The sequence below is a fragment of the Kitasatospora sp. Root107 genome (genome assembly GCF_001424875.1).
Taxonomy (GTDB): domain Bacteria; phylum Actinomycetota; class Actinomycetes; order Streptomycetales; family Streptomycetaceae; genus Kitasatospora.
In genome coordinates this window covers 175547-232870 of sequence record NZ_LMCT01000034.1, presented here as the reverse complement: position 1 = coordinate 232870, position 57324 = coordinate 175547, and the positions used below count along the sequence as shown (strand labels likewise).

Here is a 57324-nt window from a genome sequence, read left to right as displayed (position 1 = left end):
GGCGTAGGTCAGCGCCGCCAGACCCGCCGACGCGCTCCGGGCGAACACCAGCAGCGCCAGCGCCACCCTGGCCAGCTGGTTGCCGCCGACCGCGGTGAGCTGCGCCAGCCACAGCATCCGGAACTCGCCGATGGCGAAGACCTCGCCGAAGCGCGGCGCCGCGGGCGGCACGCTCACGGACGGGCCAGGGACTGTGCGCGTCCCTTCACCCGGAAGACCGCCGCGGCGGGCTCGGCGACCGGCTCCCAGGTCAGCTCGTACTCCTCCAGCACCTGCCTGATCGCGCGTTCGATCTCGGCCCCGCTGGACGCCCGGAACCGGTAGCGCCCGCCGGTCTCCTTGGCCCCGCCGGGGGGGCGTCGACAGCACCCGGCACGGCCTGACCGGCGGCTCCGGCATCAGCAGGTAGCCACCGGCCGGGCCGGTGGGATCGAGCTCGGGCAGCACCGGGGACTCCCCCAGCGACAGCCGGGTGGCGACCTCGAGCAGGTCGAGCCCGTACACCTCGCGCCAGAGGTGCGGCAGTTCCGCCCCGCCCGCCCGCGCGGCCACCTCGAGGAACACCAGCCCCTCATACTCGCCGGGACCGGCCGGGTCGACCGCGAACACCTCCAGGTGGAACACGCTGCTGCGCACCCCGAGGGCGGCCAGCACCCGCTCCGCGTAGCCGACCAGCCGCTGCTCCAGCACCGGGTCGTCCCCGGCCACCGAGCCGAACGGGTCGCCCAGGGCGTAGTCCAGACAGGTGTTCAGCAGGCGGAAGGCCCGCAGCACCCGCACGGTGCCGTCCTGCACGACGCCGTCGACCTGGTACATCGTCCCGCTGACGAACTCCTCGCAGACGTAGTTCTCCAGCGGCGAAGCGAGCGTCACCTCCAGCGAGGCAAGAGAGTTGACCAGGTAGATGCCCTGACTGCCCGAGCCGTCCCGGGGTTTGAGCACCACCGGGAACCCGGATTCCCCGGTGAACCGGCGGACCTCCTCGGGTGCGTCGGCGACGACGAACCGTGGCACCCGCAGGCCCGCGGCGGCGACGAGCTGTTTCATCGTCACCTTGTCGCGGACCCGCTCGACCTCGGCCGGCCCCGGGCCCGCCACCCCCAACAGCTCGCGCAGGGCGGCCGCGACCTCCAGGTCACGCTCGAACAGCGCGACGACGTGGTCCAGCGGGCCGTACTGCCGGACGATGCCGAGGGCCAGCTCCGACACCGCCGCCCAGTCCGCCAGGTCGTCCACCACGGCCACGGTCTCGGCCAGTTCGGCGTCGACGCCGCTGCGCCCGACCGCCGAGGTGAGGTAGGCGACCCGGTCGGCGGTGTGGTCGACGTAGTCGGTGTAGTGGCAGCCCACCTCCGCGTTGAAGCGGTTGAGTACGAGGATGTGCCTGCCCTGAGTGGTCCGGTCGGTCATGCGCCCGGCCGCTCACGGGTGAGGTGCATCAGCGCGGTGTACGGCGGCAGGTCGAAGTCGACGACGTCCGCCCGCTGCCAGCCCGCCTCCGCCAGCACCCCGTTCCACTCGTCCAGCGAGGGGATCATCTGGCCCATCACGGCGTGGGCGGTCTCGAAGCCCAGGGTGAAGACCGGGTGTTGCTCGGTGGTCGGCAGATCGGAGCGGTAGGTGTCGCAGATGATCAGGTCGGTCGCCGCCGGGAACGCCTCACCGATCAGCTTCAGGCTGGCCAGGCACTCCTCGCGCGGCCAGAGGTCGTGTCCCATCATGAAGCAGCACACGAAGTCGACCTCGCCGAACTCCGGCTGGTACGCCATCCTGGTCGCGTCACCGCGCACCACCGAAATGCGCTGCTCGAGGCCGGCCTTCGCGACCGAATCGGTGGCCAGCGCCACCGCGCCCGGCGCGAAGTCCACCCCGATCCCACGGAACTCCGGGTCGCGCCCGGCGAGTTTGATCAGTCGCTCGCCACTGCCGCAGCCGAGGTCGGCGCCGTACCTGAGACCGCGGTCGGAGATGATCTTGTAGAAGGTCGGGTCCACGTAGGAGAAGCCCGCGTCCCGCGCGGCCAGACCGATCGCCTTGTAGTCGCGCACCACGAAGTCCCCGGTCCGGCTGGGGTTCCTGACCAGCTCCGGCATGCTCCGGAACAGCTCGCCGCAGCCCCTGGTCAGCCAGTAGAAGAAGCCCTTCTTCGCCCAGGTGTCGGCGAACAGCGGTCCCGGCGTGGCGAATCGGTGCTCGGAGCTGAGCACCACGATCCCGGCGATCGCCAGCCCACGGGCGATCGCCTCCACCGAGGGTGCGTGCAGGTCCTGCTCCCGGGCGAAGCCGGCCAGGTCCACCGGCTGCTCCGAGCTGTCCAGCCGCTCCAGCAGGCCGAGCTCCCAGGCGGCCGATATCGCGTACGCCGTCAGCGTGTTGTTGTAGACGTCGTCGATCACAAGGCTGGTCATTGTTCCCCCAGGTTTCGCGTCCGGCCGACGGCCAGGACGTCGTCAACTGCCGTGATGAGAGCGGCGATATCGGTCTCGGAGCCCACGGTCACCCGCAGGCCGGTACCGGCCGGTTGGACCCGGACACCGCGGTCGAGCAGATCGGTGGCCCAGCAGGACCGGTCGTGCGGCGGCCGGACGAACAGGAAGTTGGCCTGACTCGGTGTCACCTCGAAGCCCCGCCGGGCCAGCGCGCCCGCCAGAGCCGCCCGGTTCAGCCGGTTGCGCTCGCGCCGCTCCCCCGGCACCGCCGGGTCGGCCAGCGCGGCCAGTGCGGCGGCCGCGGCGGCGGCGCTCACGCTGAACGGCATCTGCAGCGACCGGAGCGCACCGATCAGCCGGGCACTGCCGATGCCGTAGCCGATCCGCAGGCCGGCCAGCCCGTGGATCTTCGAGAACGTCCTGGTGGTCAGCACGTTGGGCAGTTCGGACAGCGCGGAGAGCGAGAGCTCGTCCTCGGCCGGCTCGGCATAGTCGTGGTACGCCTCGTCATTGAGCACCACGGTGGTCTCCGGCAGGCTGCCCGCCAGGTCCGCGACGGTCTGCCGGGGCCGGTAGGCACCCGTCGGATTGTGCGGGTTGGACAGCGCCACCAGACCGACGGACGCCTCCGCCAACTGCTCTGCCAACTGCCCTGTCACGTCGCCGTCCGGCGGCCACGGCCGGCTGAGCGTCGGCGTGCCGCACTGGGTGCCGAGCAGCGGATAGAGCTCGAACTCGGGCTCGTGGAAGAACGCGGCCCGGGTAGGCGAGGTGAAGGCCCGCCAGGCCAGGCCGATGATCTCGGCACTGCCCGCGCCGACCAGCACCCGGTTCAGCGGGACGTCGTACAGCTCCGCGATCGCGGTCTCCACCGCGCTCGACGGCACCGGATACCGGTGCAGCTCGGGCACCAGCGCGTGCAGGGCCTCGGCGACGGCCGCCGAGGGGCCCTGCGGGTGTTCGTTGGCATGCAGCCGCAGCGTCACGAGGCGCCCACCAGCCGCATCCGGTCTCTCGGCTCCGGACATGCGTCAACGCCGCCCATATAACGTTCCCCCTTCGATTGGACCTTCGATAACCTACGAACAGTCACTGGACGGCGACTGGACGGAACATCAGCAGCCGTCCAGTCGGGCGAAATTCGGCGCGAAACGGCAAAGGAGCCACGCGTGCAGATCCAGCTGCTCGGCCCGGTGCGGGTGTTACGGGACGGGGCCCCGATCGACATCCCGACCGCGGGCAGGCGGGCCGTGCTCGGTCTGCTCGCGCTGGCCTCGGGCCGGCCGGTGTCCAGAGCGGAGCTGATCGACGCGCTCTGGCAGCACGACCCGCCGCACAGCGCCGTCAACGTCATCCAGACCCACGTCAAGCACCTGCGGAAGCTGCTCGAACCCGAACGGCCGCCCCGTACCCCGAGCCAGCTGCTGCCCTCGGCCGGCGACGGCTACCGCCTCCGCGCCCAGGGCTGCGACATCGACGTCCGCTCGTTCCGCACGAGGGTCGACCAGGCCGCGGCGGCACGGCAGTCGGGCGACCACGCAACGGCGCTCGCCCTGTTCGACGCCGCGCTGGCCCTGTGGCGGGCGGCCGCGCCGCTGTCCGACGTCCCGGCGCTGGCGGCCCATCCGGCGGCCCTCGCACTGATCGAGGAGCGGTACGCGGCGCTGGCCGCCAAGGGGGAGACCCTGTTGGCCGCCGGAGCGGCCGACGAGGCGGTCGTGCTCTTCGAACAGGCGGCGCACGCACGCCCGTTGGACGAGGCGGCGCTGGCCCGGCTGCTCCGGGGCTACCGGGCCGCAGGCCGACGGGCGGCGGCCGTCAGCACCTACCACGAGGTCCGGCGACGGCTCAGCGACGAACTGGGCATCAGCCCGGGCCCGGAGCTGGTCTCCGTCTACCACTCACTGCTGGCCGAGGACACCCGCCGCCACGCCCCGGGCGCACCGCGCCGGCTGGTGCCCGCGGCCCTGCCCGGCGATGTGACCGACTTCGTCGGCCGGCAGCGCGAACTCGCCGACCTGGACCAGGTGTTGGTCGAGGCGGGCGGCAACGCGGTGCCGATCGCGGTGGTGTCGGGGACGGCCGGGGTCGGCAAGACGGCGCTCGCACTGCACTGGTCGCACCTGGCCCGGGCCCGGTTCCCGGACGGGCAGCTCTATGTCGACCTACGGGGCTACGACCCGCAGCAGCCGCTCTCCGGCGAGGACGCACTGTCCAGGCTGCTGTCGGCACTCGGCCTGCCCGCCCAGGAGATCCCGGTCGAGCCCGCCGACCGGGTGACCCGGTACCGGACCGAGGTCAGCGGGCGCCGGATCCTCATCCTGCTCGACAACGCATCATCGGTGGACCAGGTCAGGCCGTTACTGCCCGGCACCGCGTCCTGCGCGGTCGTGGTGACCAGCCGCGACAGTCTGGGCGAGCTGGTCGCCCGGCACGGTGCCCGACGGCTCGGCCTGGACCTGCTCCCGATGAGCGACTCGCTGGACCTGCTGCGCAGGCTGATCGGCGAGCGCGTCGACTGCGAACCGGCGGTCAGCGAATCGCTGGCCGCCCAGTGCGTCGGCTTACCCCTGGCACTCCGGGTGGCCGCCGAACTCGCCGCCACCCTGCGCACCACCCCGCTGCCGTACCTGGTGTCCGAACTGGCCGACCGGCGAAGGCGGTTGAGCATGCTGGACTCGGTCGGCCATCCGATCAGCGCGGTCTTCTCCTGGTCGTACCAGCACCTGCCCGCGACGGCGGCGCGGGTCTTTCGCTTACTGGGCCTTCAGCTCGGTCCGCACATCTCGCTGAGCGCCTCCGCCGCCCTCGCCGGGCGCAGCCCGGCGGACACCCGCGCGGCCCTGACCATGCTCACCCGCGCCCACCTGGTGCACCCGATCGGCCCCGACCGGTACGGCATGCACGACCTGCTCCGGGCGTACGCCACCGAGCTCGCCCACGACGACGTCCCGCCCGTGGAGCAGGTCCACGCCCGGCAGCGGCTGGTCGACTACTACCTGCACACCGCGCACGCCGCCGGCGCGATGCTGGACCATCGCGACCCGATCGAGCTCCCCGCGCCCACCTCCCTGGTGCCACCCGCGGGCTTCGCCGACCGCGAGGGCGCGCTGGCGTGGTTCGCCTCCGAGCACCAGACCCTGCTGACCGCGGTCGACGCGGCCGACGACGCCTACGTGGGGCTGCTGGCCCGGAGCATGTCGACCTACCTCGAACAGCGCGGCCACTGGCAGGACTGGGCGACCACCCAGCGCGCCGCGCTGGACGCGGCGGGCCGGCTGGGCGACCGGTCCGGCCGCGCGGCGGCGCACCGTGAACTGGGCCGGGCCAACGCCAGGATGGGCCGCTACGCGGAGGCCGAACGTCAGCTGCACCGGGCGGTCGTGCTGCTCGAGGAGCTCGGCGACCCGCTCGGTCAGGCCCACTGCCACAACACCCTGACCCTGGTGTTCGAACGGCGGCAGGACTTCCACCGGGCACTGGAGCAGGCGACCCTGGCGCTGACGAAGTACCAGGCCGCGGACAACCGGGTCGGCGAGGCCAGGGCGCTCAACAACATGGGCTGGTGCCACACCCAGCTCGGCGGGTACGAGGCGGCGGTCGGCTGCTGCGAGCGCGCCCTCGCCCGGCAGCGGGAGATCGGCGACCGCAGCGGCGAGAGCGCCACCCTGGACACCCTGGGTTTCGTGCACCACAACGTCGGCCGGCACCCGGAGGCCATCCGCTGCTACGAACAGGCCCGCGACATCTACCGCGAGTTCGGCGACCGGTTCAACGAGGCCTCGCTGCTCACCCACCTCGGCGACACCGCACACGCCGCGGGCGACCCCGCCGCCGCCGGGGAGGCCTGGCGGGAGGCCCGCGACATCTTCGCCGAGCTCGGCGACACCACCGCCGCGGACCAGCTCGCCCTCAAGCTCGGCGGCCTCGGCTGAGCCCCGACGGCTGGCCGGGTCTTAGGCGAGCAGCCGGGCCTTGGCGATGGCGAACTCCTCCGCTGTGAGCAGCCCCTGCTGGACCATCTGCCCCAACTCGGTGAGTTTGGAGGCCAGATCGGGCAGCGCGGGCAGCTGGTACGCGGGCGGCGGAGCGGCCTGCTGGGCCTGCAGGTCGGCGATGGCGGCGTTCTGGTCCTGCTCGTTGCGGGACGAGCGGGCGACGCTCCTGCCCGCCGCGTACGCGGCACCGCCGACCACCAGTCCCCGGATCAGCGGGGCTCCCGTCGGGCGCACGGCGCGGATCGGCCTGATCGGGCGCATGGGTCGGAACACGACGTCCTCCTCTACTTTCCGGCCGCGACGCGGGCCTCGGCGGCTCGCACGGCCTCTTCGATGTGCTCCGGCGGGATCCGCACGCCGGTGGCGATCCGGCCGCCGACCGCGCGCAGGGCTTCGGCGGTGGCCTCGGCCCAGAGGTGCTCGATCAGCACCAGCAGTGCCACGTTGCCGGGCTCCAGGAGTTCGGCGGCCTCCTGGGCGTCCTCGGGGCCGATCAGCGCCAGCTCGTCGAGGCCGTCCGGCACCACGCCCTGGAGGTGCTCGAAGTCGGCGAGTTCGCCGTAGGTGGCCTCGCCGTCGGCGTGCCGGGTGACGACCAGTGAGTCGATCACCCGGACGTGGCCCTCGATCCGCAGCCGGGCCAGGGCCTTGACCGCCTCGACGGTGATGGTCTCGTGCGGGAACGTCAGGACGAGCAGTTCGGCCGGCCCCATCCAGGGCTCCCTTCGGTGAGCGAATCCCCCATATCCGGATCAAAGCACACCAACCGATAGCCATGCCGCAGGTGACGGCACGCCACGGACGGCCCAAGGTCATCGGGACCGCCCCGGGCGGAGTGTTCGCTGGATCCGACAGCTGAGTTCAGCAGCCGCCCCTCCCCAGGAGAAGAACCGATGACCATCCCGCTCGACAAGCTCTCCGACCCGGCCGTGCGCACCCTGCTGGCCGCCCTCAACGCCAATGATCAGGCCGCCTTCCAGGCCGCGCTCACCCCGGACGCCACCATGTCCGACGACGGCACGGACCGGGACCTCGCCGAGTGGACCGACCGGGAGATCTTCTCCTCGCACGGTCGCATCGAGGTGCAGACCGAGAAGGACAACGGCCGCAAGGTGATCGCCGACTACCGCAACGACACCTGGGGCGTGATGCGCACCGCCTGGCGGTTCGACGTCAAGGACGGCCGGGTCAGCCGCTTCGAGACCGGCCAGGCCTGACGGATCGACAGGATTGGTGAAGCGCTTCGACAGTAGGTCTGGACACGCGCCAAGTGCCTCTCTAAGCTCTCCCGGCAGGACAGCATCGAGACGGACAGTCGACACTGTCGAAGCGCTTCACCATTCGGCGCCCGACAGCGTCGCGAGATGGAGCACCGCATGGTCACGCTCGCCCAGGTCGCCCAGCACGCCGGGGTGTCGCCGAGCACGGTCAGTTACGTGATCAGCGGCAAGCGCTCGATCTCCCAGGACACCCGGCTGCGGGTGGAGCGCAGCATCGCCGAGCTCGGCTACCACCCGCACGCCGGGGCCCGGGCGCTGGCCAGCAACCGTTCGCACGTGATCGCCCTGGTGGTCCCGCTGCGCACCGACATGTTCGTCCCCGTGGTGATGGAGATCGCGATCGCGGTCACCACCACCGCCCGCCGGTACGCGCACGACGTGCTGCTGCTGACCAGCGAGGAGGGGCCCTCGGCGATCAAGCGGATCACCAACAGCGGGCTGGCCGACGCGATGATCCTGATGGACGTCGAGCTGGAGGACGAGCGCATCCCGCTGCTCCGGCAGACCGGCACCGCCGCCGCGCTGATCGGCCTGCCCGCCGACCCGGCCGGACTCACCTGCGTGGACCTGGACTTCGAGGCCACCGGGCGGCTCGCCGCCGACCACCTGGCCGACCTCGGGCACCGCGAGGTGGCACTGATCGGCCCGGCCGAGTCGGTCTACCGACGGCACACCGGCTTCGCCGAGCGAACACTCACCGGGTTCCGGCAGCAGGCCGGGGTACGCGGGCTGCGCTTCCTGCACCGCCCCTGCGGGGACGGGCACGAGGCGGCCAGCGGCACGCTCTCCCGGATCTTCGAGGAGCGCCCCGGCATCACCGGCCTGGTGGTGCAGAACGAGTCCGCCCTGCCCCATCTGCTCGGCCAGCTCCGGCAGTCGGGCCGGGCCGTGCCCGAGGACGTCTCGGTGGTGGCGATCTGCCCCGACGACGTCGCCCTGCACTCCGCCCCCCGGCTGACCTCCGTCTCGGTCCCCGCCAAGGAGATGGGCCGACGCGCGGTCGAGCTGGTGATGGCCCTCGCGGCCGGCCGCCCGGCCGAGGAACTCACCCTGCTCACCCCGGCCCTGACGATCCGGGAGAGCAGCGGTCCCGGCCCCCGCTGATCCTCCCCCGTTCGCGCGCATCGCCGAGCGCCCCGCCCTGCCATGCCCACGCGCACCCAGGAGCCGCCGTGAAGTCCGCCATGCACCCTGCCCTGACCGCTCCCCGCGTCACCGCCCAGCCCGCCCAACCCGGGCCGCACCGGCACCCGGCCGGGCTGCTGACCCCGTCCGAGCACCAGTTGCTGCTGCTGCTCGCGGAGGGCCTGCCGCTGGACTCGATAGCCCGCCGACTGGACACCTCCAGCCGGACCCTGCGCCGCCGGATCCGGGTGCTCTGCGACCGGATCGGCGTCCGCACCCCGCTCCAGGCGGCGGTCTGGGCCGCCCGGCGCGGTCTGATCTGAGCGGCAGCGGCCGCAGCCGAAAGATTGCGGTCAGCCGGCCCCCAGGCACTTACGGACGGCGGCGATCAGCGTCCGGGAGCGGATGTCGCCGGTGACGCCGGGCTGCATGCCGTTGGTGACGTAGCCGAAGCCGATGCCGAGTTCGGGGTCGGCGAAGCCGAGGGAGCCCCCTCGGCCGGGGTGGCCGAAGGAGGCCGGGGAGGCCATCGGGGAGCTGGGGCCGTGGCGGAAGAAGCCGAGGCCGAAGGCGGTGTTGATGATCAGCACCCGGTCCGGGCCGCTGACCGCCGGGCCCATCGCCTCCGCGAGCAGGCCGGAGCCGAAGACCGCCGGGAGCAGTTCGCCGGGGGCCCCGCCGTGGCGGTCGGCCGCGCCGATCAGGGCCGCGTAGAAGCGGGCCACCGAACGCGCGGTGCCGATCCCGCCCGCGCCGGGGATCTCGGCGGCCTGCACCGCCGGGTCGTTCAGGTCGACCTTCGGCCGGACCGCGCCGAACGAACGGGCCGTCAGCGATGTGGGGTCCTGGTAGGCGTCCACCACCGACTTGCGGGGCCGCAGCCGTAGGCCGTTCGGACCGTTCAGGGCCGCCTCGGGCGCGGGCAGGTCGACCAGCCGGCCGACCCTGGGAGCGGCGCCCGAGGGCAGGCCGATCCACAGGTCGAGTCCGAGCGGCTGGGCGATCTCCTCGGCGAAGTACCGCCCGACGCTGCGTCCGGCAGCCCGCCGGACCACCTCGCCGACCAGCCAGCCGAAGGTGTACGGGTGGTAGCCGTGCGCCCGGCCCGGCTCCCAGAACGGCGCCTGCGCGGCCACCGCCGCGACGGCGGGCTCCCAGGAGATCACGTCCTCGACCCGCAGCGGCACGTCCAGCGCGGGCACCCCGGCCTGGTGCGAGAGCAGCCAGCGGACCGGGATCCGCTCCTTGCCCGCCGCCTTGAACTCCGGCCAGTACGAGGCGACCGGTGCGTCCAGGTCGAGCCGTCCCTGCCCGGCCAGGTGCAGCGCGGCGGCGGCGGTCAGACCCTTGGTGACCGAGCGGAGCACCTGCGCGGTGTCGGCCGTCCAGGGGACCGCCGGGTCGGGGCGGCCGCCCACCTCGGGCCGGGCGTCGCCGCCCCAGATGTCGACCACCTTGCGGCCGTCCAGGTAGAGCGCGAACGCTCCACCGAGCTCGCCGTGGTCGCGGAAGTTGCGCGCGAATGCCTCCCGTACGGGCTCGAAACCCTCCGCCGCCTCGCCCCAGATCTCCACCCGCGTGCCGCCTTCTGCTCGTCCGCTCCTCGCTTCTGAAAGATAGTCCGCTCATCCGGCGGGCGCCGACTCGGTAGCGTGGTTCCATGACGAACCCTGCTGACGAAGTGCTGGACGTGGTCGACGGGCAGGACCGGGTGATCGGCACCGCCCCGCGCGGCGAGGTCTACCGGCTGGGGCTGACCCACCGGTGCGTCTTCATCCTGGTCCGCGACGCCGAGGGCCGGATCTTCACCCACCGCCGGGCGGCCGACAAGCTCTACGCGCCCGGCACCTACGACTGCTTCGTCGGCGGCGTGGTCGGGGCCGGGGAGACGTACGCGGAGGCGGCGGTCCGCGAGGCCGAGGAGGAGATGGGGGTCAGCGGGATCGTGCCGGTCCGGCTGTTCAAGTTCCTCTTCGAGGAGGACGGACTGTCCTGGTGGTGCGACACCTACGAGGCCCGCTGGGACGGCCCGGTCAGCCCCCAGGTCGAGGAGGTCGACTGGCACGACTGGCTCACCGAGGACGAGCTGACCCGGCGGCTGACGGAGTGGGAGTTCGTGCCCGACGGCCTGGCCGCCTACCGGCACTACCTGGAGCACCGGAGGACGACCGGCTGACCCGGTGATCGGCAGCAGTTGCCGCCCTGGCTCCCCCCGGCCGGCCGGGAGCACTTAGGGTGGCGCTCATGGTTTCCCGTACGCCGCCGGTGGCGGACCGGCCCGAGCGAGCGCCGCGGCGCAGGCTCAGCGTGGACGAGCGCCGGGAGCAGCTGATCGCGGTGGCGCTCGACCTGTTCAGCCGGGCTGCGCCGGAGGACGTGTCGATCGACGACATCGCGGCTGCCGCCGGTGCCTCGCGGCCGCTCGTCTACCACTACTTCCCCGGCAAGCAGGCCATCTACGAAGAGGCGCTGCGGCGGGCCGGGCAGGAGCTGGCGGGACGGTTCGAGGAGCCGCACGAGGGTCCGCTCTCCGAGCGGCTGCTGCGGGTGATGGGGCGTTACCTGGACTTCGTCCGCAGTCACGGCCCCGGCTTCGCGGCGCTGCTCCGAGGCGGATCGGTGACGGCCGGACCGGCCGGCAACGCGGTGATCGACGAGGTCCGGCGGGCCGCCGCCGTGCAGATCCTCCGGCACCTGGCGGTGGCCGAGCCCAGCCCGGGACTGCGCCGGACGGTCCGCGCCTGGATCGCCAACGCCGAGATCACCTCGCTGGACTGGCTGGCCACGCCCGAAGTCCCGCTGGAGGAGCTCCAGATCCAGCTGGTGCAGGAGTTCGTCGCGGCACTCACCGTGTGCGCGGCCCGCGAGCCCGCGCTGGCCCTCGAGCTGGCCGGTTTCCTGGCGGACGAGAGCGCCGACGGCCCGACGGGTCTGCTGATCCGCCAACTCGCGGGCCTGCTGGGCGTTCCGGGCCTGGCCGACGCGGTGGCGGCGCTGGCCGAGGGGTGACCTCGGCGGGATCCTGACACCGGGTTCTGATAGAAAGTGGACGGAATTATCACCTGAGACTCTCCGTCGATCGGGGGGCGGATGAAGGAGCGGCGGCGGGGTGCGTGGCTCGGCGGTGCCGAGGAGGGAGTCCATGCGGAGCATCGGCGACCGACGAGAAGCCGGCGAGGTGCGTGCCCCGGCGCCGCGACGCCGCCCCCCGATCGACGGAGAGTCCGAGAGCGAGGGGGCTCAGCAGCATGACACAGGACGGCTTCGCGGGCGCGGAACGGATCGGCGCCACGATCGACGTACTGGCTGACACCCTGTTGGGGGCCGACGCCACGCACTATCCGGCCGCCTCGCTGACGGCCTTCGACCGCGCCGCACACCCCTCCGCCGACGCCCTGTTCGGGCTCCGGCTGAGCCCCGGCGGGCCCGGCCTGCTGACGGTCCGTGGGCTCGGCACGGTGGTCGAGGCCGGCACCACGCGGTCCGCTGCCGACGCTGCTGCCGCCGCCGAGGCTCCGACGGCGGAGCTGTTCGCCCGCTACGGGGCCAAGGACGTCTACGGGCTGCCGCTCGAGGCCGTCTCGGCGGAGCAGGTCGCCGTACCCGTCCGGCCGGAGTCGGCCGAGGCCTGGATGCGGCCGGAGTTCCCGGCCGCCGTGGCCCGGTTCGCTGCCGAGCGGCCGGTCGCGGTGCCGGAGGAGCTGGCCACCGGGGCGGGCGTGGAGGTCCGCCTGGTGGTGCCTTCGGTCTTCCACCCGCTGACCGTCCGGGGCGACCGGCAGGCCCGGGCGGGTCATCTCGCCGAGGTGGCCGAGGAGTTGTACTCGGGCGCCCGGGCGCCGCGCCGACAGGACTGGTCGGTGCTGACCGGTCTGCTGGCGCAGCCGTCGGCCGCTGCCGGGGTGGTCTTCGCCGGGGTCGCCGCCCTCCAGCTGGACGGCCGGCGCAGCCGGGCCTCGCTGGTGGTCTCACTGGCCTCGCACCCGCGTCAGATCTCCGAGCTGTCCGCCGAGTTGGCCGACTCCCGCCCGCAGGCCGAGGTCTGGACGGTGCTGATCCCGGCCGGTCCGACCGCCGTGCTGGTGGAGCGCCGGATCGCCCCGGTGCCGCCGCTGCTGCTGCCGGTCGGCCAGCCCGACAACGAGCCCGACGTCGCGGACAACACCCTCGTCTCGGTGCTGCAGGCCTTCCTGCCGCTGCCGGACGGCGTCTCGGTGCTGACCGTCCAGCTCGGCACCGCCCAGCCGGACGACTGGGAGCTGTACGCGGCGACCTTCGCCGAGATCCTGGCGAGCATCCAGCTCGGCTGGGACGGCACCAGGGCCGCCCTCCCGCAGTTCCCGGCCCAGCAGCCGGTCGCCCAGGCCCCGGTGGCGCAGCCGGTCACCCAGCAGCCGGTCACCCAGGCCCTGGCCCCGCAGGCACCGGCCCCCCAGGCGCCGCTGCCGCCCGCCGTCGTCCCCCCGGCCCCGGCCATGCCGCCGACCGTGCCCGCCCCGGCTCCGGCCGTCGCCGCCCCGGCGGCGCAGGAGCGCCCCAAGGGCGTCCGGGTCAACGTGCCGCCGGCCGACTTCAACCCCTTCGCTCCCCCGGCCCCGGCCCCGGCCCCGGCAGCCGCCGCACCCGCTGCCGACGCCCCCGCCCCCGCCCCCGGCAAGGGCGTGAAGGTCAACGTCCCGCCGGCCGACTTCAACCCATTCGCCGCACCCGCCCCGGCGCCCGTCCTCGCCGCGGCACCGGCTCCGCAGCCGGTCGCCCAGGCCGCTGCCCCGGCTGCCGCCGACCCGTTCGGCACCGTGACCACCCAGCAGGTGAGCGACCCGTTCGGCACCGTGACGTCCGCTCAGCCCGTCGCCCCGGCCCGGGTCGCCGCGCCGACGCCGCCCCCGGCCGCAGCGCCTGCGGCAGCCGCTCCGGCGCCCGGCAAGGGCGTCCGGGTCAACGTGCCGCCGGCCGACTTCAACCCCTTCGCTGCCCCGGCCCCGGCGGCCACCGCCGCCCCTGAGGCCGATGCCCCCGCCCCCGGCAAGGGCGTGAAGGTCAACGTGCCACCGCCGGACTTCAACCCGTTCGCCGCACCTGCCCCGGCACCCGTCTTCGCCCCGGCGCCGGCGGCCGCACCCGAGCCGCCTGCGAACAATCCGTTCGGCTGACGGCAGGTCAGCCCAACTCATCGGCAAACCACGGGCCGTGGATCTGACGCATTACTGTCAGGTCCACGGCCCTGCTGGTCCAGACCTATTGCCAGCACCCAGCGACGTCCCTACGCTCCTGTCACAGGATCTCCGCGGCAACCCGACGGCCCGGCGGCCCCGCTCCGCGCTGCCCCAGCACGTCAACAGCCGGAGCGCGCAGCACTTTTGCACCTGGCACCGCCACCTCCCCACAGGTAGGGAGCACGTCGGCCGGACGGCCGCACGCTCCCTGGACAGGAGCTCATCCATGCGCAGACGTCGGTTCAGCCTGCCCCTGCTCGCAGCGGGAGCGTTGATCGCCCCGCTGATCGCGGTCGCCCTGCCGGGCGGTATCGCCCAGGCCGCCGCCTCCACCGCCACCTTCGCCAAGGGCAGTGACTGGGGCACCGGTTACGAGGGCAGCTACACCATCAAGAACAACGAGACCACCGCGATGAACGGCTGGACACTCGAGTTCGACCTGCCCGCCAACAACACGGTGGCCTCGCTCTGGAACGCCACCTACACCACCGCCGCCTCGCACGTGACGGTGAAGAACCCGAGCTGGTCGGGCTCACTGGCGCCGGGCGCCTCGTACAACCTCGGCTTCAACATCGCCTACTCAGGTGCCTACGCCCCGCTGCTCAACTGCAAGTTGAACGGCAGCCCGTGTGCGGGTGGCGGCGACCAGAGCGCCCCGAGCGCGCCGGGCAACCTGCAGGCCACGCCGGGCACCGGCTCGATCACCGCTTCCTGGACCGCCAGCACGGACAACGTCGGGGTCACCGGCTACGACGTCTTCAACGGCAGTACCAAGCTGGCCACCGTGTCCGGCACCGGCAGCACCATCTCGGGTCTGGCGGCGGGTACGTACAACATCACCGTGGTCGCGTTCGACGCCGCGGGCAACCGCTCGGCGCCGGCCGGACCGGTCCAGGTCGTGGTGCCCCCGCCGCAGCCTGACACCCAGGCCCCGACCAAGCCCGGCACCCCGACCGCCACCCCCGACTCCCGTTCGGTGGCGCTCAGTTGGGCCGCAAGCACCGACAACGTCGGGGTGACCGCGTACGACGTCTACAACGGCGCCACGCTGGCCACCTCGGTGACCACCGGCACCAGCGCGGCGGTCACGGGCCTGACCCCGGAGACCGACTACACCTTCACCGTGAAGGCGCGCGACGCGGCGGGCAACAGCTCGGTTGCCTCCAGCCCGGTGAGCACCCGGACCACCAAGGAGGTGGTCAACCCGAACGCGCTGAAGATCGGCTACTTCACCCAGTGGAGCATCTACGCCCGTGGGTACAGCGTGAAGCAGCTGGACACCTCGGGCACGGCGGCGAAGCTGACCCACCTCAACTACGCCTTCGCCAACATCAACCCGAGCAGCAAGCAGTGCTTCATCACCAACAAGGCGGCCGGGAACGACTCGGACCCGAACGCCGGTGACGGCGCCGGTGACGCCTGGGCGGACTTCGGCAAGGGCTGGGACGCGGGCAATTCGGTGGCCGGTACCACCGACACCTGGGACCAGAAGCTGGCCGGCAACTTCAACCAGCTGAAGCAGCTCAAGACCAAGTACCCGAACCTCAAGATGCAGATCTCGCTGGGCGGTTGGTCCTACAGCAAGTGGTTCTCGGACGCCTCGCTCACCGACGCCTCGCGCAAGGCGCTGGTCAGCTCCTGCATCGACATGTACATCAAGGGCAACCTGCCGGTGATCGACGGCCGCGGCGGCGCGGGCTCGGCGGCGGGCATCTTCGAGGGCATCGACCTGGACTGGGAGTGGCCGAACTCCGAGGGTCACCTCGGTAACGTCATCCGGCCCCAGGACAAGGCCAACTACACCCTGCTGGCCCAGGAGTTCCGCCGCCAGCTGGACGCGCTGACCGCCACCACCGGCAAGAAGTACACCCTGAGCGCCTTCCTGCCGGCCGACCCGGCCAAGATCGACCTCGGCATCGACGTGCCCGGCCTGTTCGGCGCCTTCGACTTCGCCACCATCCAGGGCTACGACTACCACGGCGCCTGGGAGACCCAGACCAACCAGCAGTCCTCGATCAAGCTGGCCGCCGCCGACCCGAGTGCCCCGAACCGGCAGTTCAGCTCCGAGATCGCGATCAACGCCTACCTGACCAAGGGCGCGCCGAAGAGCAAGCTGACCCTCGGCATCCCGTTCTACGGCCGAGGCTGGACCGGCGTGCCGCGCGGCACCACCAACGGTCTCTACCAGACCTCGACCGGCCCGGCCCCGGGCACCTACGAGAACGGGTACGAGGACTACCACAAGCTCAAGACCATGGCCGCGAGCGGTGGTTACACCATCTACCGCGACCCGGTGGCGGGCCACGCCTACATCTACAACGGCACGGTCCTCTACACCTACGACGACCCGACCGAGATCCTCCGCAAGACCGCCTGGATCAAGGCCCAGGGCCTGGCGGGCGCGATGCTCTGGTCCTTCGACGGCGACACCGCCAACGGCGAGCTGATGAGCGCCGTGGACAGCGGTCTCAGGTAACCACCCGTCAGGCGCGGCGTGCCAGGTGCACCACATCGGGTACGCCGCGCAGGACCGGGATCTCCTCGGTCCGCACGTCCGTGAACCCGGCCGTCCGCAGTGCTTCCTCGAAGCCTGCGGACGGCTGCGCGCTCCACACCGCCAGCACCCCACCGGGGTTGAGCCGACGCTGCGCGGCGGCCAGCCCGGCCGGGCCGTACAGGCCGGAGTTCTCCTCGGTGACCGTCCAGTCCGGGCCGTTGTCGATGTCGAGGCAGAGCGCGTCGAAGCGCTCGCCGTCAGCGGCCAGGTAGGCCACCAGGTCGCCGTGCAGCACCGCCACCCGGGGGTCGTCCAGAGCGTGTTCGGAGAACGCGGCCAGCGGTCCGGTGCGGTGCCAGTCGATGATCGCGTCCTCCCGCTCGGCCACCGCGATCCGCGCCCAGCGCGGCTCGGCCGCCGCGTAGGCGAGCGAGAAGCCGACTCCGAGGCCGCCGATCAGCACCGCCGGCCGCTCGGCCGTCAGCTCGTCCAACGCGGCCTGGATCAGCAGCCGTTCGGACCGGCCGTCGGCGGTGTCCATCAGGAAGCAGCCGTTCGCGATGATCTCGTAGTGCCCACCGCGCCGCCGCAGCGCCACCTCGCCGTACGGGCCCTCGCGCCGGTCGAGTGTGACGGGGGCGTCGAATCCGTCCCGATCGGGGAGCACGGTCATCGCTGGGTCCTTCGCTAGGTGGTCGTACGCGACCCGACTCTAGTACGCGCTCGGCCACGCACCACCAGGGGCTCGGGGAACCGCGACGCCGACCTCGGAAAGGTGATCCGTCCGTAAATGGTCAGGCACTTTCGCCGTAGCGCCCGGCTGAGCGCATCGGTTCAGCGGAAGCGCCCGCCGCTGTACTGCCGCAAGGCCTCCGCCAGCGGCACCGGCCCCTCCTGCAGTCGGGCCACCGGGACCAACGCTCGGCCCCAGAGCCCGTCCTCACGGAAGTCGCCGGAGCTGCCCAGCCGGGTGCCCGGGACGGCCCAGATGATCAGCCACGGAATGTCGGTGACCGCGCCGGGCCGGGGCCGGACCCGGACCACCGACAGCTCGGCCCAGTCCACCCGCTGCTCCCGCCCGCCCCGCAGTCGGCAGCTCAGCCCCGGGGTGCCGACCCGGACCCGGAGCGGACGGCGCACGTACCGGAGGTACCTGCGGACCCGGCCGAGCGCGATCAGCGCCACGTACGGAGCCGGAAAGGCCGCTGCCACCAGGACCGTCGGGACGTCTCGCAACAGCTCGTGGTACGGATCCACCCCGGCCAGCCCGAGGCCGGCCACCGTACCGACCACTCCGCAGCCGACGGTGATCAGCAGCGCGCCCAGCAGCCGCCGCAGCGAGTCGTCAGGGGCCAGGTACTCGTACCAGTGCTCGGGCCCGGTCGCCCGGTCCTGCGGCACGACAGCCCCGACCGAGCCCGGCGCGGTGATGAACCTGCCGCCCGCGTAGCGGACCCGGGTACTCCAGACCGATCGCGTCGATCTGCTCCCAGCGCAGCACCCGGTCGTGCAGCGTGAGGCCCAGTTCGTCGATCCGCAGCCGGAACGGCCGTCCGGCTTCCCGGATTTCGGCCACCGCCCAGACCAGGCCGGCGAGCAGTGGCAGGGCCAGGGCGATTTGCCCGCCCTCGGTCGGGCCGCTCCGGTACAGCCAGTACCCGAGCCCCGCACCTCCCGCCAACAGGACCACGACCAGCTTGGCCACTCTCCGGTAGAGCCGCCCCCGCTTGCTGAACTCCATCCCCGTCCCCCGCCGTCAGCACCGACGATGCCCGCCGCCAGGGGTCAACTGCTCGCAATGGCCGGAGTGTTACCCAACCCGGACCCGCCCGGGTCAGCCGGTCAGCAGCACTCCCCCGTACGCCGCCCCGGCCACCAGCACCCAGGAGGCAAGCCCGAGCAGCGCCACCCGCCCGCCGGTCCGGGCCAGCGCGCCGAGCCTGACCGCACTGCCGAGCGCGAACAGGGCAGCCGCCAACAGGAGTTCCTGCGCATGCCCGGCCAACTCCAGCGCGACCACCGGGACTGCTCCGGTGCTGTTCAGCGCCACCATCGCCAGGAAGCCGACCACGAACAGCGGCAGCAGCGGCGGCCGGGCCACCCCGGCGGCGCGCCCGGGGCGCCGGGCCACCGCCACCGCGACCCCGGCCACCAACGGGGCGAGCATGGCCACCCGGATCAGCTTGACCAGCACCGCCTCCCGCAGCGCCACCGGCCCTGCGGTCTGCGCGGTGGCCACCACCTGCCCGACGTCGTGCACCCCGGCGCCCACCCAGCGGCCGAACTCGCCCGCGTCCAGACCCAACGGGCCCTGCAACAGAGGGAGTACGGCGATCGCCAGAGTGCCGCAGAGGGTCACCAGCGCGCACGAGGTGGCGATGTCCTCCTCGTCACTGCCGGTGGCCTGACCGACCGCACCGATCGCCGAGGCGCCGCAGATCGAGTACCCGGTGGCGATCAACAGCGGCTGGTCCCCCGGCAGTCCGAGCTTTCGACCCAGCCAGCAGGTACCGAAGAAGGTGGCGGCCACCACCGCCAGCACCATCAGCACGGTCGCCCAGCCGAGCCCGAGCACGTCCCGCAGGCCGAGCCTGAGCCCGAGCAGCACGATCCCGGCCCGCATCAACCGCCGGGCGGCCAGCGCCAGTCCGGCCTTCGCCGGGCCGACGACCACGGCCCGCAGGCGGGGCAGCTGACCGGCCGTCACCCCGAGCAGCACGGCGGCCGTCAGCAGCGGCACGGCCGGCAGCACCCGGTGCAGGCACCAGGCGGCGGCCACGCCGGTCGCCGCGAGAGCAAGGCCAGGACCGTTCCGGCGCAGCCCGGGCGGCGTGACCGGGTGCGGCACGGCCCGCAGCGGGATCGCCACCGGTCAGCCCTCGGTGGGCAGTTGGTAGACCCGGCGGATGCTGCTGCCGAGCCTGGCCAGGTCCGCACCGTACACGTGCAGCGAGACGGCGGTGCCGGTGCCGCTGTTGCGGACCCGGTGGATGTCGCCGGGCGGGGCGAAGCCGCAGACCGTACCGCTCGGGTTGACCACGTCGCCGGTGGCCACCAGCCGGGCGGTCGGGCCGTCCGGGACCAGCCGGTAGCGGCGTTCGGTCTCCTCGCCCAGGTGGACGCCGGTGGCACACCAGGACAGGTGGTCGTGCACGCTGGTGCGCTGGCCGGGCAGCCAGACCAGCGCGACCAGCGAGAAGCTGCCGTCCGGCTCGGCGTGCAGCAGGTGCTGGCGGTAGCTCGCCGGGTCACCGGTCTGCTGCGCGCCGGTGAGCAGATCGGGCGCCCCGAGGTGCGGCAGCAGGCACTCGGCGGCCAGGTGGGCGGTCAGGTCCGGCGGCAGTCCCCGGCCGACGGCCCGACGCAGCTCGGCGACCAGCTCGTCCGCCCGGTCGGTGCGGTCAACCCTGGGTAACGCGGCGGAGGTTGTCATGCCAGGATGGTCCGGCCGCCTCCGACGAACCGTCCAACGACAGTTCCTTGGCGTTCCGTCGGTTCCCGCTTATGGATCGCGGGAGCCGGTCAGCAGCCCACCCGCGCGGCGGCGGCCGCCCTGAGCTCGTTCAGCACCAGCGTGGTGGCCGGTATCCGCAGGTGCTCGCGGAGCACGTACGCGGAGACCTTGCGGCGCACGTGCGGTTCGGCCAGCCGTCCGGTGACCTTGCGGTGGCACATGAAGGAGAGCACCAGCGCGGGCATCAGGGCGATCCCGACCCCGGCGGCCACCAGGCTCTGCACGGCCAGGTTGTCGTCGGTGGTGAACACCACGTCGGGGGCGAAGCCCTGGGCGGCGCAGACCTGGAGCAGGTTGGCCCGGCAGCGCGGGCAGCCGGCGATCCAGCGTTCCTCGGCGAGGTCGGTCAGCCGGACGGCGTGCCGCCGGGCCAGCGGGTGGCCGACCGGCAGCAGCACGGTCAGCTGATCCTCCATCAGCGGCGTCTCGACCAGCTCGGGCGGCACCTCGGCCGGTGCGCCCGGGTAGTGGAAGGCCAGCGCGATGTCGCACTCGCCGCGCAGCAACCGCTGGACCGACTCGGGCGGTTCGGCCTCCAGCAGCTCCACCCGGACGCCGGGGTGCTCGGCCAGCAGCCGGGCCATCGCCGCCGGGATCAGCGTCGCGTTGGCGCTCGGGAAGGCACAGACCCGGACCCGCCCGGCCCGCAGCCGGGCCAGCGCGCCGAGCTGCTGCTGCGCGGCCCGCAGGTCGCCGAGGATCACCTCGGCGTGCCGGGCCAGCGCCTCGCCCGCCTCGGTCAGCCGCAGCCCACGGCCCGCCCGGGTGAACAGCGGTACGCCGACGGTCCGTTCGAGTGCCTTCATCTGCTGGGTGATCGCGGGCTGGGTGTAACCCAGCGACCGGGCCGCCGCCGAGTACGAACCGGTGCTGACCACCTCGTGGAAGGTCCTGATGTGCCGGGAGTCGAACACCCCTGAATGATAAGCAGAACTTGGGGTCCAGGTCCGGGAGTTCGCCGAACGGAATGGATCACTGCGCTTCGGGCGGCAGCCCCCGCTGAGTTCGATCAGCGGGGTGAAGCCAGTTACCTGCTCTGGCGGCCCTTCAGCAGCCACCCCAGCGCGGCACCCGCCAGCAGGGTCGCCAGCAGGGCGATCCACAGCGGTGCCTCCACCGTGAACACCCAGAACTGGATCTTCACCTTGTTCAGGTTGGCCAGCAGGAACCAGACCGCAAGCACCACGATCACGCCGATCGCGATGGCCCGGGTCGGGATGCCCGCGATCTCGCTCCGCTTGCCGCCCCCGGAGGGGGTTGACGTACCGCCAGAAGTCTTGGTCACCCCAGGAGTCTGCCCTCCTGTGCCACCCCATCCCCGCTGGCCACGCCGGAGGCCACCCGTACAGCCGAGCGGCCTCCCGGGAGCCACCGCTCAGTTCCGGAGCAGCGTGACCAGACAGGCCGTCAGCACCGCCGCCAGCGTCAGCGTCCCGGCGAACGCCGCCCCGGCCAGCACGACCGCTGCCGGGTAGCCCGCACCGTCCAGCCGGGCCAGCGCCCCTGCCCCGACGGCGACCAGCAGGGCGAACAGCACCACCACGGCGGTGGCCAGCAACACGACGGCCGTACGGTTCACGGTGTCCTCCGCAGGATCCCGGGCCGGCACCGTGCCGACCCGCTCCCGCCACCCTCACCCGGCCTCCGGGTGTTGCGGCAGCGGGAACGCGTTGCCGATCCGCCGTGGCAACACACCTGGGTGTTGACGATCGCTGGCAACAGACCTTTCGCCCGGGTCACCGGGAGGAGAATCGAGGAACGCCGCGCGGACGGGGCCGTCTGCCCACCGCGCAGAGCTGATCAGTCGTCAGTTTCCCCAGCAAGGACGGTGCGGTGTCCCACGAAGAGCGTCCCGAGAACCTGCCGGCCTTGCGGGCCAAGGCACCGGTGAGCGAACGGGAGACCTTCGCCTCCCGGCTGCGACCGCTCTTCCAGGAGCTCGGCGTCAGCTACCGGGTGTACGGGAAAGAGCGCCACTACACCGCCTCCGTGATCTCCCGCTACCTCAACGGGGAACGCATCCCGGAAGCGCGCTTCCTGGTCGACCTTCTCCAGGACCTGGCCGACGCCGGTCGCCCGGTGGACGAGGCCGACCAGGCGGACCTGCTCCGGCTACGTGAGCAGGCGCTGCGCGGTGGCGGCGCGGTGCAGGTGCTCCAGGCCCAGTTGGAGGAGACCCAGCTGGAGCTGGCCGACTGCCGGCTCGACCAGGCGAGACTGGCCGAGCAGTTGGGAGAGCGCGAGGACGCCCTGGGACTGGTCGAGCAACGGCTGCGTGCCCTCCGGTCCGACCGCGACCAGGACGCGCACACCCACGCCGAGCAGTTGGCCGCCCGGATGACCGAGTACCTGCGGGTGGAGCGGGACCGGGACCAGCTGCGGGAGCAGGTCGAGGAACTGCGGGAGGACCTGCTCCGGGAGCGGGCCTGGGCCCTGCGCGTCGAGGAGCAGTGCCGCCTGCTGCTCTGGCAGCTGCGCCTGACTGCCGGCCAGGGACCTCGGGAGGGCTCGTTCGGCACCCTGATGTCCAGCATGGACCGCGCCCCCATCGGCGAGCTGGTCGGGTTCGCCGCCCAGGTCGACGACCGGCACCTGCCCGTGCTCACGGAGTTGCTCCGCTCGGTGGGACGTGACCGGCCGGTCTCCGACGCCGTGGCCCTGTTCGTCGCCCTGCACGAGGCCGGAAAACCCCAGCAGGCCGAGGCGGCCCTGCCCGCCGCCGTGCTCGGCCGGACCGTTCCCGAAGTGTCCGATCTGGTCAGCGCGTTCACCGAGCGCGGCCTCGACGGGTACACGGCCACGGTGGTGCGCACCGTGGTGGAGCACCACGCCTGGCCGGACATCGCCGAGCTGGTGGCGGATCTGCACACCCGCGGCCTGACGCCCACGACCGGGGACACGGTCGCCGCCGCAGCGGCGGTGTACCGGCCGCCCCAGGAGGTTGCCGCGCTGCTGGTCGAACTGGCGACGGTGCACGAGCTCCCCCTGACCGCGGACCACTGCCTGGAGACCGTGGCCCGGGAGCGTGCCGTCCCCGACCTGCTCGCACTCACCGAACGCCTCGCCGAGCTCGGCCGGTACGCCGACGCCCGGCGGTTGACCGCTCAGGTGCTGCGGCTGCGATCGGCCGCGCACGCCGGCGACGTACTGTCGGGGTTGCAGCGTGGCTGGTACGGCCGGCTGGCGAACGAGACCTTCGACGAGCTGGTCCACCAGGGAGCACCCGCCCGCCTGGTCGATGTGCTCACCGCACTGGACCGCGAGCGCAGCGGCGCCCGGATCGAGCAGGCTCTGCGGCACGCCGTCTCCGCTCGGCCGGTGGCCGAAGTGGCCGATCTGGTACGGCGGTTCGACAGCACGCAGCTGGAGGTGCACGCCGCCGACCTGGCCGCGCGTTTCGTCCTGCACCGCAGCCCTGCGGAGCTGCCGGAGCTCGCCTCCGCCCTGAGCGAGGACCTGCCGGCTCTGCTCTCCCGAGCGGCCCGGAGCCGACCGGTGCCGGAGCACATCCTGATCGCCCGCCAGCTCCACCGGAGCGGCCTGCACAGCCTGGGCATCGCACTCCTGGCCGATGCGGTCCGGAGCCGCTCGAGCACGGACGCCCACGCCGTCCTCACCGCGCTGCCCGACCTTCCCGAAGCCGCCCCGGCCGTGCTCGCCGGCGCAGCCGACCGGCCCACCACGTCGGTCGTCAGGTTGGTGGTCGACCTGCGGACGCACGGGCAGGCGAGTCTGGCGGACGCCCTGCTGCTGACCGCCGAAAAGGGCCGGGGGCCGATCGCCGTGACCGAACTCCGGCAGGCCGTCGAGGCGGAGGAGGCCAGGGTCGGCGTCGCCCGCCGGACCGCCCCGGCTCCCGCTCCCCTGACTGTCCCGACGCCGACCCCCGCCCGGCCCTTGACGCGCGGACCGGCCAAGCACGCACGCAGCAAGCGCACTCCCACGCTGGGCGCAGCCGATCTCCCGGCCCAGAACGCCCGCCTCATCCAGGAACTCGAGACCACCCGGGAACTGCTCGCCGCCGCCCATGTCCAGCTGGATCTGGAGACCGCACGCCGGGAGCAGGCCGAGGCCCGGTTGCAGGCCGTCGCGCCGTCACTGGCCCCGCTCGGCGGGTGAACGCCGGGCGGAGCCGGTGAAGGACCGTCAGTGCTCGTCCCGCCAGCTGCGCCAGAGCGCCGCGTACGGCCCGCCCGCCGCGACCAGTTCGTGGTGGGCGCCGTACTCGCTGATCCGGCCGCGTTCGACCACCGCGATCACGTCGGCGTCGTGGGCGGTGTGCAGCCGGTGCGCGATCGCGATCACCGTACGGCCGGCCAGCACCCGGGACAGCGAGCGTTCCAGGTGCCGGGCCGCGCGCGGGTCGAGCAGCGAGGTCGCCTCGTCCAGCACCAGCGTGTGCGGATCCGCCAGGACCAGCCGGGCCAGGGCGAGCTGCTGCGCCTGAGGGGGTGTCAGCGCCACCCCGCCGGAGCCGACCTCGGTGTCCAGGCCGTCGGCCAGCGCCTCGGCCCACTCCCCCGCGTCCACCGCGTCGAGCGCGGCCCGCAGCTCGGTGTCGTCCGCCTCGGGCCGGGCCAGCCGCAGGTTGTCCCGCAGGGTGCCGACGAAGACGTGGTGCTCCTGGTTGACCAGCGCCACCTCGGTCCTGACCCGCTCGGCGGGCATCCGGGCCAGTGCGGTGCCGCCCAGCGTGACGCTGCCCCGGCCGGGAGCGTAGATCCCGGCCAGCAGCCGCCCGAGGGTGGACTTGCCCGCACCCGAGGGACCGACCAGCGCGACCCGGCTGCCGGGTGCCACGTCCAGGCTGATGCCGTGCAGCACGTCGGCGCCCTCGCGGTAGCCGAACCGCACGTCGGTCGCCTCGACCCGGCGGCCGTCCGGCACGGCGAGCTCGTCCGTCTCCGGGTCCTCGATCTCCTGGACACCGACCAGCCGGGCCAGCGAGGCCTGGCCGACCTGGAGCTCGTCGTACCAGCGCAGGATCATGTCGACCGGGTGGGTGAGCGCCTGCGCGTACAGCACACCGGCCGTCAGCTCACCCACCGTCAGCCGGCCCTGCACTGTGAACAGCCCGCCCAGCACCAGCGTGCCGATGACGACGATCGCGTACGCCGCCTCCACCGTCGGGAACCAGACCGACCGCAGCCAGAGCGTGTACCGCTCCCAGGCCTGCCACTCGCCGATCTTGCGGTCCGTCAGCTCCACCCGGTCGGTGCCGAGCCGGAGCGACTCGACCGTCCGGCCGGCGTCCACCGTCTCGGCCAGCACGGTGTTGACCGCCGCGTACCCGGCCGACTCGGCCCGGTAGGACTGCGGGGCCCGGCGGAAGTACCAGCGCGAGGTGGTCAGCAGCAGCGGCAGGGCGACCACCACGGTGATCGCCAGCAGCGGCGAGGTCACCACCAGCGCGCCGGTCACCAGCACCAGCGAGACCAGCGCGACCGCGAGTTCGGGCACCGCCTCCCGGATCGACTTGGACAGCCGGTCGATGTCGGTGGTGCCGCGCGAGACCAGGTCCCCGGTACCGGCCCGCTCCAGTACGCCCGGCGGCAGCGCCACCGAGCGGACCAGGAAGTCCTCCCGCAGGTCGGCCAGCACCTCCTCGCCGAGCATCCCGCCGCGCAGCCGGGACCAGCCCGTGAACGCCGCCTGCACCACCAGCGCGCCCAGGTACCAGCCGACCGCCGACAGCACCTTGCCCTGCGCGGTGCCCGCGCTCAGGTCCTCGACCAGCGAGCCGAGCACCCACGGACCGACCAGCCCGGCCAGCGTGGCCACCGTGTGCAGCCCCACCACCGTGCCGAAGCCCCGGAAGTGACGGCGCGCCAGCAGCCGGACGTACGCCCGCACGGTGGCCGGCGAGCCGACCGGCAGCATGGTCGCGGGGCCGCGCTCCTGAATTGTGGGTGGCTTCATACCCTCTCCTCGATGGCGACCTGGTCGTCCTCACGGGTGACCACGGCCCGGTAGTGCGGGGCGGTGTGCAGGAGTTCGCGGTGGGTGCCGGTGGCGGTGACCCGGCCGCCGTCGATCAGCACCACGGTGTCGGCCTGGTCTAGCAGCAGCGGGCTGGTGGCGATCACCACCGTGGTCCGCTCCGCCCGGATGCCGCGCAGACCGGCCGCGATCCGGGACTCGGTGTGTGCGTCGACCGCGCTGGTCGGCTCGTCCAGCACCAGCACCGGCGGGTCGGCTGCCAGCACCCGGGCCAGCGCCAGCCGCTGCCGCTGGCCACCGGAGAGCGAGCGGCCGCGCTCGGTGATCAGCGCGCGCATCGGGTCGCCGTCCGCCTCCGGTGAGCCGTCGACCAGGGCGTCCAGGACGTCCTCGGCCTGGGCGGCGGCGATCGCCTCGGCCGGGCCTACCCGACCGGAGGACGGGATCTCGAACAGCTCGGCCAGCGTGCCGGAGAGCAGCACCGGCTCCTTGTCGTGCACCAGCACGGCCGCCCGGGCCTCGGCCAGCGGTACGGAGTCCAGCTCGATGCCCCCCAACCGGGCGGAGGGGTCCGGGAGTTCGTCCTCGGCCAGCGGAACGTGGCCGTGGCGCCGGTCCGCCAGCCGGTCCGCCACCTCGGGGTCGGCGCAGACCACAGCGGTCAGCCGGCCGGCCCGGACGGTCAGCCCGGTGACCGGGTCGTGCAGGTCGGACCGCCCGGGGGCGGACAGTGTGCCGGTCAGCCCGGCCGCGTCGGCGGTGCGCCGCAGCAAGAGCACCCGGGTGGCCCGCCCGGCGGAGACCCGGGCGACGCTCCAGGCGTGCGCGGCCTCGCCGAGGATGCGCAGCGGGGCGGCCAGGAAGGCCGTCGCCCCGTACACGGCGACCAGTTCGCCGACGCCGATCGCGCCGTCGGCGGCCAGTTCCACGCCGTACCAGGTGACGCCGACCACGAACAGGCCGGGCAGCAGCACCTGCTGAGCCTGCATCAGCGACCAGACCCTGGCCGTCCGGACGGCAGCTCCGCGGACCTGCTGCGAGGCCTGCCGGTAGCGCTCCAGGAAGAGCTCTTCACCGCCGATGCCGCGCAGCACGCGCAGCCCGGCGACGGTGTCGGCGGCCAGCTCGGTGGCCTTGCCGCCGAGCGCGCGCTGCTCGCTGTACCGGCGCTCGAACGGGCCGAGCAGCGGCAGCACGGAGACCGCGAGCACCGGGACGCCGAGCAGGACGGCGGCGCCCAGCAGCGGCTGCTGGACCAGCACGACCAGGCTGACGGCCAGCCAGACCAGCACGGCGGCCCGGACCCGGGCGACCAGCTCGACGTACCAGCCGATCTTCTCCACGTCGCCGCTGCTGACTGCGACGATCTCGCCGGTGGCGATCCGGCGGGACAGGCCGGCCCCGAGAGCGCTGGCCTGCCGGGCCACCAGCTGGCGGGTCTGCGCGGCGGCGGTGATCCAGTTCCACACCGCCTGACGGTGCAGCAGGACGCTGCCGGTGCCCTTGACGACGGTGAGCAGCACGGCCAGCGCACCGGCCCGCCAGACGCCGCCGGTGTCGTGGTCGACGGCGGCCTGGATACCGAGGCCGAGGGCGACCGGGAGGGCGGCCATCGCGCCCATCTCCACCGTCCCCCAGAGGGTGGCCAGCCACTGGCCTCGGCGCTGGCTGCGCTGGAGCCAGCGCAGGAAGGCAAGTGGGGAGTCGAGATCCGGACGGCCGGGGTCGGCCATCGGCAGAGTGGTGAGCGGCATGACGCTCCGATGCGGGGGTGGTTCGGGCAGGGGTGCACGGCCCAGCTCGAATCGCGGGCGGGGCGGCGGAGGGGAGTCGGATGGGGACTATCGGTCACGACGTCATGGGCATCGAGCGTGCCGTGGGTCACACCGCGATCGCAACAGGTTTTCCGGGTTCGGCCACGTCACAGCGGGCGGAGCGGTCACGGAGTAATCAATTCCGGTGAATTTTCACCAATCGGGAACACGTGGTCGAGACCACCAGTTGGTTCATTGTCGGCAGCATTGGACGACCCGGAGGGCACCCCTTCCCCGTGAGCACCATCCCGAGCATCACCCTGAACAACGGCCTCACCATCCCGCAGCTCGGCTTCGGCGTCTGGCAGGTCGCGGACGACGAGGCGGCGACGGCGGTCGAGACGGCGATCAAGGCCGGCTACCGCAGCATCGACACCGCCGCGATCTACGAGAACGAGGCCGGCACCGGCAAGGCGATCGCGGCGGCCGGGGTGCCCCGCGAGGAGCTGTACATCACCACCAAGCTGTGGAACTCGGGCACCGTCGACTGGTCCGGTCAGCAGGGCCAGGACGCGGTGCTGCGCGCCTTCGACGACTCGCTCGGCAAGCTCGGCCTGGAGTACGTCGACCTCTACCTGATCCACTGGCCGCGCCCGATGCACGGCAGCTTCGGCAACGTCTGGAAGGCGTTCGAGAAGCTGGCCGCCGACGGCCGCGCCAAGTCGGTCGGCGTCTCCAACTTCGGCCCGGTCCAGCTGGACGCGCTCGCCGAGCAGAGCGGCATCGTCCCGGTGCTCAACCAGGTCGAGCTGCACCCGCACTTCCCGCAGCACGAGCTGCGCGCCTACCACGCGGAGCACGGCATCGCGACGGAGGCCTGGAGCCCGCTGGGTCAGGGCAAGGACCTGCTCACCGAGCCCGCGCTGGTGAAGATCGCCGAGAAGCACGGCCGCACGGTGGCCCAGGTGGTGCTGCGCTGGCACCTGCAGAGCGGCATCATCGCCATCCCGAAGTCGGTCACCCCCTCCCGGATCGTGGAGAACCTGGACGTGACCGGCTTCGAGCTGGACGCGGACGACCTGACCGCGATCGCGGCGCTCGAGACCGGCAAGCGCCTCGGCCCGGACCCGCAGTCCTTCGATTGGAACTGACCGGGTCTCACGCCGACGGCCGCCACCCCCTGCGGATGGGGTGGCGGCCGTCGGGCTGCGCTCATGCTTCCGGCGCTGGCAAATCGTTCCTGCCAGGTCCGTGGCATCTGGTGAATCGTTACAGCCGGGCCGCCTTGGCGAGCAGCGCCATCGCGGCGGCGTGCTCGTGCGGCTCCAGCGGAGCCAGCAGCAGTTCCTGCACCGCGCGTACTCCGGCGGAGGACCGGTGCAGCAGTTCCTGCCCGGCGGGCGAGAGCGAGAGCAGGTTGCGCCGCCCGTCCAGCGGGTCCCGGCGACGGAGCACCAGGCCGCGCCGGACCAGCCGGCTGACCATCTCCGCCATCGTGGCCTTGTCCAGCGAGGCCAGCTCACCGACCGTGCGCTGGTCTGCGCCCGGCTCGGCCTCCAACGCGTCCAGCACCGCGAACTGCGGCGCCGTCAGGTCGGAACCGACCTGGTCGGACCAGAGCTTGGTGTGCACCTGCTGGCTGACCCGGATCAGATAGCCGACCGCGCGCTGGGCATCCAGCAGCGGCCGGGCATCGGTCAGCGCGGCGACCGCCGCGGGCTCCAGCCGGGCGATCTTGGCCATCACCCGGACCAGTTCGAGCTGCTCGTCCGGGCTCAGCGGCTCGAAGAGCGTCCGCTGCACCCTGACCACTCCGCCGGTCGCCTCGCGGACCGCCTGGGCTCCGTTCTGCGACAGGGCGAGCAGTTTGCGGCGACCGTCAGCGGGGTCGCGGCGGCGTAGCACCAGGCCGCGCCGGACCAGCCTGGCAACCATTTCGGCCATCGTGGCCTTGTCGAGCGAGGCCCGTTCACCGACGGTGCGCTGATCCGCTCCTGGTTCGAGCGCCAGCGCGAGAAGTACGGCGAACTGAGGCGCCGTCAACTCGTTGCCGACATGCTCGGACCAGAGGCGGGTGTGCACCTGCTGGGCCACGCGGATGAGGTGGCCGGGCGACTGCTGCAGCCGACCGGTCACGCGGGTCGTCGGGATCTCCCCCAGCACCATGAAATCCGTCCCGATGTCACACCCGGTGTGTGTGGGACACCCGGGCGGGGCAGTAACGGCGAGTGAGCGTCCCGCTGTGAGGGTAGCCGCGCCAGCCGTGCAGCCGGTGGCTGCTGGCGCACACTATACAAACGGTCGGCCCGTACCGGCAGGCGGGGGCCAATAGTAGATGTTTGTTCGGCGAAGTTGGCATATTTCCGCCGTATGTCGCGCTCACGTCCACTTGATCGGCACAACTCCCGCTCGCGGCCGACCTCACCCTCTGTCACCTGCGGCTCTGTCCTCTGGTCAGCATTCCTACCGGTCGGTAATCTGGCCGCCGCAACGTCCCCTTGGGCCGGTCGCGGTCAAGGTCACGATTTGCTGTCACCCCTCCGAGAGAGACGAGTACGAACATGACCGAGCAGAGCAGCTCCCCGCGCGTCGCGGTGGTCACCGGCGCGGCTCGAGGGATCGGCGCGGCCACCGCGCTCCGGCTGGCCGCCGACGGTTACGCGGTCGCGGTGGTGGACCTGAACGAGGAGGCCGGCAAGGAGACCGTCGAGCGGATCGCCGCGGCCGGCGGCCGGGCCCTGGCGGTCGGCGCGGACGTCTCGGACGCCGGGCAGGTGCAGGCCGCGGTGGACCGGATCGCCGCCGAGCTGGGCGCCCCGGTGGTGCTGGTCAACAACGCCGGGGTGCTGCGCGACAACCTGCTCTTCAAGATGTCCGAGTCGGACTGGGACACCGTGATGAACGTGCACCTCAAGGGCGCTTTCCTGATGTCCAAGGCCTGCCAGAAGCACATGGTGGACGCCGGGTTCGGCCGGATCGTCAACCTCTCCTCCTCCTCGGCCCAGGGCAACCGCGGCCAGGCCAACTACTCGGCCGCCAAGGCCGGTCTGCAGGGCTTCACCAAGACCCTGGCGATCGAGCTCGGCAAGTTCGGCATCACCGCCAACGCGGTCGCCCCCGGCTTCATCGCCACCGAGATGACCGCCGCCACCGCGGCCCGGATCGGGATGGAGTTCGAAGCTTTCAAGGCCGCCGCCGCCACCCAGATCCCGGTCAACCGGGTGGGCACCCCGGAGGACATCGCCAACACCATCTCCTTCCTCGCGGGCGAGGGCGCCGGCTTCGTCTCCGGCCAGGTCATCTACGTGGCCGGCGGGCCGCTGGACTAAGACCGACCGGCGGTTGGGGGGTGGCAGTCCGCTCGCGGGCTCCGGCAGGCAGGCGCAGACTCGGGGTGCGGGTGCCCGGTGCGCACCCGAGGACACGGGAGGCATGAGATGACCCAAGCGGACGACCCGGACTCTGGACCCCGAGGACCTGGTGATGGCCTCGGGGCGGACCCCCACCCCGAAGTTGCTCGACAAGGCGCGCAGACAGCTCGAAGTCGAAGGCCCGGCGGCGGTGGAGCGACTGCTCCCCTGAGTTTCGCAGCGAAGTACCGACGAGTCAGGCCCCGTACGGCGTACGGGGCCTGACTGCTGTCCGGATCACGACAGAGGGTGTGGTCAAGCGGACCATAGTGCGCTATACCTGCTCAGCAGTGCTCATTCTTGCATGCGGAGGGGTTCTTATGCGCAGAACTTTGCAACACTGGCGAGGCCGGTCGGCCTCGCTCGGACTGGCCGCGGCGCTCTCGCTGGGCGGGGTGACGATCGCTCCAGGGCTGGCCCAGCCGGCGGTCGCCGCCAACGGCTCGGCCGGGGCGATCACCGCCTTCACCCCCGGCGCGGCCGGCAGCTACGCCATCTCGGCGGGTGCCGCCAAGGCCCGGGTCAGTTTCGTCAGCGACCAGGTGTTCCGGATCGAACTGACGCCCACCGGCAACTTCGCCAACCCGACCGGCAGCGACATCGTGCTGCCGCAGGGCACCCCGCCGGCCACCAGCTGGCGGGACGCGGGCGACCGGTACGAACTGTCCACCGCCGCCGTCACCCTGCGGGCGTACAAGTCGGCACTGCGCTTCGGCCTCTACCGGGCCGACGGCAGCAAGGTCTGGGAGGAGACCAAGCCGCTCTCCTGGACCGACAAGGCCACCACCCAGACGCTCGGCCGGGGTGCCACCGAGCAGTACTTCGGCGCGGGCGAGCAGAACGGCTCGTTCTCCCACCGCGGCAAGACCGTCGAGATAGGCGTCGACTACAACTGGAACGAGGGCGGCCACCCGAACTCGGTCCCCTTCTACCTCTCCTCGGCCGGCTACGGCGTGTACCGCAACACCTACGCCCCCGGCACGTACGCCTTCAACGACCCGGTGACCACCACCGAGCAGGAGACGCGGTTCGACGCCTACTACTTCGCCGGGCCGAGCAGCAAGGACGTGATCGGCCAGTACACCACGCTGACCGGCAAGCCCTTCCTGCCGCCGATCTACGGCCTGGAGATGGGCGACTCGGACTGCTACCTGCACAACGCCAACCGGGGCGAGCGGCACACCCTGGACGCGTTGAAGATCGCCGACGACTACCTCGCCAACGACATCCCGAACGGCTGGATGCTGGTCAACGACGGCTACGGCTGCGGCTACGAGAACCTGGCGCAGACCGCCCAGGGCCTCCAGCAGCGCAAGATGCAGCTCGGCCTGTGGACCGAGGACGGCCTGACCAAGCTGGCCGACCAGGTGAAGGCAGGCCAGCGGGTGGCCAAGCTGGACGTGGCCTGGGTCGGCTCCGGCTACAAGTTCGCCCTCGACGGCTGCAAGGCCGCCTACCAGGGCATCGAGGACAACAGCACCGCCCGCGGCTTCACCTGGGCACCGGAGAGCTGGTCCGGCGCGCAGCGCTGCGGTGTGCAGTGGAGCGGTGACCAGTCCGGCAGCTGGGACTACATCAGGTGGCAGATCCCGACCTACGCGGGCGCCACCATGTCCGGTCTCGCGTACACCTCAGGTGACGTGGACGGGATCTTCGGCGGCAGTGCCCAGACCTACGTCCGGGACCTGCAGTGGAAGTCCTTCCTGCCCGCGATCATGTCGATGGACGGCTGGGCGCCGAGCGACAAGCAGCCCTACCGGTACGGGGAGCCGTACACCTCGATCAACCGCAAGTACCTCAAGCTCAAGGAGTCCCTGCTCCCCTACATGTACAGCTACGCGGCCGAGGCGACCCGGACCGGGGTCGGCGCGGTGCGCCCGCTGGCGCTGGAGTACCCGCAGGACGCGGTGGCCGCGACCGACGCCGCCAAGTACGAGTTCCTCAGCGGCCGGGACTTCCTGGTCGCGCCGGTCTACTCGGACACCTCGGTGCGGGACGGCATCTACCTGCCGCAGGGGACCTGGGTGGACTACTGGACCGGGAAGACCTACCAGGGTCCGACCACGGTGAACGGGTACAGCGCACCGTTGGACACCCTGCCGCTGTTCGTCAGGGCCGGTGCCGTGGTGCCGATGTGGCCCGGCGTCAGCTCCTACCAGGACCGAACCGCCTCCTCTCCGCTGGCCTGGGACATCTACCCGCAGGGGGTCAACTCCTTCTCGCTGTACGAGGACGACGGGGTGACCAAGGAGCACCGGCAGGGCCGGTCGGCGACCCAGAGCGCCACGGTGACCGCGCCCGCGACCGGGGTCGGCCGGGCCACCGTGGACGTCTCCGCGAGCGTCGGTGACTTCGCCGGCAAGCAGACCACCCGGCCGTACCGGTTCAGCGTGCACAGCGTGAGCGCCCCGACGGCGGTCGCGCTCGGCGGGCGGGCCCTGGCCCGCTTCACCGACAGGGCCGCGTTCGACGCGGCGGCCGAGGGCTGGTTCTTCGACACCGCCGACCGGGGCGGGGTGGCGCAGGTCAAGACCGCCTCGCTGAGCACCGCCACCGCCTTCCAGCTCACGCTGGACGGGATCACCGCGCTCGGTGCCACCGCCACCGGTCCGAGCTGGGCCTGGGCCAGCGACCTGCCCTTCGCCTCGCAGACCAACGGCTGGGGCCCCGCCGAGCGGGACCGCAGCAACGGCGAGCAGGGCGCGGCGGACGGTCGCACCCTGACCCTCAACGGGACCACCTTCACCAAGGGCATTGGGGTGCACGCCGACTCGGACCTGGAGTTCGTGACCGGAGGAAAGTGCTCCTCGTTCAGCGCCACGGTCGGAATCGACGACGAGATCAGCGGCTACGGCGACGTGACCTTCTCGGTGGTCGCGGACGGCGTGACGCTCTGGACCTCACCCACGCTGACCAGCACCTCGGCACCGCTGCCGGTCACGGTGCCGCTCGGCAGCGCCGCCCGGGTACACCTGAAGGTGACCACGGTCGGCACAAAAACCGGTGACCACGGCGACTGGGGGGCTGCTAAGTTCCTCTGCAGCTGATGTCTGAACAGGTTCACTGACACCTCGTCAGACGCAGTCCGAACGGCCGTTTCCGCAGGACCCCCACCCTGCGGAAGCGGCCGTCCTGCTGTCCCCGCTGCCGGTCAGCCCTGCCAGCAGCGCTCCACGCGTCCGTTCCGGACGGTGAGGTTCAGCCGGTCCTCGCGGTACTCCATCGTGATCATCGCGTCGGGCTCGAGCACCCGCACCACGCGCCAGCCCCGCTCGGCTGCCAGCCGCTCGGCCTCGTCCGCGGCCAGGCCGACGTACTCCTGCTCGTCCATCTCCGTTACTCCCTCCGTCGCACGGGCATACGGTGGATGGTAGGTCCGGGAGGTGACCTGGTGATGCGTCCGACGAAGACTCCTCGTACCTGGCACAGCGGCACCGAGCCGATGACGGCGCGCAGTGACCTGAAGCTCCGCTTCCTGCTCTCGGTGATCTTCACCCCGCTGTTCGCCCTCACCACGGCCGGCTTCGCGATCTGGGCCGCGGTGGCCGACCCCGGCGCTTCGCCGAGCCCGGGCACCCTGACCGCCTTCGCCGTGGCCTGCGGCCTGCTGACACTGTTCGCCCTGGTGGACCTGCTGGTGGTGCTGCGCCGCCGCCGGACGGAGCTCTGACTCAGACCGCCCGGCGATTGGGGGGCGGCGGTCTCAGCCGTTGACCCGCTGCGGGATGCCCAGCGGGTTGGCGTCGTGCAGCTCCGGCGGCAGCAGTTCCTGCGGGGTGTTCTGGTAGCTGACCGGGCGGAGCCAGCGTTCGATCGCGGTGGCGCCGACCGAGGTCGAGGTGCTGGTGCTGGCCGGGTACGGGCCGCCGTGGTGCATGGCGGGGGCGACCGCGACCCCGGTCGGCCAGTTGTCCACCACCAGGCGGCCGGCCAGCGGGCGCAGCCGGTCGAGCAGGGCGGCCGCCTCGGGGCCGCGTTCGTCCGCCGCCAGCTGCACGGTCGCCGTCAGGTTCCCGCTCAACCGGCCCAGTACCGCCTCGAGTTCGGCCGCATCGGCATAGCGGACCAGCACCGTAACCGGGCCGAAGCACTCCTCCAGCAGCTCCTCGGTCAGCTCCGCCGCCGCGACCGCCAGCACGCCGGGGGCGACCGCGAGCGGTGCCGCCTCGGCCGGGCCCGCGGCCAGCAGGGTCTGTACGCCCGGCTGGGCCGCCCGGTGCCGAACACCCGCCAGGAACGCCTCCCGCATCCGGGGGTCGAGCAGCGGCCCGCCGTCCGTCTTGGCCGCGGCCGCCACCAGCTCCTGTTCCAGCTCCGCCGCCCCGGCCGGGATCAGCACCAGGCCCGGCTTCACGCAGAACTGCCCCGTGCCCAGCGTGAACGAGGCCGCCAGGCCGGCGCCGATCTCGGCGGCCCGGGTGGCGGCGGCCCGCTCGGTCACCACCACCGGGTTGAGCGAGCCGAGTTCCCCGTGGAACGGGATCGGCCGGGGCCGGGCGGCCGCCACATCGTGCAGCGCCCGCCCGCCGCGCACCGAGCCGGTGAAGCCGACTGCCGAGACCAGCGGGTGCCGGACCAGCTCGGGCCCGGCCTCGAACCCGTGCAGCAGGCCCAGCAGTTCGGCGGGCAGGCCGAGATCCGCCGCCGCCTCGCGGATCAGCCGGGCGCAGAGCTCGCTGGTGGCCGGGTGGTCCGGATGGGCCTTGACCACCACCGGGCAGCCCGCCGCGAGCGCGCTCGCGGTGTCCCCGCCGGGGACGGAGAAGGCGAGCGGGAAGTTGCTCGCGGCGAACACCGCGACGACCCCCAGCGGGACCTTCATCCGGCGCAGGTCGGGGCGGCCGAGCGCCGGATCGGCGTGGTCGATCGCCACGTCCAGGAAGCCGCCCTGCTCGACCTGGTCCGCGAAGCTGCGCAACTGGTAGGTGGTGCGGGCGAGTTCGCCGGTCAGCCGGGGCACCCCGAGCGCGGTCTCGGCGTCGGCGGCCGCGATCACCTCGGCGGCTGCGCCCGCCAGCCGGTCGGCCGCCGCGCGCAAAAGGGCGGCCCGGACGGCCCGGTCGGCCAGCGCGGGGGCGGCGGCCGCGGCGGCGCGTACCGCCTGGTCGACCTGCTCGGGGCCCGACTCGACGGCCACCGCCGCTCCGGGCTCGCCGGTCCTGGGGTCGGAGGTGTGGACGGGGCGACGGGTATCTGACAGCACTGCGCGGGCCTCCTCGGCCGGGCCACCGGTCGGGCGGCGTCCGCCGGAACTGCGGCGCCCGGCCTCCCACAGCCCGGATCTGTTCAGTATGCTGAACACCGTACGAATGGTTGAACCTCGCGGAACGCTACGCCGCGCGACAGAAGGGGTCAAGCACGCATGGATTCGACGGCCAACTCGGGCCCCAACTCCGGTCCCGGCGGCGGCGCACAGGTCAAGTCGGCGGTCCGTACCGTCGAACTGCTGGAGTACTTCGCCGGTCGCCCCGGCATGCACAGCCTGGCCGAGGTGCAGGAGCAGACCGGCTACCCGAAGAGCAGCCTGTACATGCTGCTGCGGACCCTGGTCGAGCTCGGCTGGGTGGAGACCGACGGCACCGGCACCCGGTACGGGATCGGGGTGCGGGCCCTGCTGGTGGGCAGCTCCTACATCGACGGCGACGAGGTGGTGGCGCTGGCCAGGCCGGCCCTGGACCGGCTGGCCGAGGACACCGGGGAGACCATCCACCTGGCCCGCCTGGACGGCGCCAGCGTGGTCTACCTGGCGACCCGTCAGTCCCAGCACAGTCTGCGGCCGTTCACCCGGATCGGGCGACGGCTGCCCGCCTACTGCACCTCGCACGGCAAGGCGCTGCTGGCCACCCATCCGGACGAGCGGATCAGGCAGCTGCTGCCCGCCGAGCTGGAGCCGGTCACCGAGCACACCCACACCGACCGGGAGCAGCTGATCGCCGAGCTGCAGGAGATCCGCGAGCGCGGCTACGCGGTGGACCGCGAGGAGAACACCCTCGGGCTGCGCTGCTTCGGCGTCGCGGTGCCGTACCGGACCCCGGCCCGGGACGCGGTGAGCGTGTCGGTGCCGGTGGCGCGGCTGACGCCGGGCCGGGAGGAGCAGATCCGGGAGGCCCTGTTCGACGCCCGGGACCGGCTGACGCTGGCCACCCGGCACCTCTGACTCCTCGTCAGTTTCCTTCCGGGCCCCGCACTTCGGTGCGGGGCTCTGCCGTTTCCGGCCCCGCCCGGCCTCTTGACCGCGGACGGCCGGGCTGCCTATCGTCCCGGCCATGGATGCGACCGTGGTTCATGTCCTTGAACCCAGTCGGAGCGTATCGCCCTCGCATTCTCCTCCCCACCCGACGTCACGTCCGAGGAGTCTCGCCATGCGCGTTCCCCGCCGCACCGCCCTGCTCGCCTGCACCGCCGCCCTGCTCGGCGCCACCTGTGCCACCGTCACTCCGGCCGCTGCAGCCGATGTCGCGCACACCGTCCTGACCGCGAAGGACGGTTGGGGCTCGGCCACCACCGGGACCACCGGCGGCAGCAAGGCCGACGCCGCCCACACCGTCACGGTCACCACCCGGGCCCAGCTGGTCGCCGCGCTCGGCGGCAGCAACTCGAGCAACGGCTCCAACGCCACCGCGAAGATCATCCAGATCTCCGGCACCATCGACCTGAACGTGAACGACTCCAACTCCCACCTGGCCTGCTCCGCCTACCAGACCGGCGGCTACACCCTGGCCAAGTACCTGGCCGCGTACGACCCGGCGGTCTGGGGCCGGACCAAGGTGCCGTCCGGCACCGTGGAGGACGCCCGGGTCGCCTCGCAGAAGGCCCAGGCCTCCAGGGTGCAGATCAACGTCGGTGCCAACACCACCATCGTCGGGATCAACGGCGGCAGGCTGCTCGGCGGTGGTCTCGTGGTCAAGAACGTGGACAACGTGATCATCCGGAACGTCACCTTCGAGGACGCGGCCGACTGCTTCCCGCAGTGGGACCCGACCGACGGCTCCACCGGCAACTGGAACTCGATGTACGACAGCCTGGTCGCCTACAACGCCACCCATGTCTGGGTCGACCACAACACCTTCACCGACGGTGCCAACGTCGACGCCAACCAGCCGAAGTACTTCGGCCGGCCCTACCAGGTGCACGACGGCCAGCTCGACGTGGTGAAGGGCGCCGACTACGTCACCGCCTCCTGGAACATCTTCAAGGACCACGACAAGACCATCCTGGTCGGCAACAGCGACAGCTCCACGGTGGACACCGGGAAGCTTCGGGTCACCTTCCACCACAACCTCTGGCAGAACACCGTGGAGCGCGCGCCCCGGGTCCGGTTCGGCCAGGTCGACGTCTACAACAACTACTTCGTGCCCACTGCGGGCAACTACGGGTACAGCCTCGGGGTCGGCAAGAGCTCGGCCATCGTGGCCCAGTACAACTACTTCAAGCTGCCCTCCGGCGTCGCGGCCTCCTCGGTGCTGAGCAAGCTCAGCGGCACCGCACTGACGGCGAACAACAACTCGGTGAACGGCACCACCACCGACCTGATCGCCGCGTACAACACCGCGCACTCCAGCAGCACCCTGGGCACCTCGGCGGGCTGGACGCCCTCGCTGCGGCTCACCGTGCACTCCGCCTCGGCCGTTCCCGCCGCCGTGACCGCCGCCGCCGGCGTCGGCAAGATCTGACCCTCCCTCCCGACAGCCCCGGCGCGCCCCCACCGCGTCGGGGCTCCCCATCCTGGAGAGCCGCCATGCCCACCCGCCGTACCGTCCTGCTCGCCACCGCCGCCGCGCTGCTCGGCAGCACCGGCACAGACCCCGCCGCCGCCTACGCCGCCGGGAAATGGGGTAGCTACGGCAGCCCCACCGCGCGACTCAACTCCCGTACCCTGTACGTCGATCCGGCCGGTACGGGTGACCACAGGACCGTCCAGGCCGCCGTCTCCGCCACGCCCACCGGCACCACCTCGACCACCGGCTGGACCGTCGTGCTGGCCGCCGGGACGTACCGGGAGCCCGTGCTGGTCACCGCCGACCGCCGGTACCTCACCCTGCTCGGCGGCACCGCCAGGGCCACCGACGTGGTGATCGTCTACAACAACGCCGCCGGCACCGCCAAGCCCGGCGGCGGCACCTACGGAACCTCCGGCAGTGCCACCGTCACCCTGCTCGCGGACGGCTTCACCGCCCGGGACGTCACCTTCGCCAACGACTGGCTGCGCGCCGACCACCCGGAGTTCACCGGCACCCAGGCCGTCGCGGTCAAGGCGGTCGGCGACCGGTCGGCGTTCCACCGCTGCCGCTTCCTCGGCCACCAGGACACCCTGTACGCGGACTCCACCGGTCTTGGGGTCTTCGCCCGGCAGTACTACCGGCAGTGCTATGTCGAGGGTGACGTCGACTTCGTCTTCGGCCGGGCCACCGCCGTGCTGGAGGGCTGCGAACTGCGCACGCTGGCACGGTCCGTGACCTTCACGCCGCAGGGCTTCGTGTTCGCCCCCAGCACCGCCGTCGCCAACCCGCGCGGCTTCCTGGCCACCGGGTGCACCTTCACCAGCACCGCCCCCGCGGCCGCCTACTGCCTGGCCCGTCCGTGGGTGCCGAGCAGTGACACCACCGCCCGGCCGATGCTGACGATCCGCCAGAGCGCGATCGGCGCGGGCATCAACGCCGCTGCCCCGTACGCCAACATGTCCGCCTCCTACCCGTGGCAGAGCCAGCGCTTCGCCGAGTACCTCAACACCGGCCCGGGCGCGGTCGTCACCGTCCCCGCCAACCGCCCGCAGCTGACCGCCGCCCAGGCCGCCGCGCACACCCGCGAGACGTACCTGACCGGCTCCGACGCCTGGCAGCCCTGGAAGTGACCATGCCTCGACTCACCCGCCGCGCGGCCCTGGCCGCTCCCCTGCTGGCCGCCCTCGGCGCACCCTCGGCCTCCGCCGCCACCCGCACCACGCTCTACGTGGCCGGGGACTCCACCGCCTCGGTGTACCGCGCCACCGAGGCGCCCCGAGCCGGTTGGGGCCAGGCCCTGCCGGTCTTCGCCAATTCCCGGCTCCGGGTGGACGACCGGGCGCTGTCCGGGGCCAGCTCGAAGAGCTTCGCCGATCTCGGGCTGCTGGACGGCATCCTGACGGACCTTCGGCCCGGTGACCGGCTGCTGGTCTCCTTCGGTCACAACGACCAGAAGATCACCGACCCGGCCCGCGGCACGGACCCGTTCACCACCTACCAGGAGTACCTGCGACGCTACCTGGACGGCGCCCGCCAATGCGGGGCGCTGCCGATCCTGGTCACGTCGGTCGAACGGCGGCGCTTCGACACCGACGGCCACGCGTACGCCTCGCTCGGCCAGTACCCCCAGGCGATGCGGGAGTTGGCCGCCCGGGAGGGCGTACCGGTGATCGACCTGAACGCCCTCAGCCTGGCGCTCTGGGAGCAGCTCGGCGCCGAGGCCAGCAAGCAGTACTTCCTCTGGCTCCCGGCCGGCGCCCACCCCAACTACCCGGCCGGGGTCAGCGACAACACCCACTTCCAGGCGCACGGCGCCATCGAGGTGGCCCGCCTGATCGCCACCGAACTCCACCGCCAACGGCTGCTCCCGCCGGGCAGTCTGCGCCGCCTGGACCAGCCGGTCCCCGACGACCGCCTCAGCTGGCCGGCCGCCTGAGCGCTGACCGCAACGAGGCTCCGCCCGCCGAACCGGGGGCGGAGCCTCGTTGCCGTCAGTGCTTCAGCAGCTGCCGCACGGCGGCCAGGTCCGCGTCGGAGGCCAATCCAGCGTGGTAGAACCGCAGTTCGTCGGCCTCGGGGACCGGGCCGAGGCCGCCGATGATCCCGAGGTTGGCCGCCAGCACGGTGCCCGGACGGCACTGCGGCGGATCGGCGGGCAGCAGCGCAGCGGGGATCACCAGGCCGTCGACCTGCCCGAGCAGCCAGGCCAACTCGACCCCGGGGTTGGCTCCGTAGTGGTGCGGGGTGGGGTCGGCGTGCAGGAGAATCCGGAAACCAGGAGCCGCTGCCGCCCGGACCGCCGAGACCGCCGCGAGCTGGAACTGCCGGGCGGCATCGGCTCGGTGGGCCAGCACATCGGTCGCGAGCGCGGGGCCCACCGCGTCGGCAAGGTCGGCCGGGTCGGCGGCGGCGCGCCAGAGCGGGGCCAGGGCGGCCAGGACGGCGGCCCGCAGCGCCCCGGCGTCGGCGAACCCCGCCGAGCAGGACGGGCAGAAGCAGAGCGACATCAGCAACTGCCCGACCGGGCCCAGCGGTACGCCGCCGATCTTGTCGTGCGCGTGCAGGTGCGCCAGCCCGTACCAGCCGCAGGACTCCAGCTCGACGCCGGTCGCCCCGGGCCGGACGGCCGCCTCGGCGGCCAGTAGCGCGCCGTACTCGAGCACCTCGGGCTGCGCGATACAGAGCGCCCAGGGGTAGCGCTCGCCGTAGGCGTTGAGCACGGTACAGCGCGGATTCTCCTCGCCCAGCCGGGAGTTGTGGGCCAGCACCACCCACGAGTGCACCTCCAGGCCGGCGGCGAGCAGCGCGGTGCAGGCCTCGCCGAACGGATCCGGCGAGTCGACCCAGGTCTGCTGGTAGGGACCGAGGCCGTGCCACCGGCCGGGCGGGTAGTAGACGGCGGAGTGCCGGGCGGTGACGATCCGCCGGGTGGGGTGACGCGGGGTCAGGGCGCGGGTGGAGTGGTACGCGGAGGCCAGCGTGATCTGGTCCAGGCCCAGATCGGCCAGCCGGGGCGCAGCGTCCGGGTCGCCGACGACGTCCCAGGGGTAGAGGAAGGCGGAGGTCCGCACGGCAGTGCTCCAGGGTGAGGGGGCGCCCGGCGGGCGGGCCGGGCGCCGACGGGGAGTCGGTCAGAGCAGCGAGCGGCCGTACTTGATCAGGTCGGCCAGCTGGGCGACGTGCTCGGCGGCGGGCTCGGTGAGCGGCGAGCGGACCTGGCCGACGTCCAGGCCGTCCAGCCGGACCCCGGCCTTGACCAGCGAGACCGCGTAGCCGGCGCCCAGGTTGCGGAGCTCGACCAGCGGACGGAAGAAGCCGTCCAGCAGGCGGTTGGCGGCCTCGTCGTCGCCGCTGTTCAGCGCGGTGTGGAAGGCGAGCGCGAGGTCGGGCGCGAAGCAGAACACGGCGGAGGAGTACAGGGTGACGCCGATGCCCCGGTAGGCGAGGCCGGTGAGCTCGGCGGTGGGCAGGCCGTTGAAGTAGCGGAACGGCAGGTCCGGGTGCGCGGTGCGGACGGCGCTGACGATCCGTTGCATCCGGTCCAGGTCGCCGATGCCGTCCTTGTAGCCCACCACGTTGGGGAGTTCGGCGAGCCGGACCACGGTCTCCGGGTCGAGCACGGCGTTGTCCCGGGCATAGACGATGATCTCCAGCCGGGTCGCCTCGGCCAGTTCGGTGTAGTGCCGCAGCAGTCCCGCCTGCGAGGGCTTGACCAGGTACGGCGGCAGCACGAGCAGGCCGTCCGCGCCGGCCCGTTCGGCCTGCCGGACGAACTCCAGGGCCAGCGCGGTGCCGTGGCCGATACCGGCCACCACGGGCACGGCTCCGGCGGTCTCCTCGACGGCGGCGGCGATGACGGCCTCGTACTCGTCGAGGCCGAGCGCGTGGTACTCGCCGGTGCCGCAGGCGGCGAAGACGGCGGCGGCACCGTCGTCGATCCGGGCCCTGACGTGCGCCCGGAAGGTGGTCAGGTCCAGAGAACCGTCGGGGGCGAAGGCGGTGACGGGGAAGAACAGCAGACCGTCGAGGCGGTCGACGAGAGCAGGCATGGCGGATCGCTCCTAGCGAGGCGCGGGCTGGATGTCTCAGCGTTATACAGCATTCTGATCGCAGTCCACATCTGTGAACGCGATAGGGCGACGAGGAGGGTTGACGACCCGTCAACGTCTCCTTAGGGTGTCCACGAATGTGAACAGCGTCCATGTGCGTGTCGCCGTGAGTCGCCATCGCTCCCCCACGTTTCCGAGAGGAGGCGAGCTCACCGATGGCTCTCGCCGCCCCACCCCCTGCCCGCGGCCACGGGCTGCGCCGGGCGCTGGCGCCGTACGCGCTGATCTCCCCGACGCTGCTCCTGCTGGCAACCTTCCTGCTCTTCCCGGTCGGCAGCGTCCTCTACTACGCACTCCAGCACCACGTGGTGAACGAGCCCTACGACGATGCCTTCGTGGGCCTGGCCAACTTCCGGCAGATGTTCGGCGACGAGCAGTTCTGGAGCAGCCTGGCCTTCTCCGCCAAGTGGGTCTTCGCCGAGGTGATGCTCCAACTCCTGCTCGGCCTGGCCCTCGCGTTGATCGTGAACGAGACCTTCGTCGGCCGGGCGGTCGCCCGCGCGCTGGTCTTCTCCCCCTGGGCCGTCTCGGGCGTGCTGACCACCAGCATCTGGATGCTGCTCTACAACCCGGCCACCGGCGTCTTCCACTACCTCGCCGAACTCGGCGTCGGCAACGCGGGCACCTCGGTGCTCGGCAACCCCGACACCGTGTTCAGCGCCGCCGTGGTCGCCGAACTCTGGCGCGGCGTACCGTTCTTCGCCATCCTCATCCTGGCCGACCTGCAGTCGGTGCCCAAGGAGCTGTACGAGGCGGCCTCGATGGACGGCGCCGGACGGGTCCGCACCTTCCTCCACGTCACCCTGCCGCACCTGCGGGACGCGATCGTGCTGGCCACCCTGCTGCGCTCGGTCTGGGAGTTCAACAACGTCGACCTGCTGTACACGCTGACCAACGGCGGCCCGGCCGGCGCCACCACCAGCCTGCCGCTCTACGTGGCCCAACTCGCCCGCAAGTCCTACGACTTCGGCTACGGTTCGGCGCTCACCACGGCGGCCTTCGTGATCCTGCTGTTCTGTTCGGTCCTCTACCTGCGGCTCAGCAAGTTCGGACGTGAGAAGTGACCGCCGCCGCCCCGCGTGCCACCGGCCGGGTGCTCCGGCTCTTCCTGCCACTCGCGCTGTACCTGGTCTTCACCGTGGTGCCGTTCTACTGGATGCTGCTCTTCGCGCTCCGCCCGGCCGGCTCCACCTCGCTGCTGCCCTGGCCGCTGACCTTCGAGCACTTCGACACGGTCTGGAACGGCATGGGCTTCCGGGTCTACTTCCAGAACAGCGTCTGGATAGCACTGCTCACCCTGGTGTTCGTCACCTTCTTCGCCCTGATGGGCGGTTACGCCCTGGCCCGGTTCAAGTTCCGTGGGCAGCGGGCCTTCCTGCTCGCGCTGCTCTGCACCCAGTTCGTGCCGGGCGCGATGATGCTGATCCCGCTCTTCAACATCTTCCAGACCTTCGACCTGATCAACTCCCGCTGGAGCCTGATCATCGCCGAGACCACCTTCCAACTCCCGCTCGCGATGATCCTGATGAGCGGCTTCGTACGGAACGTCCCCGTCGAGCTGGAGGAGTCCGCGATGATGGATGGTTGCGGGCGGATCCGCGCCTTCCTCGCCGTCGTGCTCCCGCTGCTGCGGCCCGGCATCGTGGCCGTCGGCTCGTTCGCCTTCATCGGCAGCTGGAACAACTTCCTGTTCGCGCTGATGTTCCTCAACGACCCCGAGCTGCAGACCGTCCCGGTCGGCCTGCAGACCACCATCGGCGAGAACACCGTCGACTTCGGCGCGCTGGCCGCCGGTGGCGTGGTCGCCGCCGTGCCCGTCGTGCTGGTCTTCGCCTTCGTCCAGAAGTACCTGGTCCAAGGCATGAGCACCGGCGCCGTCAAGGGCTGAACTGCCCCTCCCCTCACACGAGAACAGGACCCCACCCATGTCCCGCACACTGCGCACCACCGCCGCTGCGCTCGCCGCACTCGGCCTGCTCACCGCCTGCGGCTCCTCCGGCAGCTCCTCCGATTCGGGCGGGAAGACCACCATCACCTTCTGGGACAACAACGCCGGACCGGCGAGAACCCCGCTCTACCAGAAGCTGATCGCCGACTTCGAGAAGGCCAACCCGACCATCACGGTCAAGTACGTCGGTGTCACCAGCGCCGAGGTGGCGGAGAAGTACAACACCGCAATCGCCTCCAACTCCACCCCGGACGTCGGCGGCGTGACCACCGCGCTGCTCGCCTCGCTCACCGCCCAGAAGGCGCTCGACCCGCTGGACGAGCGGTACGCGAAGAGCGCGCTGAACGGGAAGATCGCAGCCAACTTCCTTGAGATATCCAAGAGCGCCAGTGGCGGCAAGGGACTGTTCCAGCTGCCGTCCTCCGGCAACCAGGACGTGATCTGGTACCGCGCGGACAAGTTCAAGGAGGCGGGCCTCAGCGCGCCCAAGACCTGGGACGAACTCTTCGCGGCAGCAGCCAAGTTGACCGACAAGGGCAAGAACCAGTACGGCTTCACCATCCGTGGCGGCGCCGGATCCGGCTTCCAGGTGCTCTCCGAGGCGTACGCCTACTCCGGGCTGACCACCATGTTCGACGCGGCCGGCAAGTCCACCGTCGACGACCCGAAGAACGTCGCACTGATCGAGAAGATCGCCGCCCAGTACAAGGCCACCACCCCCGAGGCGGACGTCTCCAACGCCTACCCGCAGATGCTGGCCCAGTTCCAGGCCAACCAGGTGATGATGGTCCATCACAACCTGGGCTCGACCCGGGACGTGAAGACCGCGCTGGGCGACAAGGTGGCCGGCTTCCTGCTCCCGGCCGGGCCGGACGGCACCTCGGTGCTGGCCAACCCAGTGGACGGCTTCTCCTTGTTCAAGAACAGCAAGCACAAGGACGCCGCCTGGAAGTTCGTCGAGTTCCTCGACTCCCACGAGGCGAACAGCTACTGGAACCAGAACGTCGGCCAGATCCCCGCCAACACCGAGGCGTACGCCGACGAGTGGTACACCACCTCGGGCATCACCAAGCAGGCCGGCGACTCGCTCAACTCCCCCACCACCAAGCTGGTCCAGCCCCCGGTGTACCTGCCGCAGTACTCGAAGATCACCAAGACCGACGCCGAGCCCAACTTCCAGAAGGTCCTGCTCGGCAAGACCTCCGCCGCCGACTTCGCCAAGTCCGTCGCCGACGCCTTCACCAAGGCCCAGGCCGACTACCAGGCGAAGAACAAATGACCGCCGTCATCGAACGCGTCGAGGTATCGGTCTTCACCACCGTCGCCAGGACCGCCGTCGACTCGCACGGACACCGCCACCCCGCCGCCGCGCACGAGGTCCGGGAGGCAATGCTCACCGTGACCGACACCGACGGGGCGTCAGGCCGGGTACTTGTCCAGCCCGACCACCTGCGGCCGCACGTCCTGGACAAGTACGTCCGCCCCGCGCTGCTCGGTCAGGACCCGCTGGAGCGCGAACGGCTCTGGACCTCGCTCGCCCGCAAGCAGCGCGGCGCGCACGGCGGCCTGACCGACCGCGCGCTCGGCTTCGTCGACCTGGCGCTCTGGGACCTGGCCGGGCAGCGGCTCGGCCTGCCGGTCTGGAAGCTGCTCGGCGGCGCCCGCCGGGAGATCCCCGCGTACGCCTCCACCATGTGCGGCGACCAGACCCCCGGCGGCCTCGCCACTCCGGCCGACTTCGCCGCGTTCGCCGTGCAGTTGGTCGACCAGGGCTATCGGGCGATCAAGCTGCACACCTGGATGCCGCCGGTCGCGGGCGCCCCCTCGGTGGAACTGGACATCGCCGCCTGCACCGCCGTCCGGGACGCCGTCGGCCCGCACGTCGAACTGATGCTGGACGCCAACCACTGGTACTCCCGCACCGAAGCGCTCAAACTCGGCCGGGCGCTCCAGGAGTTGGACTACTACTGGTTCGAGGAGCCGATGGAGGAGGCCTCCATCTCCTCCTACCGCTGGCTCGCCGACCAGCTGGACATCCCGGTGATCGGCCCCGAGACCTCCTGGGGCAAGAACTTCACCCGGGCCGAATGGATCACCTCCGGCGCCTGCGACATCCTGCGCACCGGCACCACCGACGTCGGCGGCATCACCCCGGCCGTGCGCACCCTGCACCTGGCCGAGGCGTTCAACCTGGACTGCGAGGTGCACGGCAACGGCTCCGGCAACCTCGCCCTGCTCGGCGCCACCACCAACGGCCGCTGGTACGAACGCGGCCTGCTGCACCCGCACTTCGACTTCGACGAGGTGCCGCCGCACCTGCACTCGATCGTGGACACGATCGACCACAACGGCGTCGTCCGCTTCCCCGACCGCCCGGGGCTCGGCGACGACTTCGACCTCGACTACATCAAGGCCCACACCGTACAGAGGAGTTGACCATGCACGTCCTGCTCACCGGTGCGGCAGGCGGCGTCGGTACGCTGCTGCGCGACCTGCTGCCCGCCCTCGGCCACACCCTCCGCCTCGCCGACCTCAAGCCCGTCGAGGGCGGCCTCACCTTCGACCTGCGCGACACCGACGCCGTCCGGGCCGCCGTCCGCGGCGTGGACGCCGTCGTGCACCTCGGCGGCATCTCGCTGGAGGACACCTTCACCAACATCCTCGGCAGCAACATCGAGGGCACGTACGAGCTCTACGAGGCGGTCCGACAGGAGGGCGTGAAGCGCGTCGTCTTCGCCAGCAGCAACCACGCCGTCGGCTACACCCCCCTCACCGGCGACCTGATCGGCTCCGACACCCCCACCCGCCCCGACACCTACTACGGCCTCTCCAAGGTCTTCGGCGAGGGCCTGGCCTCCCTCTACGCCGACAAACACGGCATCGAGACCGTCTCCATCCGGATCGGCTCCTGCTTCCCCAAGCCCCGCTCCGCCCGGATGCTCTCCACCTGGCTCAGCCCCGCCGACTGCGCCCGCCTCGTCCACGCCGCCCTCACCACCCCCGACGTCGGCCACACCATCGTCAACGGCATCAGCGCCAACACCCGCGCCTGGTGGGACCTCTCGACCGCCCGCGCCCTCGGCTACGAACCCCACGACAACGCCGAGGCCTACGCCGCCGAGGTCGGCGAACTCGACCCCGACAGCCCGGACGCCAAACTCCTCGGAGGCTTCTTCACTACGCTTTGACCACCGCCTGCTTGACCAAGGTGCGGCCGAAGTCCCACATCAGGCCGCTGCCCCGGTGGGCGTCGTCCATGACGTCGGTGAAGGCGTCGACGAAGCGGTCCACCTCGCGCTCGGTGATGATCAGCGGCGGGATCAGCTTGATCACCTCCAGGTGGTCGCCGGAGACCTGGGTCAGGATGCGGTGGCGCTGGAGCAGCGGCACCACCACCATCTGGGCGAACAGGCCCTTGCGGGCCGCCTGGAGGGCGGTCCAGCCGGTGCGCAGCTTGAGCGACTTCGGTCGGCCGAACTCGATGCCGATCATCAGGCCGCGTCCGCGCACCTCGGCCAGCAGCTCGTACTTCTCCACCAGCCCGGCCAGCCGGGAGCGGAACAACTCCCCCACCCGGTGGGCGTTCTCGACCACCTTCTCCTCGCGCATCACGTGCAGTGTGGCCAGCCCGGCCGCCATCGCCTGGGCGTTGGAACCGAAGCTCGCGGAGTGCACCAGCACCCGGTCCATCGAGGAGTACACCTTCTCGAAGATCCAGCCCTTGCCCAGCGTCGCCCCGATCGGGACGTACCCGCCGGAGAGGGCCTTGGCCGCGCAGACCAGGTCAGGCAGCACGCCCTCCTCCTGCTGGTAGGCGAAGAACGAGCCGGTCCGGCCGATACCGGTCTGCACCTCGTCGCAGATCAGCAACGCCTTGTGCTCGTGCAGCAGTTGCTGTGCGGCCAGCAGCCAGCCGGGCGGCGGGGCGAGCACGCCCTTGCCCTGGATCGGCTCCACGATCAGCGCCGCCACGTCGCCCTTCCGCAGCTCCCTGGCCAGCGCGCCGAGGTCGCCGAGCGGGACGGCGGTGTCCGGCAGCAGCGGGTCGAAGCCCTTCCGGAAGCCGTTCTCGCCGTTCACCGAGAGCGAGCCGGTGGTCAGGCCGTGGAAGGCGTGGTCGCAGTACAGGATCCGCTTCCGACCGGTGGCGTAGCGGGCGAACTTCAGCGCCGTCTCGACCGCCTCGGTGCCGCTGTTGCCGAAGAACACCCGGTCCAACCCCGGGGTGTACGCCAGCAGTTGCTCGGCCAGCAGGCCGGGCAGCGGGGCGCAGTCGAACCGGGTCAGGTCGGGCAGGTCGAGGTCCATCACCTGCCGGACGGCGTCCCGGACCACCGGGTGGTGCCGGCCGAGCGCGAAGATCCCGAAGCCCGCGAGCATGTCGAGGTAGTCGTTCCCCTCGGCGTCGTAGAAGTAGGCCCCCTCCGCGCGCTCGTAGAACTTGTCGAACCCGATGGTGTGCAGCATCCGCGCCAGCTGCGGGTTGAGGTACTTGGCCTGCAACTCGTAGCGCTCGGCGCCGCGTTCGGCGAGCAGTGCGGAGAGGTCGAGACGGTCAGCCGGCATGGTGCTGGTTCGCTCCTCGGTTCGGTAGCAGGTGCTTGGCGAAGACGGCGGTCTGGGCGGCCACGCCGGTGCCGGTGAGGCCGATCTCCTCCATCAGCTCTCCCCGCCCGGCGTGGTTGAGGAACTCCTGCGGGATGCCGAGATCGCGCAGCGGGACGTCCACCCCGGCGTCCCGCATCGCCTGGGCGATCGCCGAACCGACCCCGCCGGCCCGGCCGTTGTCCTCGACGGTGACCACCAGGCCGTGGGCGGCCGCCAGTTCGGGCAGCGCGGGGTCGACCGGCTTCACCCAGCGCGGGTCGACCACGGTGCAGGTGAAGCCCTCGGCGAGCAGCAGGGCGGCGGCGTCCAGGCAGGCGGGCGCCATCGCACCGACGGCCACCAGCAGGATCTCCGGGGCGGGACCGGTCCGTTGCAGGACGTCCACGCCGCCGATCCGCTCCAGCGCGGGAACCGCCGGGCCCAGGTCGCCCTTGGGGAAGCGCACCACGGTCGGCGCGTCGGCGACGTCCACCGCCTCCCGGAGCTGGGCCCGCAGCTGGTCTGCGTCGCGCGGGGCGGCCAGCCGCAGGCCGGGGACCACCTGAAGCAGCGACATGTCCCACATGCCGTTGTGCGAGGCCCCGTCGTTGCCCGTGACGCCCGCGCGGTCGAGCACGAAGGTGACGCCGAGCCTGTGCAGTGCGACGTCCATCAGGACCTGGTCGAAGGCCCGGTTCAGGAAGGTCGCGTAGACCGCGACCACCGGGTGCAGCCCACCCGTCGCCAGACCCGCCGCGCTGGCCACCGCGTGCTGCTCGGCGATGCCGACGTCGAAGGTGCGCTCCGGGTACGCGGCGGCGAACTTGGCCAGCCCGACCGGCTGGAGCATCGCGGCGGTGATCGCCACCACGTCGGGCCGCTCGGCGCCCAGCGCGAGCAGCTCGCTGCCGAAGGCCGAGGTCCAGGACACCCCGGCGGAGGGCGAGACCGGCAGGCAGGTGTACGGGTCCATCGCGCCGACCGCGTGGAAGCGGTCCGCCTCGTCCTGCTCGGCCGGGCGGTAGCCGCGGCCCTTGACGGTCAGGCAGTGCACGATCACCGGGCCGCCGTAACCCCGGGCCTGCCGGAGCGCCTGCTCCACCGCGCCGAGGTCGTGGCCGTCGATCGGGCCCAGGTACTTGAGGCCGAGGTCCTCGAACATCCCCTGCGGGGTGAACGCGTCCTTGAAGCCCTTCTTCGCCCCGTGCAGCGCGCCGAACAGCGGCTGGCCGACCAGCGGGGTGCGCTGCAGCGCCTCCTTGCCGAGCGCCAGGAAGCGTTCGTAGCCCTGGGTGGTGCGCAGCGTGGACAGGTGGTGGGCCAGGCCGCCGATGGTCTTCGCGTACGAGCGCTCGTTGTCGTTCACCACGATCACCAGCGGGCGGTCGCTCGCCTCGGCGATGTTGTTCAGCGCCTCCCAGGCCATCCCGCCGGTCAGCGCACCGTCGCCGATCACGGCGACGGTGCGCCGGTCGGGGGTGCCGAGCAGCTGGTGCGCCTTGGCCAGGCCGTCGGCGTAGCCGAGGGCGGTGGAGGCGTGCGAGTTCTCGATCAGGTCGTGCTCGGACTCGGCCCGGGACGGGTAGCCGGACAGGCCGCCCTGCATCCGCAGCCGGGAGAAGTCCTGACGGCCCGTGAGCAGCTTGTGCACGTACGCCTGGTGCCCGGTGTCCCAGAGGATCCGGTCGTACGGGGAGTCGAAGACCCGGTGCAGCGCGATGGTCAGCTCGACCACCCCCAGATTGGGGCCGAGGTGGCCACCGGTCCGGGTCACCGCGTCCACCAGGAAGTCGCGGATCTCGTCGGCCAGCTGCCCGAGCTCGGCCGGGGAGAGTCCACGGAGATCGGCGGGCCCCTGGACGGTGGACAGAAGTGACATGGCTTCACCTCGCGGCTCGGGTCTGGCTGATGACGGTCTGGATGATGACTGTCTGTACTCAGCCTGCGGTCATCACCGGTGGCGCGCCTGTTGTGGGGCCCGCCGGAGCGGGCCCCACGGTGCTCAGGCCTTGCTGGTGAGGGTCTCCTTCACGGCCCGGATGGACTCCTTGAGCGAGCCCATGGTGGCCAGTACGGCGGTTGGTTCGTACCCGCAGTGCGCCATGCAGTTCTCGCAGCGCGGGTCCTTGCCGCGGCCGTACTTGGCCCAGTCGGTCTTCTCGATCAGCTCCTGGTAGGTCGGCACGTAGCCGTCCGACATCAGGTAGCAGGGGCGCTGCCAGCCGAACAGCGAGTAGTTCGGGATGCCCCAGGCGGTGCACTCGAAGTCCACCTTGCCCTCCAGGAAGTCCAGGAAGAGCGGGCTGTGGTTGAGGCGCCAGCGGCGCCGGTTGCCCCCGGCGAAGGTCTTCCGGAACAGGTCCCTGGTCTGCTCGACACCGAGGAAGTGCTCCTGGTCGGGGGCCTTCTCGTAGGCGAACGCCGGGGAGATCATCATCTCGTCGACGTGCAGCTCGTCGTTCAGGTAGTCGAGCACCTCGATGATGGTCTGCGGGGTGTCGGTGTTGAAGAAGGTCGAGTTGGTGGTGACCCGGAAGCCCTGCCGCTTGGCCTCCTTGATCGCCTCCACCGCCTCGTCGAAGGTGCCCTCCTTGGCCACCGAGGCGTCGTGCCGCTCACGCAGGCCGTCGATGTGCACGGTGAAGGTGAGGTACGGCGAGGGGGTGAACTTCTCCAGCTTCTTGCGCAGCAACAGCGCGTTGGTGCAGAGGAAGACGTACTTGCGGCGGGCCACCAGCTGGCGGACGATCTCGTCGATCTGCGGGTGCATCAGCGGTTCGCCGCCCGCGATCGACACCATCGGGGCGCCTGACTCCAGGACCGCGCCGACCGCCTGGGCGACCGGCATCCGCTGCTTGAGCACCCCGGCCGGGTGCTGGATCTTCCCGCAGCCCTCGCAGGCGAGGTTGCAGGCGAACAGCGGTTCCAGCTCCACGATCAGCGGGAACTTGTCCCGCCGCTTGATCAACTTCTGCTGCATGAGATAGGTGCTGACCCGCACGGTCTGGCGCAGCGGCATTGCCATGACTAGCTCGCCTCCTGAGGGAGCGTCGAGGACTGTGGAGCATGGATCGGGTCGGTGACGGCCTGTCGGTACCAGGCGGTGAGCGCCGGGACGGCGATCCGCAGGGTGCGCCAGGCATGCAGTCCGGCCGGCAGGGTGCCGAGGCGGAGCAGTTCGCGGCTGGGGGTGTCGACCACCACCCGCAGTACGGCGGTGGGCAGGGCGGGCCGCAGCTCGGCCCGGGCCGCCAGGACGGCGGCCGCCTCCATGTCGACCGCCCGGGCCCCGGTGGCGTACAGGGCGCGGCGCTCCGCACCCCGCACCACGCGGTCGGCGGTGTGATGCGGACCGATGTGGGCGGTCAGGCCGCGGGCGGTGAGTTCGGCGGCCATCGCCTTGGCGGACTCCAACTGCCACTCCTCGCCCTCGCCGTTGCGGACGGCGTCGGCCACGATGATGTCGCCGGGCTCGACGCCCGGCCCCACCGCCGCACCGAAGCCGGCCACCACCAACGCCCCGTAGCCGTCCCGGGAGAGCAGGTTCCCGACGCAGCGCCGGGCTCTGACCCGCCCGACCCCGGTCCGGACCAGCACCGGCGGCTCGCCCCAGTCACCACCGCGGAGCGCCCAGACCTCGGGGCCGAGCGCACAGACCACCAGCAGCGGAGCTGCGCTCACTTGCGGCCTCCCGTCAGCGGGCTGCCGTGCAGGTAGCGGCCGAGGGCGGTGACCGGGAAGACCAGCCGGTACAGGTGGTAGTTGATCGAGAAGTCCCACGGGAAGCCTGTCCCGGTGAACTGCGGCTCGTCCCAGCTGCCGCTGGGCAGCTGGGTGTGGCAGAGCCACTGCACCCCGCGCTCGACCGACTCGCTGCGCGCCCCGTCCGGGCCCTCGCCGGCCGACAGCAGGGCCATCAGGGCCCAGGCGGTCTGCGAGGCGGTGGAGTCGCCGCGTCCTGACCAGTGCTCCGGGTCCTCGTACGACCGCATGTCCTCGCCCCAGCCGCCGTCCGGGTTCTGCCGGTCCTCCAGCCAGCTGACGGCGCGTCGGATCGCCGGATGCCCGGTCGGCAGCCCGGCCGCGACCAGGGCGGGCAGCACCGATCCGGTGCCGTAGATGTAGTTGGTGCCCCAGCGGCCGAACCAGGAGCCGTCCGCCTCCTGGTTCTTCAGCAGCCAGTCGACGCCGCGCCTGGTCGCCCGGTCGTCGGCGCGGCCGGTCTCGGCGAGCATCTCCACCACGTGCGCGGTGACGTCGGCGGAGGGCGGGTCGACCACCTCGCCGAAGTCGCAGAACGGCAGCTTGTTCGGCAGGGTGCTGGTGTTGTCGACGTCGAAGGCGCCCCAGGCGCCGTTCTTGGACTGCATGCCGAGGTTCCACTCGACGCCGCGCTTGACCGCGCCGGCGAGCTTCTCCCGGTCGGGATGGGCCACCCGTTGGAGGGCGAGCACCACCTCGGCGGTGTCGTCGATGTCGGGGTAGTTGTCGTTCTCGAACTCGAACGCCCAGCCGCCGGGCGCCAGCCGGGGCCGCTGGACGGCCCAGTCGCCGGGCCTGGTGATCTCCTCGGCGAGCATCCAGTCCACCGCCGAGACCAGCGCGGGGTGGTCGGCGGGCAGGCCCGCGTCCCGCAGCGCGATGGTGGCCAGGCAGGTGTCCCAGACCGGGGACTGACAGGCCTCCAGCCAGCGGGCGCCGTCCTCGGTGTGCACGGTGAACCGGTCGAAGGCGGCCAGACCGGCCCGCATCACCGGGTGTTCGAGGTCGTAGCCGAGCAGGTGCAGCGCGATCAGCGAGTAGACCGCGGGGGGCTGGATGCCGCCCCAGCAGCCGTCCGCCTCCTGGCGTTCGACGATCCACCGGCCGGCCTGCGCGAGCGCCACCCGGCGGAGTGGTTTGACGGCGTGCCGATGGTAGACGTGCAGGGCAAGGTCGAGCCGCTCGAAGATGCCGTCCCAGCCGTTCAGCGGCGGGAGCGGCCGGGCCGGGTAGGGGTCCGCCGGGTCGGCGTGCAGCTCGTCCAGGTCGAACGGCGCCGGGCGGACCGGGCGGTGGGCCGAGACCACGGTGAGCGGGACGATGGTCTGCCGGGCCCAGCAGCCGAAGGCGTAGATGTTCAGCGGTACCCAGCGGGGCAGGAAGATGATCTCCGGCGGCATCTCCGGCAGCCGGTCCCAGGGCCACCAGCCGAACAGCGCCAGCCAGATCCGGGTGAACACCCGGCTGGCCGCGATGCCGCCGGCCGCCCGGACGTGCCGTGCGGCGGCCTGCATGTGCGGCGCGTTCGGGTCGTCGCCCGCGAGTTTGAGCGCGACGTACGCCTCGACGGTGGTGGAGAGCTCGGCGGGGCCGCCGTAGAAGGTGGACCAGGTGCCGTCCTCCCGCTGCTGGGAGCGGATCCAGGTGGCGGTGGCCTCGGTGTGCTCGGCCGTCCTGATGCCGAGGAACTGACGCAGTAACAGGTCCTCGGCGTCCATGGTGACGTTGGTCTCCAGGTCGCCCTTCCACCAGCCGTCCGGGCTCTGGCGTGACAACAGCTCGGCGGTGGCGCGCTCCAGCGCCTCGGCCGCAGTGGGATCGTCGGACGGTACTACCGCCGTCGGTCCGTCGGGTTCCCACCGTCTCGACCCGAGCGGCACCGCTGCTGCCGCCTGGGCCACCGTCACCTGACGGCCGTTCAACCGTTCTGGTACCGGCGGGCGTTCGCCCACCGCGGCCGGCTCGGGATCGTACTCAGGGTCGAGCCGGCCGTCCGCGGTTGCTGTCACCTCAACGTCACCTCTCTCGTACCACCACGAATTCGGCGAGTGCGACGAAGCGCTGGCGCACCTCGTCGGCCATCGGCACCTCGTCCAGAGCGGCGAGGGCGGTCCTGTGCTGGCGGCGGGCCTCGTCCTGGGTCCAGGACCGGCCGCCTGCCTGCTCGATCAGCGCGGCGCGGGCGGCGAGCTGCTGCTCGCTCTCATCGCCCCGGCCGGCCGGGTCGGCCAGCTCGGCGGCCAGCCGACGGGAGGCGGCGCCGCCCTCGGCCAGCGCGGCGGCCACCGGCAGCGACTTCTTGCGCTGGCGCAGGTCGCCCCAGTGCGGCTTACCGGTCACCTCGGTGGCGCCCCAGATGCCGAGCAGGTCGTCCACCGCCTGGAAGGCCAGGCCGAGGTGGTGGCCGTAGCGCTGGAGCGCGTCGGAAGTACGGTCGTCCGCGCCGGCCAGCACCGCGCCGATCGCGGAGGCGGCGGCCAGCAGCGCGCCGGTCTTGCCGCCCTCCATCTCCAGGCACTCCTCGACCGTCACCAGGTCGCGGTGCTCGAACGAGAGGTCCTGGGCCTGACCGTCGATCAGCTTGCGGGTCGCGGTGGTGATCAGCCGGACGGCTCGGGCCGCGTCGGCGGCGGAGGCGCCGCCGGTGACGGCGGCGTCGAGCAGGACCTCGGTGCCCAGGGCGGCCAGGCCGTCGCCGACCAGGATCGCCTGGGCCGGGCCGAAGACCGTCCAGGCCGTGGCCCGGTGCCGCCGCGTCTCGTCACCGTCCATCAGATCATCATGAAGGAGCGAGAAGTTGTGCACCAGTTCGACCGAGACGCCGCCGGGCACACCCACCGCGGCGGGCGCGCCGACCGCCTCGGCCGACAGCAGCGCCAGCGCCGGACGGACGGCCTTGCCGCCGTCCCCCGCCACCGGCGTGCCGTCCCGGTCGATCCAGCCGAAGTGGTACGCGGCCACCGTGTCCATCGGCGCGGCCAGCCTGGCCACCGCCGACCGCAACGGCGGGGTGCAGAGCGTCCGGCCACGGGCCAGCAGCTCCGGCACCGAGAGCGCGTCCGGCACAGGTGCCTCCTGGACGGAGGCGGCGGTTCCGGTGCGAGGCTCCACGTGCGTTCCCTCTCCCTGCTGGGGTGATGAGGCCGCGGCGAGCGGCCCGTCTGATGCGGCGTCGGTTCGAGTAGGCGCAGTGGTTCTGGCGGGGGCCGAGGTCATCGGGGCCACCTTCCGTCGCCCCGGTCCACCGGGCGGCGGCCGACGGTGAGGGCCGCGTCGGCGGCCGCGTGGCCGCTGCGCACGGCGCTCTCCATGGTCGCGGGCCAGCCGGTGGCGGTCCACGAACCGGCCAGCAGCAGGCCGGGCACGTTCGTCCGGGCGGCCGGACGGAGCGGGGCGGTGCCCGGGGCGGGCGCGAAGGTCGCGGTCCGCTCCCGGGTGACGAAGAAGTCCAGCACTTCGGCGCCCTTGGCGGCCGGCAGCAGGCGCTCCAGCTCGGGCAGGTAACGCGCCCTCAGCTCGGCCACCGGCAGCTCGATCTCGTCCTGCACGGCGGACTGCGACAGCGCCAGGTACTGCGCGCCGGGCACCGCGAGGCCGGAGTGCTGCGTCCGGTCGAAGACCCACTGCACCGGCGAGCCGAGCGCGGCGAAGAACGGTTGCCGCAGCAGCTTGCGGTCGTAGACCACGTGCACGTTCAGGATCGGCGCGTGGCCGAGCTCGGCCAACCGTTCCTGCCGGTCGATCGACCCCGCCGGGAGCAGCGCGGCGGCGGACTCCTGAGCCCCCGCCAGCACCACGGTGTCGGCGGTGAGCAGCTCGCCGCCGTCCAGCCGGACCGCGTGCTGCTCGGCGCTCTTCAGCTCCACCGCGCGAGCCCGCAGCAGCACCCGCACCCCGGCCCGCTCCAACTCCGCCCGGGCCGCGTCGTGGTGGATCGCGCCGAGCGGGACGTTGGCCATCCCGATGTCGGAGGCGCCGGGGTCGGAGAGCAGGCCGGTCTTGAAGACCATCGCGGCCAGCGCCAGCGAGGTCTG

Annotated in this window: 50 protein-coding genes (2 of these 50 only partly in view); 22 read left to right on the top strand and 28 right to left on the bottom strand. The window is 72.1% G+C overall.

The features are described 5' to 3' along the window. The 3 genes in view from ASC99_RS38925 to ASC99_RS26490 are tightly spaced (each overlapping or abutting the next) and all read right to left on the bottom strand, a layout consistent with a single transcriptional unit that may run on beyond the window. Positions 1–1410: the 5' portion of an MFS transporter gene (locus ASC99_RS38925; protein ID WP_057236586.1), read on the bottom strand. It extends 1116 nt beyond the left edge of the window; the window shows 1410 of its 2526 coding nt (coding positions 1–1410); its start codon is at positions 1408–1410; its stop codon lies beyond the left edge, outside the window. Next, complete coding sequence (locus tag ASC99_RS26495; protein ID WP_057236584.1) at positions 1407–2408, bottom strand: class I SAM-dependent methyltransferase; 1002 nt, start codon at positions 2406–2408, stop codon at positions 1407–1409. Before ASC99_RS26495 ends, ASC99_RS38925 begins: the two co-directional genes overlap by 4 nt. After that, complete coding sequence (locus ASC99_RS26490; protein ID WP_057236582.1) at positions 2405–3415, bottom strand: histidinol-phosphate transaminase; 1011 nt, start codon at positions 3413–3415, stop codon at positions 2405–2407. Before ASC99_RS26490 ends, ASC99_RS26495 begins: the two co-directional genes overlap by 4 nt. A gap of 183 nt (positions 3416–3598) precedes the next feature. Here ASC99_RS26490 and ASC99_RS26485 point away from each other — a divergent pair, with 183 nt between their 5' ends. Beyond that, the gene (locus ASC99_RS26485) at positions 3599–6364 is read left to right on the top strand and encodes a BTAD domain-containing putative transcriptional regulator (protein WP_057236581.1); all 2766 of its coding nucleotides are present in this window, start codon (positions 3599–3601) and stop codon (positions 6362–6364) included. A gap of 21 nt (positions 6365–6385) precedes the next feature. On the opposite strand, the gene ASC99_RS26480 is transcribed toward ASC99_RS26485, so the two are convergent. Both ASC99_RS26480 and ASC99_RS26475 read right to left on the bottom strand, forming a co-directional pair. Further along, entirely contained in the window at positions 6386–6700 is a 315-nt protein-coding gene (locus tag ASC99_RS26480) for an SHOCT domain-containing protein (protein ID WP_200948428.1), read from the bottom strand. A gap of 11 nt (positions 6701–6711) precedes the next feature. Continuing rightward, a complete protein-coding gene (locus ASC99_RS26475) occupies positions 6712–7140 on the bottom strand; it encodes a DUF6325 family protein (RefSeq protein ID WP_057236577.1) in 429 nt (142 codons plus the stop codon). 180 nt (positions 7141–7320) lie between these two features. On the opposite strand from ASC99_RS26475, the gene ASC99_RS26470 reads away from it, so the two are divergent. The 3 genes from ASC99_RS26470 to ASC99_RS41175 all read left to right on the top strand — a co-directional run bounded on the left by ASC99_RS26470 (position 7321) and on the right by ASC99_RS41175 (position 9155). Further along, a complete protein-coding gene (locus ASC99_RS26470; RefSeq protein ID WP_057236576.1) occupies positions 7321–7644 on the top strand; it encodes a nuclear transport factor 2 family protein in 324 nt (107 codons plus the stop codon). 147 nt (positions 7645–7791) lie between these two features. Next, a complete protein-coding gene (locus tag ASC99_RS26465) occupies positions 7792–8811 on the top strand; it encodes a LacI family DNA-binding transcriptional regulator (RefSeq protein ID WP_082598640.1) in 1020 nt (339 codons plus the stop codon). A 68-nt stretch (positions 8812–8879) separates the two neighbouring features. Further along, positions 8880–9155, top strand: coding sequence for a LuxR C-terminal-related transcriptional regulator (locus ASC99_RS41175; protein WP_235502429.1), 276 nt, complete (start codon positions 8880–8882; stop codon positions 9153–9155). Between the two features lie 30 nt (positions 9156–9185). Here ASC99_RS41175 and ASC99_RS26455 read toward each other — a convergent pair whose 3' ends face one another. After that, positions 9186–10406 carry a serine hydrolase domain-containing protein gene (locus ASC99_RS26455; RefSeq protein WP_057236572.1) on the bottom strand — a complete coding sequence of 407 codons (1221 nt, stop codon included), beginning with the start codon at positions 10404–10406 and terminating at the stop codon, positions 9186–9188. Positions 10407–10492: 86 nt separating this feature from the next. On the opposite strand from ASC99_RS26455, the gene ASC99_RS26450 reads away from it, so the two are divergent. From ASC99_RS26450 to ASC99_RS26435, 4 genes are all read left to right on the top strand, one after another. Then, complete coding sequence (locus tag ASC99_RS26450; RefSeq protein WP_057236570.1) at positions 10493–11008, top strand: NUDIX hydrolase; 516 nt, start codon at positions 10493–10495, stop codon at positions 11006–11008. 68 nt (positions 11009–11076) lie between these two features. Next, the gene (locus tag ASC99_RS26445) at positions 11077–11841 is read left to right on the top strand and encodes a TetR/AcrR family transcriptional regulator (RefSeq protein ID WP_057236688.1); all 765 of its coding nucleotides are present in this window, start codon (positions 11077–11079) and stop codon (positions 11839–11841) included. A gap of 239 nt (positions 11842–12080) precedes the next feature. Next, positions 12081–13985, top strand: coding sequence for a hypothetical protein (locus ASC99_RS39850; protein WP_057236568.1), 1905 nt, complete (start codon positions 12081–12083; stop codon positions 13983–13985). A 289-nt stretch (positions 13986–14274) separates the two neighbouring features. Continuing rightward, entirely contained in the window at positions 14275–16524 is a 2250-nt protein-coding gene (locus ASC99_RS26435; protein ID WP_082598639.1) for a glycoside hydrolase family 18 chitinase, read from the top strand. A gap of 7 nt (positions 16525–16531) precedes the next feature. Here the strand turns inward: ASC99_RS26435 and ASC99_RS26430 are convergent, their stop codons facing one another. The 8 genes from ASC99_RS26430 to ASC99_RS26395 all read right to left on the bottom strand — a co-directional run bounded on the left by ASC99_RS26430 (position 16532) and on the right by ASC99_RS26395 (position 21638). Then, on the bottom strand, positions 16532–17218 hold the full coding sequence (locus ASC99_RS26430; RefSeq protein ID WP_057236566.1) for a spermidine synthase: 687 nt from the start codon (positions 17216–17218) through the stop codon (positions 16532–16534). 161 nt (positions 17219–17379) lie between these two features. Continuing rightward, positions 17380–17946: a hypothetical protein gene (locus ASC99_RS26425; protein WP_057236564.1), complete on the bottom strand. Its 567-nt coding sequence runs from the start codon at positions 17944–17946 to the stop codon at positions 17380–17382. Further along, entirely contained in the window at positions 17891–18286 is a 396-nt protein-coding gene (locus tag ASC99_RS26420) for a hypothetical protein (protein WP_057236562.1), read from the bottom strand. Before ASC99_RS26420 ends, ASC99_RS26425 begins: the two co-directional genes overlap by 56 nt. Positions 18287–18379: 93 nt before the next feature. Next, complete coding sequence (locus ASC99_RS26415) at positions 18380–19408, bottom strand: YeiH family protein (RefSeq protein WP_057236684.1); 1029 nt, start codon at positions 19406–19408, stop codon at positions 18380–18382. A gap of 9 nt (positions 19409–19417) precedes the next feature. Next, positions 19418–19978, bottom strand: a complete 561-nt coding sequence (locus ASC99_RS26410; protein ID WP_057236560.1) for a cysteine dioxygenase family protein — start codon at positions 19976–19978, stop codon at positions 19418–19420. Positions 19979–20067: 89 nt separating this feature from the next. Continuing rightward, on the bottom strand, positions 20068–20973 hold the full coding sequence (locus ASC99_RS26405) for a LysR family transcriptional regulator (protein ID WP_057236558.1): 906 nt from the start codon (positions 20971–20973) through the stop codon (positions 20068–20070). 113 nt (positions 20974–21086) lie between these two features. Beyond that, the gene (locus ASC99_RS26400; protein WP_057236555.1) at positions 21087–21344 is read right to left on the bottom strand and encodes a lipopolysaccharide assembly protein LapA domain-containing protein; all 258 of its coding nucleotides are present in this window, start codon (positions 21342–21344) and stop codon (positions 21087–21089) included. Between the two features lie 90 nt (positions 21345–21434). Beyond that, entirely contained in the window at positions 21435–21638 is a 204-nt protein-coding gene (locus ASC99_RS26395; protein WP_057236682.1) for a hypothetical protein, read from the bottom strand. Positions 21639–21892: 254 nt separating this feature from the next. Between ASC99_RS26395 and ASC99_RS26390 the strand changes: the two genes are divergently transcribed. Further along, a complete protein-coding gene (locus tag ASC99_RS26390) occupies positions 21893–24178 on the top strand; it encodes a hypothetical protein (protein WP_057236554.1) in 2286 nt (761 codons plus the stop codon). A 27-nt stretch (positions 24179–24205) separates the two neighbouring features. Here the strand turns inward: ASC99_RS26390 and ASC99_RS26385 are convergent, their stop codons facing one another. Both ASC99_RS26385 and ASC99_RS26380 read right to left on the bottom strand, forming a co-directional pair. Beyond that, the gene (locus ASC99_RS26385) at positions 24206–25978 is read right to left on the bottom strand and encodes an ABC transporter ATP-binding protein (RefSeq protein ID WP_057236552.1); all 1773 of its coding nucleotides are present in this window, start codon (positions 25976–25978) and stop codon (positions 24206–24208) included. Beyond that, positions 25975–27753, bottom strand: coding sequence for an ABC transporter ATP-binding protein (locus ASC99_RS26380; RefSeq protein ID WP_057236550.1), 1779 nt, complete (start codon positions 27751–27753; stop codon positions 25975–25977). Before ASC99_RS26380 ends, ASC99_RS26385 begins: the two co-directional genes overlap by 4 nt. A 296-nt stretch (positions 27754–28049) precedes the next feature. Here ASC99_RS26380 and ASC99_RS26375 point away from each other — a divergent pair, with 296 nt between their 5' ends. Continuing rightward, positions 28050–28904 (top strand): aldo/keto reductase, encoded by an 855-nt coding sequence (locus tag ASC99_RS26375; protein WP_057236548.1) that lies wholly within the window; start codon positions 28050–28052, stop codon positions 28902–28904. Between the two features lie 118 nt (positions 28905–29022). On the opposite strand, the gene ASC99_RS41170 is transcribed toward ASC99_RS26375, so the two are convergent. Beyond that, on the bottom strand, positions 29023–29919 hold the full coding sequence (locus tag ASC99_RS41170) for a MarR family winged helix-turn-helix transcriptional regulator (RefSeq protein ID WP_082629742.1): 897 nt from the start codon (positions 29917–29919) through the stop codon (positions 29023–29025). 395 nt (positions 29920–30314) lie between these two features. Here ASC99_RS41170 and fabG point away from each other — a divergent pair, with 395 nt between their 5' ends. Together fabG and ASC99_RS26360 are read left to right on the top strand one after the other, a co-directional pair. Further along, complete coding sequence (fabG, locus tag ASC99_RS26365) at positions 30315–31082, top strand: 3-oxoacyl-ACP reductase FabG (protein ID WP_057236546.1); 768 nt, start codon at positions 30315–30317, stop codon at positions 31080–31082. Positions 31083–31483: 401 nt separating this feature from the next. Next, complete coding sequence (locus ASC99_RS26360) at positions 31484–34210, top strand: NPCBM/NEW2 domain-containing protein (RefSeq protein WP_057236545.1); 2727 nt, start codon at positions 31484–31486, stop codon at positions 34208–34210. A 104-nt stretch (positions 34211–34314) separates the two neighbouring features. Here ASC99_RS26360 and ASC99_RS26355 read toward each other — a convergent pair whose 3' ends face one another. Continuing rightward, on the bottom strand, positions 34315–34494 hold the full coding sequence (locus ASC99_RS26355) for an I78 family peptidase inhibitor (RefSeq protein ID WP_057236543.1): 180 nt from the start codon (positions 34492–34494) through the stop codon (positions 34315–34317). A gap of 63 nt (positions 34495–34557) precedes the next feature. Here ASC99_RS26355 and ASC99_RS26350 point away from each other — a divergent pair, with 63 nt between their 5' ends. Continuing rightward, entirely contained in the window at positions 34558–34833 is a 276-nt protein-coding gene (locus ASC99_RS26350; protein ID WP_057236541.1) for a DUF6343 family protein, read from the top strand. 33 nt (positions 34834–34866) lie between these two features. On the opposite strand, the gene ASC99_RS26345 is transcribed toward ASC99_RS26350, so the two are convergent. Further along, positions 34867–36363 carry an aldehyde dehydrogenase family protein gene (locus ASC99_RS26345; protein WP_057236680.1) on the bottom strand — a complete coding sequence of 499 codons (1497 nt, stop codon included), beginning with the start codon at positions 36361–36363 and terminating at the stop codon, positions 34867–34869. A gap of 162 nt (positions 36364–36525) precedes the next feature. On the opposite strand from ASC99_RS26345, the gene ASC99_RS26340 reads away from it, so the two are divergent. The 4 genes from ASC99_RS26340 (at position 36526) to ASC99_RS26325 (ending at position 40820) form a co-directional block, all read left to right on the top strand. Next, complete coding sequence (locus ASC99_RS26340; RefSeq protein ID WP_057236538.1) at positions 36526–37320, top strand: IclR family transcriptional regulator; 795 nt, start codon at positions 36526–36528, stop codon at positions 37318–37320. Positions 37321–37525: 205 nt separating this feature from the next. Continuing rightward, on the top strand, positions 37526–38836 hold the full coding sequence (locus ASC99_RS26335; RefSeq protein ID WP_057236535.1) for a polysaccharide lyase family 1 protein: 1311 nt from the start codon (positions 37526–37528) through the stop codon (positions 38834–38836). A gap of 65 nt (positions 38837–38901) precedes the next feature. After that, on the top strand, positions 38902–40014 hold the full coding sequence (locus ASC99_RS26330) for a pectinesterase family protein (protein WP_057236533.1): 1113 nt from the start codon (positions 38902–38904) through the stop codon (positions 40012–40014). Between the two features lie 2 nt (positions 40015–40016). Further along, the gene (locus ASC99_RS26325) at positions 40017–40820 is read left to right on the top strand and encodes a rhamnogalacturonan acetylesterase (RefSeq protein ID WP_057236531.1); all 804 of its coding nucleotides are present in this window, start codon (positions 40017–40019) and stop codon (positions 40818–40820) included. A gap of 55 nt (positions 40821–40875) precedes the next feature. Here the strand turns inward: ASC99_RS26325 and ASC99_RS26320 are convergent, their stop codons facing one another. Further along, complete coding sequence (locus ASC99_RS26320) at positions 40876–41955, bottom strand: hypothetical protein (RefSeq protein ID WP_057236529.1); 1080 nt, start codon at positions 41953–41955, stop codon at positions 40876–40878. A gap of 60 nt (positions 41956–42015) precedes the next feature. After that, the gene (locus tag ASC99_RS26315) at positions 42016–42933 is read right to left on the bottom strand and encodes a 5-dehydro-4-deoxyglucarate dehydratase (protein ID WP_057236528.1); all 918 of its coding nucleotides are present in this window, start codon (positions 42931–42933) and stop codon (positions 42016–42018) included. A gap of 215 nt (positions 42934–43148) precedes the next feature. On the opposite strand from ASC99_RS26315, the gene ASC99_RS26310 reads away from it, so the two are divergent. From ASC99_RS26310 to ASC99_RS26290, 5 genes are read left to right on the top strand one after another with little or no spacing between them, the layout of a single operon-like run. Next, the gene (locus tag ASC99_RS26310) at positions 43149–44057 is read left to right on the top strand and encodes a carbohydrate ABC transporter permease (protein ID WP_057236526.1); all 909 of its coding nucleotides are present in this window, start codon (positions 43149–43151) and stop codon (positions 44055–44057) included. Continuing rightward, positions 44054–44881 (top strand): carbohydrate ABC transporter permease, encoded by an 828-nt coding sequence (locus ASC99_RS26305; RefSeq protein ID WP_057236524.1) that lies wholly within the window; start codon positions 44054–44056, stop codon positions 44879–44881. Before ASC99_RS26310 ends, ASC99_RS26305 begins: the two co-directional genes overlap by 4 nt. 37 nt (positions 44882–44918) lie before the next feature. Next, on the top strand, positions 44919–46220 hold the full coding sequence (locus ASC99_RS26300; protein ID WP_057236522.1) for a sugar ABC transporter substrate-binding protein: 1302 nt from the start codon (positions 44919–44921) through the stop codon (positions 46218–46220). Next, positions 46217–47377, top strand: a complete 1161-nt coding sequence (locus ASC99_RS26295) for an enolase C-terminal domain-like protein (protein ID WP_057236521.1) — start codon at positions 46217–46219, stop codon at positions 47375–47377. Before ASC99_RS26300 ends, ASC99_RS26295 begins: the two co-directional genes overlap by 4 nt. 2 nt (positions 47378–47379) lie before the next feature. After that, complete coding sequence (locus ASC99_RS26290) at positions 47380–48129, top strand: NAD(P)-dependent oxidoreductase (RefSeq protein ID WP_057236519.1); 750 nt, start codon at positions 47380–47382, stop codon at positions 48127–48129. Here ASC99_RS26290 and ASC99_RS26285 read toward each other — a convergent pair. From ASC99_RS26285 to hpnE, 7 genes are all read right to left on the bottom strand, one after another. Continuing rightward, on the bottom strand, positions 48119–49507 hold the full coding sequence (locus ASC99_RS26285; RefSeq protein WP_057236517.1) for an aspartate aminotransferase family protein: 1389 nt from the start codon (positions 49505–49507) through the stop codon (positions 48119–48121). The two genes, ASC99_RS26290 and ASC99_RS26285, sit on opposite strands and share 11 nt — an antisense overlap. Next, entirely contained in the window at positions 49497–51407 is a 1911-nt protein-coding gene (gene dxs, locus ASC99_RS26280) for a 1-deoxy-D-xylulose-5-phosphate synthase (protein ID WP_057236515.1), read from the bottom strand. The genes ASC99_RS26285 and dxs overlap by 11 nt, the downstream gene beginning before the upstream one ends. Positions 51408–51530: 123 nt before the next feature. Continuing rightward, positions 51531–52553 carry an adenosyl-hopene transferase HpnH gene (hpnH, locus tag ASC99_RS26275; protein ID WP_057236512.1) on the bottom strand — a complete coding sequence of 341 codons (1023 nt, stop codon included), beginning with the start codon at positions 52551–52553 and terminating at the stop codon, positions 51531–51533. Between the two features lie 2 nt (positions 52554–52555). Further along, positions 52556–53209: a hypothetical protein gene (locus ASC99_RS26270; protein WP_057236511.1), complete on the bottom strand. Its 654-nt coding sequence runs from the start codon at positions 53207–53209 to the stop codon at positions 52556–52558. Further along, on the bottom strand, positions 53206–55197 hold the full coding sequence (gene shc, locus ASC99_RS26265; protein ID WP_082598653.1) for a squalene--hopene cyclase: 1992 nt from the start codon (positions 55195–55197) through the stop codon (positions 53206–53208). Before shc ends, ASC99_RS26270 begins: the two co-directional genes overlap by 4 nt. 109 nt (positions 55198–55306) lie before the next feature. Next, a complete protein-coding gene (locus ASC99_RS26260; RefSeq protein ID WP_057236509.1) occupies positions 55307–56401 on the bottom strand; it encodes a polyprenyl synthetase family protein in 1095 nt (364 codons plus the stop codon). A gap of 101 nt (positions 56402–56502) precedes the next feature. After that, positions 56503–57324, bottom strand: the 3' portion of a protein-coding gene (gene hpnE / locus ASC99_RS26255; RefSeq protein ID WP_057236507.1) for a hydroxysqualene dehydroxylase HpnE. Its footprint extends 573 nt past the window's final position; only the last 822 of its 1395 coding nucleotides appear in the window; the start codon falls outside the window, past its right edge — the gene reads right to left on this strand; its stop codon occupies positions 56503–56505.

What these genes read in the sequence shown, in the direction of transcription:
- ASC99_RS26420 (WP_057236562.1), bottom strand. Translation starts at nt 18,286, where the DNA reads ATGGAGTTCAGCAAGCGGGGGCGGCTCTACCGGAGAGTGGCCAAGCTG.
- ASC99_RS26445 (WP_057236688.1), top strand. Translation starts at nt 11,077, where the DNA reads ATGGTTTCCCGTACGCCGCCGGTGGCGGACCGGCCCGAGCGAGCGCCG.
- ASC99_RS26315 (WP_057236528.1), bottom strand. Translation starts at nt 42,933, where the DNA reads ATGCCTGCTCTCGTCGACCGCCTCGACGGTCTGCTGTTCTTCCCCGTC.
- ASC99_RS26380 (WP_057236550.1), bottom strand. Translation starts at nt 27,753, where the DNA reads ATGCCGCTCACCACTCTGCCGATGGCCGACCCCGGCCGTCCGGATCTC.
- ASC99_RS26330 (WP_057236533.1), top strand. Translation starts at nt 38,902, where the DNA reads ATGCCCACCCGCCGTACCGTCCTGCTCGCCACCGCCGCCGCGCTGCTC.
- ASC99_RS26495 (WP_057236584.1), bottom strand. Translation starts at nt 2,408, where the DNA reads ATGACCAGCCTTGTGATCGACGACGTCTACAACAACACGCTGACGGCG.
- dxs (WP_057236515.1), bottom strand. Translation starts at nt 51,407, where the DNA reads ATGTCACTTCTGTCCACCGTCCAGGGGCCCGCCGATCTCCGTGGACTC.
- ASC99_RS26465 (WP_082598640.1), top strand. Translation starts at nt 7,792, where the DNA reads ATGGAGCACCGCATGGTCACGCTCGCCCAGGTCGCCCAGCACGCCGGG.
- ASC99_RS26295 (WP_057236521.1), top strand. Translation starts at nt 46,217, where the DNA reads ATGACCGCCGTCATCGAACGCGTCGAGGTATCGGTCTTCACCACCGTC.
- ASC99_RS26310 (WP_057236526.1), top strand. Translation starts at nt 43,149, where the DNA reads ATGGCTCTCGCCGCCCCACCCCCTGCCCGCGGCCACGGGCTGCGCCGG.
- ASC99_RS26340 (WP_057236538.1), top strand. Translation starts at nt 36,526, where the DNA reads ATGGATTCGACGGCCAACTCGGGCCCCAACTCCGGTCCCGGCGGCGGC.
- ASC99_RS39850 (WP_057236568.1), top strand. Translation starts at nt 12,081, where the DNA reads ATGACACAGGACGGCTTCGCGGGCGCGGAACGGATCGGCGCCACGATC.
- ASC99_RS26325 (WP_057236531.1), top strand. Translation starts at nt 40,017, where the DNA reads ATGCCTCGACTCACCCGCCGCGCGGCCCTGGCCGCTCCCCTGCTGGCC.
- ASC99_RS26335 (WP_057236535.1), top strand. Translation starts at nt 37,526, where the DNA reads ATGCGCGTTCCCCGCCGCACCGCCCTGCTCGCCTGCACCGCCGCCCTG.
- hpnH (WP_057236512.1), bottom strand. Translation starts at nt 52,553, where the DNA reads ATGGCAATGCCGCTGCGCCAGACCGTGCGGGTCAGCACCTATCTCATG.
- ASC99_RS26435 (WP_082598639.1), top strand. Translation starts at nt 14,275, where the DNA reads ATGCGCAGACGTCGGTTCAGCCTGCCCCTGCTCGCAGCGGGAGCGTTG.
- ASC99_RS26430 (WP_057236566.1), bottom strand. Translation starts at nt 17,218, where the DNA reads ATGACCGTGCTCCCCGATCGGGACGGATTCGACGCCCCCGTCACACTC.
- ASC99_RS26450 (WP_057236570.1), top strand. Translation starts at nt 10,493, where the DNA reads ATGACGAACCCTGCTGACGAAGTGCTGGACGTGGTCGACGGGCAGGAC.
- ASC99_RS26385 (WP_057236552.1), bottom strand. Translation starts at nt 25,978, where the DNA reads ATGAAGCCACCCACAATTCAGGAGCGCGGCCCCGCGACCATGCTGCCG.
- ASC99_RS26475 (WP_057236577.1), bottom strand. Translation starts at nt 7,140, where the DNA reads ATGGGGCCGGCCGAACTGCTCGTCCTGACGTTCCCGCACGAGACCATC.
- ASC99_RS41170 (WP_082629742.1), bottom strand. Translation starts at nt 29,919, where the DNA reads ATGGTGCTGGGGGAGATCCCGACGACCCGCGTGACCGGTCGGCTGCAG.
- ASC99_RS26285 (WP_057236517.1), bottom strand. Translation starts at nt 49,507, where the DNA reads ATGCCGGCTGACCGTCTCGACCTCTCCGCACTGCTCGCCGAACGCGGC.
- ASC99_RS26360 (WP_057236545.1), top strand. Translation starts at nt 31,484, where the DNA reads ATGCGCAGAACTTTGCAACACTGGCGAGGCCGGTCGGCCTCGCTCGGA.
- ASC99_RS26290 (WP_057236519.1), top strand. Translation starts at nt 47,380, where the DNA reads ATGCACGTCCTGCTCACCGGTGCGGCAGGCGGCGTCGGTACGCTGCTG.
- ASC99_RS26350 (WP_057236541.1), top strand. Translation starts at nt 34,558, where the DNA reads ATGCGTCCGACGAAGACTCCTCGTACCTGGCACAGCGGCACCGAGCCG.
- ASC99_RS26355 (WP_057236543.1), bottom strand. Translation starts at nt 34,494, where the DNA reads ATGGACGAGCAGGAGTACGTCGGCCTGGCCGCGGACGAGGCCGAGCGG.
- fabG (WP_057236546.1), top strand. Translation starts at nt 30,315, where the DNA reads ATGACCGAGCAGAGCAGCTCCCCGCGCGTCGCGGTGGTCACCGGCGCG.
- ASC99_RS26300 (WP_057236522.1), top strand. Translation starts at nt 44,919, where the DNA reads ATGTCCCGCACACTGCGCACCACCGCCGCTGCGCTCGCCGCACTCGGC.
- ASC99_RS26470 (WP_057236576.1), top strand. Translation starts at nt 7,321, where the DNA reads ATGACCATCCCGCTCGACAAGCTCTCCGACCCGGCCGTGCGCACCCTG.
- ASC99_RS26410 (WP_057236560.1), bottom strand. Translation starts at nt 19,978, where the DNA reads ATGACAACCTCCGCCGCGTTACCCAGGGTTGACCGCACCGACCGGGCG.